The organism is Xenorhabdus khoisanae, assembly GCF_001037465.1.
Classification (GTDB): Bacteria; Pseudomonadota; Gammaproteobacteria; order Enterobacterales; family Enterobacteriaceae; genus Xenorhabdus; species Xenorhabdus khoisanae.
Map to the genome: position 1 here is coordinate 1 of NZ_LFCV01000058.1, position 41,556 is coordinate 41,556.

The window sequence follows — 41,556 nt, forward strand, 5'->3', positions numbered from 1 at the left end:
GTATTATCTTGCGTCGGCATACTTGTCTAAAACTAATACACAGGGTTATCCACAGGAATAGTGGATAACTCAGCAAACCCTATTGGGCATGGGAGGTTGCGGAGTTATCCTTGTTTATAAAATTCTCCAATAATGGAAAATTTTTATTCTATTTTAAAACTGAGTTGCACTATTTTTGAGCAAAAAATAGCGCAATCATTGTTGAAATAAGGCATTTTTTATATAGAGAAACTAAATTTAACCTCTCTCCAGACGAGGATTTTAACTAACGCAAAGTAAACAATTAGTTAACCAATGCATTAATGTTTATGTATTCACCTGCGTTATTATTATTAATTGATTCACCCAGATGAGGAATAACCCCCAACAAAGGTGCAGGTATCATACGTTCCAGCGTTTCCAAATACGCTGACTGGCGTTTACCCGCTGGTTCGATTTCATTAGCAACCCAACCTGCCAATTTCAGTCCTGAATGCTGAATTGCTTTTGCTGTCAATACTGCATGGTTGATACAGCCTAACTTGACACCCACAGTCAAAATTACGGGTAAATTCTCCTGAATCACCCAATCAGCAAAGGTCGTATTTTCCGATAATGGCGTATACCATCCCCCCGCCCCTTCAATTAAAACCCAGTCAGATTTTGCCGCCAATACTTCCAATCCCTTTGATAATATTGAAAAATAAATGGGTTGGTTTAATTCGGCGCTTACGATATGGGGCGATGTAGGCTCCACAAATACCAAAGGATTCACTTCCTGATAAGTTAATGGCACAACACTATTACGCTGTAAAGCCAAGGCATCACCATTACGTATCCCTTCAGTTGTTACTTCACTCCCCGATGCGACCGGTTTATAGCCTGCTGTTTGATATCCCTTTTTATTCGCCGCTTGCAGTAAAGCGCAACTAACCACTGTTTTACCTACTTCAGTATCAGTTCCGGTAAGAAAATATTTACTTGTCACAATGAATGACTCCAAAAGCAATTTGATAACTTAATGGGTAGTTACCATTATTCCGTGGATATGCCTCATCAAGAGCATTTAGGCGTTTTCTGGTCATTAATCCCTGCTGACGTCCATGATGAAGATGCGTTGCACCGATTCCTTTCAAAGAATTCAGTAAAGGCAGGAGCTGTGAATAATGCTGACGATATTGCCGTTGAATAACGTTATGTCGGTACGGTTGACATGCTTGTGTAATGGCTTTCAATGGCAAAAATTGATTAGTGTGCCGATAATCGTCTACCCGCTCCCACGCTGTTTCCAGTTCATGCAGCGAACCTTGTACGAGCGTGGAAAATACGATAAGTCCACCGGGACAGGTAACACGATAAAGCTCCTGCAAGGCACATGACAAATCATTGCACCACTGTACTGCCAGATTGCTGAAACAGATATCTACGCTGTTGCCGGCCAAGCCCAAGTGTTCAATATCCCCTTGCAGATAGTAATCAGCCACTTGCTGTTCCTGAGCATGGTTCAACATACCGGAAGCCAAATCCAACGCGATGACTTGTTTGCCTTGCTGTTTCCAACGGGCACTGAAAAAACCCGTTCCGCAACCCGCATCTAATACCCGCATACCGATATCTTCCGCCTGCGCCAGCGTCATCAGGTATTCACCCGTTTGCTGTTGCAGTTTAGCCACTGTGTCATACTTGGAAGCTGCACGCCCAAAAGCACCGGCAATGGCGTGCTTATTAACGGATTTAACAGCCAGATCCATACAATGCCTCTAGTAATACATCAATATCCTGTTGGGTATGACTTGCCGTCAGTGTAATACGCAGGCGGGCACTTTCCGGAGCAACAGTGGGAGGCAGTATCGCCGTAACCCACACATTTTTCTGTCTGAGCGAATGAGATAATTCGATACAGCGTTGGTTATCGCCTACAATTAGCGGCTGAATCGCTGTTTCTGAATCCATCAGAGCAAGAGGTAAGTGCCGGGCTTCATGGCGAAAGTATTGAATGTTGTTGTGCAACATTTGACGCAGTTCATCCCCGGCCCTGATTTGTTGTACCGTTTCAGAGAGAGCAACTGCCTGCGCCGGTGGCATTGAAGTACTGTAAATCAGGTGTCGAGCGTATTGGAGCAAGTACTCTGCGGTTTGCTCATCACACAAGATTGCCGCGCCGCTCAGTCCAAATGCTTTGCCAAAGGTGACGACCAGAATTTCCGGTTTGACATTTTTCGCCCAGCAACTGCCGCGTCCTTCCTCTCCCTGAATACCAATACCGTGGGCATCATCCACCATCAGCCAACTCTTTGCAGAACTTGCTTGCTGAACAATAGCCTCAAGCGGGGCGCAATCTCCATCCATGCTAAAAATGCCTTCCGTTACCACCAGCGTTTTACCTGTGCACTTTTTTTCCAGATGCTGTTTCAACGAATTCACATCATTATGTAAAAAACGTCGTAGCTGTGCGGGCGAGTGCATAGCCGCTTCCATCAAAGAGGCATGGCTGAGGCGATCAGCAATAATGCGATCATTTTTTTCCATCAAAGCCGTAATCACACCTTGGTTGGCGGCATAACCAGAAATAAACAGCAAGGCGCGAGAGTAGCCCAACCATTCGGCTAATTGCTGTTCTAATGTGTAATGCGCTGTTGTGTAACCCGTGACATGCCCCGAGCCTCCACTGCCCACACCATATTGCTCTGCGCCTTTCTGCCATGCAGCAATAATCTGAGGATGCCGGCTCAATCCAAGATAATCGTTACTGGAGAAATTAAGATATTGACCATCTGGGGTGGATAATAAGCGTCCATCAGAACCCAGATGGACTTGTCTGCCACGCCATAAAGAGGTAGCCCGGCGTTCGGCCAAACGTCGGGAGAGTGAATCTGACCAGTTCATCATATTGCCGCATTGTAGAATTGTTCGTTATCAGCACTATTAAAAATGGCTTCAGCCAAGTTTTGTTGCTGCTGATTGTCACCAAATGCCGTCTTTGTCTGTTGAGGGTTAATACCCAACCGGCGGAATAACTGGAGATCTTTATCTTCATCTGGATTTGGCGTGGTCAGCAATTTACAGCCGTAGAAAATGGAATTGGCCCCCGCCATAAAGCACATGGCCTGAGTTTGCTCGTTCATCTGTTCACGTCCTGCGGATAAACGGACATGCGATTTCGGCATCATAATTCTCGCTATGGCAATGGTACGGATAAAGTCAAAAGGATCGACATCTTCGTTGTTTTCCATTGGCGTGCCTTTCACTTTTACCAGCATATTGATAGGCACACTTTCCGGTGGCTTCGGTAAATTTGCCAGTTGTACCAATAATGCGGCCCGGTCACGTATCTGTTCGCCCAGACCTACAATACCGCCTGAGCAAACTTTAATGCCTGCATCCCGGACATTATCCAATGTATCCAGCCTGTCCTGATAACTGCGGGTCGTGATGATATTGCCGTAAAACTCTGGTGAGGTGTCTAAGTTATGGTTATAGTAATCCAGACCTGCCTCTGCCAAACGCTGTGCCTGAGAGTGATTCAGCATTCCCAAAGTCATGCAGGTTTCCATTCCCAATGCTTTGACTTCCTTAACCATTTTTTCCAGATACGGCATATCACGTTCATGCGGGTTCTTCCAGGCAGCCCCCATACAGAAGCGGGTGGAGCCAGCATTTTTAGCTTTATGCGCGGATTCAATGACTTTTTCCACTTCCATCAACCGCTCTTTTTCCAAACCCGTTTTATAGCGGGAACTTTGTGGACAGTATTTGCAATCTTCGGGACAAGCGCCGGTTTTTATTGACAGTAATGTACTGACTTGTACCTGTTGTGGATCAAAATGTTCGCGGTGTATTTGCTGTGCCTGAAATAACAACTCAAAAAAAGGTTTATCAAACAAATCCTGTGCCTGCTTGATAGTCCATTGTTGACGCTCGCTCACAATAACATCTCCAATATGAAAAAATATTGCCAGTTTAAATAACGCCGTTATCATGTCAACCAAAACTAACGACCACAGGTTTACAAGTAATTTGTTATGAATCCTTCAGATATTGAATTTGACCTGCGCCATATTTGGCATCCCTATACATCTATGACCCATCCACTTCCTACCTATCCTGTTGTATCTGCGACAGGTGTGGAACTGGTTTTATCAGATGGACGCAAGCTCATTGATGGTATGTCTTCATGGTGGGCAGCTATTCACGGCTATAATCATCCTGTACTCAATGAGGCCGCAAAATCGCAGATCGATAAGATGTCCCATGTTATGTTTGGCGGCATTACCCATCCTCCTGCGGTGGAACTGTGTAAACAATTAGTGGCGATGACGCCTGATTCTCTGGAATGTGTTTTTTTGGCTGATTCAGGCTCTGTTGCTGTCGAAGTTGCCCTAAAAATGGCCTTGCAATACTGGCAGGCCAAAGGGAAAAAACGCCAGCGCTTTTTGACACTGCGTCATGGTTATCATGGCGATACCTTTGGTGCTATGTCTGTCTGTGATCCCGATAATTCCATGCATAACCTATATAAAGGTTATCTGCCAAACCATCTATTCGCTGATGCGCCTCAATGCCAGTTCGGTGATAAATGGCAGCCAGAAGATATCGATTCTTTTAAACGATTATTGTTGCAATATCATGATGAAATCGCCGCCGTGGTTCTGGAGCCAATTGTTCAGGGGGCAGGTGGAATGCGGATTTATCATCCGGAATATCTGCGTCAAGTTCGCCAGCTCTGTGATGAATATCAGATCCTGCTGATTGCAGATGAGATAGCGACTGGATTTGGACGAACAGGTAAATTATTTGCCTGTGAACATGCACAGATCGAGCCGGATATTTTATGTTTAGGCAAGGCGTTGACGGGAGGATATATGACATTATCAGCAACACTGACAACTCGTCATGTCGCTGAAACTATTAGTCAAGGTGAAGCGGGTTGTTTTATGCATGGCCCAACTTTTATGGGGAATCCACTCGCATGTGCTGTCGCCAGTGCCAACCTCAAATTACTCTCCGATAGCCCGTGGCAACAACATATTCAGTCCATTGAAACTCAATTAAAAGCGGAATTAATTCCGTTAAGATCACATAGTGCAGTCGAAAATGTGCGGATATTGGGTGCTATCGGCGTTGTTGAAATGAAACTCCCTGTTGATGTGGCTTCACTACAACGCCATTTTGTTCAACATGGCGTATGGATCAGGCCATTTGGCCGGTTAATTTATTTAATGCCACCTTATATTATTCAGCCGGAACAACTGTCAAGGCTGACAAATGCGATCACCAATTCGGTGAGTTAAAGATAATAACCAATATTGGCTGTAACAGCAGTTTATTGAATAACGAAATATATACCCAATAGATTTTGAGTTGCATAACGGCGGTAGAAAACAAATCCTCGGGATCATAGAAAATTTATATGATTGTGGTGAGTGGATACCGCCCAATTGACCACATAGAAAACAATAATGTTTCGTAAACAAAAAATAATTGCGTTCTCTTAGAACACTAAAAAGTTATTAAGATAAACTTGGTTGATAACCATTAATAATGAGCCAATAAGTACTTTATATCACTTACCCAGGATTTTCATGATATATTCAAGGAAATAACTTTCTCCATGAAATTATTCTACATAATACTTACTTAAGAAACAAAAATATTTTAAAAGGAAAGAGGAATCAACCATGAATAAAGAAGAATTAGCTCTCCCCGACATGGAAGACATGCAAAAGGCATTTGAAGTATCTAAAAAAATATATAAAGATCAACAATCTCACTATGAAAGTGTTTCAAAAGAAAAACCTGAATTAGCACATCTATTTACTATGCACCCCAAAATGATTTCGCTATGTGGTTATGGCAATGGGCTGTCAGAATATATTAGTGGTTATTTTAATATTAATACATATCGACAGTGCGGAAATTATCCGTTTATTCAATTATCTTCTTTTGCTACAATCGGAAATGCTCCCAACTATGGACAAAGAGTAAATTTCAACGGGTATATTCAGGGTGGGTATGATATGCCTGAAGTTCATTTTGAAAATCTTTTCCTTGGTGGAGTCGTGCAAAACATTCAATCCATTATCAATGCCCCACTAAATTTTCAACTATTTATTAATCCAGAAAATGTTATTTTGCGCCTTTTTGAATGGAATATTTATTTAGGTGATTTAGTTACTATATATCAACATAACTTCCAAGCTCCTATGCCCATTGAATTTTCAGGCACGGGTTCTTTTACTTTTGCGTAATATCAATTAGCCGCGCCAAAACAGCGCGGCTCAGTAATCCCTTTGATAATTTAACTCGCCTTTCTGATAAAAAATAAAAGTACGTTACTACATCCTCTAAAAACACTCACTGACAAATATTAGTTACCAACTTCCGGTGCATTAGGCCACCTAAAAATAAATTTTCTGATATATTCAATCTAGAAATTACATTCATTGAAATAAAACAGGAGCATATTATGAATAATGAAAATTTAATTAATCCTTCTAACGAAGAAATGCAGGTTATATTTGAACAATCTAAAAATAGCTATGAGAAAGAAATTTCACATTATGAAGCTCTGGTGAAAGAAAAGCCTGAGTTAGCCCATCTGTTTGCAGAGAATCTTAAGGAAGAGTCTTTAACCTCTCCTGTACGATTACAAACAGAGTTTATTAGTGGGCTTTTTAATATTAATACCTACCATCAATATGGAAGTTATCCCTTTATCCAAGTATCATCTTATCCTGCTATAATTGGACAAGATCCTAATACAGGGAAAAGAACGAATTTTAATGGTTATATTTATGGTGGATATAATACGCCACTGATAAATTTTAATAATATTCATCTTGGTGGGGTTGTAAAAAACACTCAATCTATTGTAAATGTGCCACTCAACTTCCAACTTTATATTTATCCAAGAAATATTGCCCTGCGTCTACTTAGCGGAAATATCTATTTAGGCGATTTGTACTCTATGGCTCAGAATCATATATTGATCACATACCCTATTGTTTTATCAGGGGTTGGGACTTTTAACTTGATTTAAGTGAAAACTGTATTAATGCATCATCCTAGAATCAATCATCTATTTGATGAAAAATAGACTTTGATCTTCAGTTTTTAATTTTCAGCTCTTAATTTGTAGTACTGAGGCAAAGGAATATCTCCCCAGTCATACAGTTAATTGTGTGACTGGGGGAAATTAATCACAACTTACGTTCATAAATATTGCAATAAAAACTTGCCGCGCCCAAGATAGCGCGGCTCAGGTTTACAATGCTAATACCGTTACCCACATCGGGCCTTTGCCAACCGGATAACGCGCCAGTTGAGTGAGTTCTCCCGAATATTTGTCAATGCGTGATACTGAAATATGATCTGATTTTTGTCCTGATGCAATGAGGAAATTACCACTGTGATCAATGGCAAAACCACGCGGTTGGGTTTCTGTTGGGTAATGTCCGGCCAATGTCAGGTGATAACCCTCTTCTGATACAAGGAAATGGCTGATCAGGCTCTCTGAACGTTCACTGGTATAGAGATGGCGGCCATCCGGTGTAATGTGAATATCAGCCGACCAACGAACACTGGAAAAATCCGTTGGCAGTGAATCAACCGATTGCACAATGCGATATTTTTCCCATTTATGCAAAACATCAACGGTTGAATCCAACTCATTAATGCAATAAATCGCCTGTTTTTCAGGATGGAAAGCCATATGACGCGGGCCTGCGCCTGCTGCTGCGGTGATTTTATCAGCCCTGCTTTCTGTCAGGTAACCTTGCTTATCCAAATTGAAAACACGGATATGATCTTCTTTCAGGCATGGAACCAGTAGTTGGCGATTTTCCCGATCAATATTAGCAGAATGCGGCGCTTGCAAACCTTCTACAACTTGAATCGGAGCCTTGACGATACCGTTTTCATCAATCGGATGAACACTTAAGTTATTGAAACTGTAAGAAGCAGAAAATAAAAAACGCCCTGCTCTGTCGGTTGAGATATGCGTCGGGCTACCCGGCAATGGGGCAATCGCCTGCTGTTCAAGGCATCCATCTTCCCCGATGATATAAGTTACTATGCTGAATTGGGGGCGAATTCCCACATATAAGTGTTTGCCAACAGAATGAACCACCATCGGCTGTACTTCACCGGGTGCATTTACTGTCTGAAGAAGCGAAAGTTCTCCTGCTGTATTAAGCGACCATACGTGAATTTGCCGGCTATTCGGGCTGGCTGTATAAACCACCTGTTTCATTTTCTCTCCTTAATGCTTCATTACCATTTCATTGATCTGTAATGACTCTTGAAAACTTTTGTCTGTTAAACTGCTCACATAACAGTTCAACTATTTTTGGCTACTGTATAATATTTGCTTACACCATAGATAACTAAGAGGCTAACTCATGTCATATCGCGTTATCGCGCTGGATCTAGATGGAACATTGCTCGATCCACAAAAACGTATTCTGCCAGAATCACTGAGCGCCCTGAATGAAGCCCGACAATCTGGTATCAAGGTTTTAATTGTTACTGGTCGCCATCATGTCGCCATCCATCCTTTCTATCAAGCGCTACAACTCGATACTCCTGCAATTTGCTGTAATGGGGCTTATTCATATGACTACCCTGAAAAGAAAGTCTTAGCTTCGAATCCCCTTTCTGCTCAAGAAACCATTCAAGCTCTTTCTTATCTGCAAGGCACGGAAATTGAGCATTTGATGTATGTTGATGATGCCATTTTATATCAATTTCCCCATACTGTAGCCCGAACCCTTGCATGGTCAGACTCTTTGCCTGAACATCAACGTCCCAATCTCCAGCAAGCCAGTAGTTTTCAGGATGCAATTCAGAATGTTAATTTTATCTGGAAATTTGCCACTAACTCTTCAAATTTAGTGAAACTACGTGAGATCAGCGAACAAATTGCAGAAAACGTGGGCCTTGAGTGCGAGTGGTCATGGTTTGACCAAGTTGATATTGCCAAAAAAGGTAACAGTAAAGGAATGCGTTTACAGCAATGGGTGGAATCCCAAGGCATGAGTATGAAAGATGTGGTTGCTTTCGGTGATAATTATAATGATCTTAGTATGCTGGAAACTGCCGGACTTGGCGTTGCCATGGGGAATGGCGTTGATGCAGTCAAAGAGCGGGCAGATCTTGTCACACAGGATAATACCCAACCCGGCATCGCTGAAGTCATTCGGAAATATGTACTTTAATTGCCCTTAGCATCAATGGGAGCAATGAGAACAATGGGAGCGAACCAGCCATGAATTATTCCCGACTGCGCTCCCCGGATATTTTATAAGTGACGATTTAGCGAAACACTCTTTATCTGCGCATACAACCATTGCCCTGCGCGCAGGTTAAGCTCTTCCTGCGCCCAAGAGGTAATTCTCGCCCACAAGAAATGCTCACTCAACGCCAATTTGACATCAACCTGCCCGCCGTCTTCAAAAAACTCGATGACTTTTACCTGCAAGGTGTTACGAATGCTACTTACTTTTGGTGGTTCCAAAACTAAGGAAATATCTGACGCATCAATACGAATGTGTAAATCAGTTCCCGGAGCGGCATCAATTTGGGGTAGCCAAAGGACTTTATCAGCCGCTGCCACGGCAGTCATTTGATAACGCTGATGATGTTCCATCACAGACACTTTCAGTATGCTGCTCAGGCTCTCTTTTTGTAGCCACGGACGCAATGCACTACTTGACCAAACATCTGCTAATGTGCCCGTCGCCCTGACTTTTCCTTTATCCATGACAATCACGTTATCCGCCAAACGCAAAATTTCATCCAAACTATGGCTGACATAGAGGATCGGAATTCTGACATCTTCGGACAGTTTTTCGAGATAAGGTAATAATTCACGCTTACGTGGTAAATCCAGTGAAGCTAATGGTTCATCCATGAGCAAGATTTCAGGGGCAGTCAGCAATGCACGACCAATCGCTACCCGCTGTTTTTCTCCGCCAGATAATGTGGCAGGAAAACGTGACAGCAAGTGCTCAATGCCTAATAAGTCAATGATGCTGTCAAACTGTGGTTTCATTTCCGGTGCCATGCCATATTGTAAGTTGCCTTTCACCCGATAGTGAGGGAACAAACGTGCCTCCTGAAAAACATACCCAATCCGGCGCTTTTCTGCCGGCAGACAAATATTTTGCTCCGTATCCACTAAGGTACGACCATTTAAGACAATTCGGCCTTTTTGTGGTTGAGTCAATCCCGCAATGACATTAATCAATGAGGTTTTTCCCGCTCCCGAAAGACCAAATATGGCAGTGATGCTTTCAGTCGGCAAAGTGGTATCAACCTGCATGTGCAGTTCACCCAAACGCTGCTCAAAATCCAGTTCTAACATGCAGCCCCCAGACGTTTTCTACCCCAACGTGTCAACCACTCGGAAAGCATCAATGAAACCAGAGCCAATACAATAGCCACCACACATAAACGTGCTGCTGCTGTTTCAGCACCGGGCGTTTCTATCAATGTATACATGGCAAGAGGAATGGTTCGGGTTTCCCCCGGTATATTCGAAACAAAAGTGATGGTCGCACCAAATTCTCCCAACGAACGGGCAAATGCCAGCACCGCACCAACAATGATGCCCGGTAATGACAACGGCAAGGTAATGGTGAAAAAAACTTTAAGTGGACTCGCCCCCAATGTCCGAGCAGCTTGCTCCAGACGCCTGTCTATACTCTCCAGTGACAACCGAATAGCTCTGACCATCAGCGGAAAAGCCACCACAGCCGAAGCTAGTGCCGCTCCCGTCCAGTTAAATGCAAAACTGACGCCAAACCAATCATAAAGGAATTCACCAATCACTCCACGACGCCCCATGCTGATGAGCAGCACGTATCCCACCACCACTGGCGGTAATACCAGTGGCAGATGGATAATGCTGTCAAGCAGGGACTTACCAAAAAACTGACAACGAGCCAACATCCATGCCATAAAGATCCCGAATGGCAAACTGAATAACACGGCAATACCTGAGATTTTTAAGCTCAGTAAAATAGCCTGCCATTCATATTCACTTAACATCTCCAAAAGATCAGTTCCTACAGTGGACTAAAGCCATAACGTTTAAAAATTTCAGCGGCTTCAGGGGTTTTAAGGTAGTCATAAAAATCACGTACAGCTTGTTTTTCATGGCCTTTGATTATCACGATCGGGTATTCCACCGGTTTGTGACTTTCTGGTGGAAATACACCCACAACTTTCACTTTTTTGCTGGCAACTGCATCAGATCCGTAAACAATACCCAGTGGTGCTTCTGCCCGCTCCACCAGCGCCATACCACTGCGCACGTTGTTGGTACGAGCCATCAGTGGGTTCACCATATCCCATGCTTTCAAATATTGCAGTGATTCCTTGGCATATATACCGACAGGCACATGATCAGGATCACCGACCGCTAAGCGACCACCTGCCAGCAAGGATTTCCATTTTGTTTCCTTATTGATATCGATTTTTTCCAACTTACTCTCTTTAGGGGCAATCAAGACAAGCTGATTACCCAACAAAGTATGGCGGGTATCCTCAGCAATTAATTGTTTACCAGAGACGTAATTCATCCATTGTTGATCGGCAGAAATAAAGATATCGGCAGGTGCTCCCTGTTCTATCTGACGTGCCAATGTTGAAGATGAAGCGTAGGAAGCAACAATATCTCCTTGTTTTTCTTTCTTATATTGCGCAGCAATATCGTCAAGTGCGTTAGTCAATGAAGCGGCAGCAAAAACTGTCACTTTATCTGTTGCCCAAACGTTTCCAACCAGTGCAAAAGAAACTACGACACCAGTCAGCAGCTGATAAACTTTCTTTTTCATTTTATATTCACTCAGAGAATCAATATGGTGCGTTGTATATAACAAGATATAACGTCAAATGAAAATGCTATTCTGGTATTAATCGGCAAGTTGTGAGCCAGTTTTAGCTTTTGCATTAATTTAATGCAAAATATCATAATTGCTAACGTGTACCCGCAACAGGGTGCATTTACTGAAAAAGGCATAACTAAACAACGGTTACTGACAATTGCTGGCTTAGGCTGGAGTTTGATGCTCTGGATGTCGGTATCCCTGGATCGCTGATGGTAGGCTATCTGGTGGCTGTGGCGGTGGTGATTGGGTGGGGGAAAGAAACGCGTCAAATGGATCTTATGCCGTAATTAAAAAAACAAACCCTGTTATTTTAAACGGGGTTTGTCAGCGGCCTGAACCCAGAATATACAAATCTATGGGAAAAACCAGATAGTAGAAATACGGTAATTAACGCAAAATTACTGTTCAATACCTTTCTTTTCGCTTTTGGAAATGAGGTTAAACAATTCCCCCAGCCCATAGATCAATCCCATAATTACTACCGTCACAACAGGAATCATGACCAGTGCGAGTCCCATACTTTTAATCAATTCAAGCATACAAACCTCATATCATAAATGACCACTATCCAGTCATTCTAGACAATAAAAAAGTAACAGTAACCGACGAAACGTGCGATTCTTATCGTTATCCTATAAAAACTCTCAAATATTTGCCCGAAATGAATCACTATGCAAGCCGAAATATTGTTAACACTGAAATTGCAGCAACGCCTGTTTGCTGATCCACGACGAATCGAGCTGCTTAAACAGATTAAAATCACCGGTTCTATCAGTCAGGGCGCAAAGCAAGCGGGAATAAGTTATAAAAGTGCTTGGGATGCCATCAATGAAATGAATCAACTCGCAGATGAAGTATTGGTAGAACGTGCCACAGGCGGGAAAGGGGGGGGTGGAGCCATACTTACACACTATGGCGAACGTCTATTACAACTTTATGATCTGCTGGCAAAAATTCAACAAAAAGCATTTGATGTCCTTAAAGAGGATTCGCTGCCCTTAGATAGTCTGCTTGCCGCCATTTCTCGATTTTCATTACAAACCAGTGCCCGAAACCAATTTTTTGGCAAAATTCTTGAGCGCAACCATGAAAATATCCAACAACACGTCCGAGTCCTGCTGGAAGATGGAAAAACATCAATCTATGCTGCTTTAACGGAACAGAGCGCAAATCGATTAAATTTAGTGACAGGAAAAGAAGTTCTGGTGTTGATTAAAGCTCCGTGGATAACCTTAACTAAAGAGCCTCTCTCCTCCGTTTCATACGATAATGCCCTACCCAGCCAAATCAGCCACATTGAAACAGGAACAGAACACAGTGAAGTTATTCTGACGCTCAATGGCGGTGAATCTCTTTGTGTTACATTGCCTGATCAGGAAATGGAACGCCTGAAACTTCAACCAAATGATCTTGTCACCGCACTTTTCAATGCTGATAAAGTGATTATTGCAACTCTGTGCTGACTACTTGTTAATCCCTTATCTCCCCTGATAAACCGCCTGTCAGGGGAATTTCAATTCTTTTTCTCTTCAGCAAGACAATATTCAACAGAGCCTCACAATAGATTTCAAAAATCATTACCCCTTAACTATTAACAGACAACTACACATTGACATTGACCATCATTACGCTTATTTCTGATTATCCTTTAGTTGATGTTGCTTAAATAAGGAAGAAGAATGTCTGAATTGCAAATAACGCAAGGTAGTTTCCGTTTAAGTGACACCCGTACTCTGCGGCTACCGTCACTGAAAATTATTTCTGGGGAAAATTGGGCCTTTGTTGGCGCAAATGGCAGTGGAAAATCTTCATTGGCGCGCGCTCTGTCAGATGAATTAATTCAACTGGCAGGTGAACGTTATTGCTCATTTCATACACCAGTACGCCTCTCTTTCGAACAATTGCAAAAACTCATCGACGAAGAGTGGCAACGAAACAATACTGATTTACTCAGTGAAGGCGAGGAAGATACTGGGCGCACTGCCGCAGATATCATTCAGCTTTATCATAAAGACAATGAGTTATGCCTTGAATTGACCAAGTATTTCGGTATTAAAGATCTGCTCTCGCGACGTTTCAAATACCTCTCAACCGGGGAAGTCCGCAAAGTTTTGCTTTGTCAGGCATTGATGGCTGATCCTGATTTATTGATCCTTGATGAACCCTTTGACGGGTTGGATGCTTATGCACGAGGTCAACTTTCCCAATTATTGGAATCACTGGTAGCAAAAGGCATTACTTTAGTTTTGATCTTAACCCGATTCCATGAAATCCCTGATTTTGTCGAACAAATCGGTGTATTGGCAGACTGTCACCTGACTTTAGCCGGAGAAAAACAAAGTATTTTGGCAGAATCTCTTATAGCCCAGTTAGCACACAGTGAAGAGCTGAAAAATATTCATCTTCCCGAAACAGATGAATACCGTGCGGATGAGCAACTTCCAACCGATCAACCATTAGTTTCAATGCGTAATGTTATTGTCCAGTATAATGACAAACCCATTTTGCACGACCTGAACTGGCAAGTGAATCCTAATGAGCACTGGCAGGTCATTGGTGAAAATGGTGCCGGCAAATCGACCCTACTCAGTTTGATTACAGGTGATCACCCTCAAGGTTATAGTAATGAGTTAATATTATTTGGTCGGCAACGAGGAAGTGGTGAAACCATTTGGGACATTAAACGCCACATTGGTTATGTCAGTAACAGTATCCATTTAGAGTACCGCGTCAGCATCAGTGTCAGAAATGTCATCCTTTCTGGTTTTTTTGACTCGATAGGGCTATATCAGGCAGTTTCAGATCGGCAACAACAACTGGCTGATGAATGGCTGGATTTACTGGGATTATCTGGGGAAACAGCAACCAGCCCATTCCACAGCCTGTCATGGGGGCAACAGCGGCTCGTTTTAATTGCCCGCGCTTTAGTGAAACACCCTGCCTTACTGATTCTGGATGAGCCATTACAAGGGCTTGATCCCCTAAACCGTCAACTGGTTTTGCGCTTCATTGATATCATGATCGCCAATGGGGATACGCAGCTTTTGTTTGTTTCTCATCATCAGGAAGATGCGCCAGAATGCATTACTCATCGTCTTAGGTTTATTCCTGATGGTGATATTTACCGATATGAAACCGACAATATTTTCCAAGAAGCTCTGTAGTCCCTTTCTTTTCTTATACCGTGAGCCTTCTCTGTGAGAGAAGGCTCCGGTGTTATCCCGCCGACCAATGATTTTGTAAAATCAAATACTATTTTTTGATATTTTTATTATTATTTTTGAATTTTTTAACGATTGCTATAAAATCACCGCCTATTTTTAGACTATTGCATTGTTTTTTTCAAAGATAATAGGGAATTATATGGCTTGGGCATTACTTGCCGTTTCATTGGCGCTTTTGAATAGTCGCCAGAAAATTGCTTTTTTCATCGCGTTCTTGGCTATCATTGCTGGAATCAGCACTAACGTGATTACCTACCCCGCTATAATCACACTAACAGTGATTACCATCTTGGGTGTAGCACACATTTACTGCAAAAAACATTTTGTTCTTAGCACTGTTATAGAGATGGTATTAGTCATCTCTGGTATTTTGCTGTTTATACATTACCTTCCGGGTTTCCATAACCTCAAGTATCTGGACAAAGTACAGGCAGGCCCGCTAAGTGCACCTTTCTCGATGTACTTCAACTTTGACAAGGCACTGCTACCATTCATCCTATTATTCTGCTTGCCCACGTTGTTTACCCGGAAACCTGTGGTTAATGCGCCCTCACATGGATGGGCGTTATTAATTGCAGCTATTCCGGCATTATTGTGGCTTGCAACCGTGTTAGGTGGATTGTCCGTTGAACTCCATCTACCCAGCTGGTTTCCTGCTTTTGTTCTTGCTAACCTTTTCTTTGTTTCTCTTGCTGAAGAAGCACTGTTCCGTGGCTATATTCAACAAAAATTGAGCCAGTGGATGAGTCCTTATTTAGCGCTGATTATCACCTCCCTGCTTTTTGGTGCAGCTCACTTTGCGGGTGGCGGCTTGATGATGATTTTCGCGACATTGGCTGGATTAATTTATGGCGTAGCATGGATGTGGAGTGGTCGTTTATGGGTAGCTGTTGCTTTCCATTTTTCACTCAATCTGATGCATCTGTTGTTTTTCACCTATCCGATAAAAGCAGTGGTCATACACTAAGCTGAATTTTACTTGATCTGAATTGTCATCCCCATTACAGGGATGCAATTCTGATCAAAACAATTTTGCTCAAAGCAATTTTACTCAAAACAACTCAGATCAAACATTCTTTTCCTCTCCTAAACAAATAAGTCGCTGTCGTTACTATCACCAAATATGATTTAAAACAGGAGTTACGAGACTATTGTTTGCCGTTTTGGTCTTTCGCGCCATATAATGCCCGCAGCGATCATTTCAATTTCATTTCGTATTAAAAAGTACTGATAGGAGTTTAAGCTATGGCTGTAACTAAACTGGTTCTTGTAAGGCACGGAGAGAGCGAGTGGAACAAAGAGAACCGTTTTACTGGCTGGACTGACGTTGAATTGTCTGACAAAGGCCGCTCTGAAGCACAACAAGCAGGTCAATTGTTGAAACAAGAAGGTTTCGCTTTTGATTTTGCCTACACTTCTGTTTTAAAACGTGCCATTCACACTCTGTGGAATATTTTGGACCAAGTCGATCAGCAATGGCTGCCAGTTGAAAAAAGCTGGAAACTGAATGAACGTCACTATGGCGCATTGCAAGGTCTGGATAAAGCAGAAACGGCTGCTAAATATGGTGATGATCAAGTTAAATTGTGGCGTCGTGGTTTTGCTATCACTCCTCCTGATTTGACCAAAGATGACGAACGTTACCCTGGCCATGATCCTCGCTATGCAAATTTGAAACCAGAAGAACTCCCAGTTACAGAAAGCCTGGCAACCACCATTGAGCGTGTTGTTCCTTATTGGGAAGAAGTGATCAAACCTCGCGTAGAGAAAGGTGAAAAAGTCATCATTGCTGCTCACGGTAACTCTTTGCGTGCGCTGGTGAAATACTTGGATAATATGGGCGAAGAAGAAATTCTTGAGCTGAATATTCCAACTGCTGTGCCACTGGTTTATGAATTTGATGAAAACATGAAACCTATCAAGCACTATTATCTGGGCAATGCTGACGAAATCGCAGCAAAAGCTGCGGCTGTAGCAAACCAAGGTAAAGCGAAGTAATCTTCTAAGATTCAAGCAAAGACAGCACTAAGCAAATAATGTTGAAAAATAGTGTTAAAAAATTTAGTGGAAAGCCGGAATAATCTCCGGCTTTTTTATGATATTTTTTCGTGATGAATTAGCTTCTGCGGCTCTGAATAGCCTGAGATAGCTGGCGAAGTAACGTTTCCGTATCTTCCCAACCAATGCATGCATCTGTCACACTTTGACCATAAACCAAAGGCTCGCCGCTATCCAAATCTTGGTTCCCCTCGACCAGATGACTTTCAACCATCACGCCAATAATCGCATTTTCGCCATCTGCGATTTGACCACACACATCTGCTCCCACATCCATTTGTCTCTTGAATTGCTTGGCGCTATTTGCATGACTGAAATCAATCATCACACGAGGAGGCAGCCCTGCTTTCGCCAATCCTTCCTTAACAGCACTGACATGTTTGGCACTGTAATTCGGCTCTTTACCACCGCGGAGAATAATATGGCAATCGTGGTTACCTGTTGTATTGACAATCGCAGAGTGTCCCCATTTCGTGACAGATAAGAAACAATGCGATGAACCAGCGGAATTAATGGCATCAATAGCGACTTTAATTGTACCGTCCGTGCCATTTTTAAAACCAACCGGGCAAGAAAGCCCAGATGCTAACTCACGATGAACCTGAGATTCTGTTGTACGTGCACCTATCGCGCCCCAGCTCATGAGATCTGCCAAGTACTGAGGTGTAATCATATCAAGAAATTCACCCGCCGCTGGCAACCCCATATCATTAATACTGAGCAGCAGTTTACGGGCCATACGTAATCCATCATTAATATCAAAGCTACAATCCATGTTCGGATCATTAATCAATCCTTTCCAGCCGATGGTTGTACGAGGCTTTTCAAAGTAAACCCGCATAACGATTTCCAAATCAGCTTTAAGCTCTTCACGCAATTTATTCAAGCGATTTGCATATTCTAAAGCGGCTTGTGGATCATGAATTGAACATGGGCCAATCACTACCAATAGACGATCATCTTCACCAATTAAAATATTATGAATAGATTCACGTGCCTTACGAACAGTAACAGCACTATCTTCTGTCGCAGGAAATTTTTCGAGTAATGCAACTGGTGGTAGTAATTCCGTTATTTTTCTTATTCTTATATCGTCATTCTGGTAGTTCATTGTCCTTTCACCTAATGTGTTTACAGTTATCTGAAATAATTTTGTGATCTCAATCTAACTGTTAGGCGTGGTGCTGTAAATAATCTTTGTGAGTAAAAAGAGGATACTGTTTCTGTAGAAACAGTTATTTAATGTAAAAATAATGTTAACTCAGATAATTGAACTAATTAGAAGGGAATAATTTATGGTAAAAAACCAAATAACAGGCCATAAGCAGATTGATTACCTATGACCTGTTATTAGGGCTAATTTAAATTTTATTTAAGCAACTATCCGTCATGTTTAGCTGCCTTAATCCATAGATGTGCGCCATTCAATGCAATACCCGTCAAAATAATATATTGCAACGACATCGCCAAAACGCCTTGATGATAATAAATCACCACGCTGATGACATTGATAATTACCCATATCAGCCAGTTTTCCACATGCTTACGGGTCATCAGTATCATTGCCACTATCGATAATACTGTCATTACTGAATCCCAGAATGGGAAAGCATCAGGCTGCAAGTCAGGCATAATAATACTGAAACCTATGCCCTGTAAGGCAAGAACTACAATTTTTGCCATATAGCCAAAGATTTGATCGATATTGAACGTCATAATCAATATAGCCAGTATACAAGCTGTAGCAACCATGATCATCTGTTTGGGTTTAAGCCAACGAATTTTAAGCTCTACTTGTTTTTGATCATTAACCCGGCTCCAGGCATACCAGCCGTAGATATTAGCAGCGAAGAAAAAGATTTGTAGGATGAGGCTGGCGTAGAGTTGAATTTGGAAGAAGATTACAGCAAATAGTGAAACATTAATTAACCCAAATACATAATTGATGATTTTCTCCTGACTAGCGAGCCAGATACATAATAAGCCCGCTATCGTACCTATCGCTTCAATATATGAAAGGTTATAACCACCTGTTCCTAATGGGATGTGTACTAATATGTTATTAATGTTGAAAAAATCCATGCTTTCTTATCCTTACCATAAGTTATGTTTAGTATATCTATACAACAAACGTCAAATTACAAGATAAATTAGCTATTTTTCTTTTTGGTGTTTTGCATACTAAACAAGATAGCGGATTTATAAATAAGATTCAACAAACACTTAACCACCTTCCATGCAGTACGCTTTTAATACAAGTAATACCGCGTTACTACATATGGAAGGGTTTATAAACAGGCAACAAGAATCGGTAGCATTACGTAAGATCTCACCGAGTGGGATAATAGAAGCAGAGGATTATGAACGAAAAGAAGATGGGAGATATATTAAAATTAAGATAGTTAGCCGAGCTACTAATTGGTAGATAATAAAACTTTTTGGCTATAAGAAATTTATTTTAGACTATTATTCAGATGGTGGGTCGTGCAGGATTCGAACCTGCGACCAATTGATTAAAAGTCAACTGCTCTACCGACTGAGCTAACGACCCATCTAAGAAATGCTTGGTTTGAGGATTTAAATGGTGGGTCGTGCAGGATTCGAACCTGCGACCAATTGATTAAAAGTCAACTGCTCTACCGACTGAGCTAACGACCCATTTAAATCTGCTTGGCAGTTATCCCTGCCAACGGCGGCATATATTACTGATTTCTCAGCGCGGTGCAACGTTTATTTTAAAAAACTTATTTGAGTGCCTACTAATCAGACAATTATCCCCAAAAAGACCGATAAGTGACCTTTCGGGGATAATTATTACATCCCAGAAAGCTTTTTTTCAGCCATTTTAGCCGCATTAGTACCGGAATATTGCTTAACAACTTGCTGATAAACCGCTTTCGCTTTAGCCTTCTGCCCTTTTTCCTGCATAATTAAACCAACTTTATACAGGGAATCACTGCTTTTTTGTGACTTAGGATAATCTTTCACGACAGTAGCAAAATAATACGCCGCGTCGTCTTTCTTACCTTTGTTGTAATTCAACTGCCCTAACCAATAATTAGCATTCGACGAATATTTGGACTTAGGATAGGCTTTGACGAAATTTTGGAATGCAGCAATCGCCTTATCATACTCTTTAGTGTTAATCGCCAAAGAGGCAGCAGCATCATAATCCCCTTTCTCACTTCCCGTACTCGCTGGCGCAGCAGACTGTTTATTCTCGGTTTGTGTCGAAGAGGTGGCGTTATTACTTTCTGAATTTGAACCTTCCGTACCTGATGGATTAGTAATCTTATCCAACTGGAGATAAAGATCTTTCTGGCGTTCAATGACCTGATTTAACTGATATTGGTTTTCCTGAATCTGACCACGGAGTGTATCGATATCACGTTGAGAATCAGAAAGTTGCTGCTGGAGCTGAGTTAATAATTGACTGTGAGCGTCAGAAATACGCTCTAATTGGGAGAGGCGCTCATCGGTGGAGCCTGAGCCTACATTACTGATTGGCGCTCGGGCAGTAGCGGCCCAAGGAGCCGCTACGCCAACCAATAACGACAGACCCAACACATAACGTCTGAAGTTACTGTTCATGCATTACTCTTAGTATACGACTACAGCACGACGGTTTTTCGCGTATGCTGCTTCGTCATGGCCAAGTACAGCTGGTTTTTCTTTACCGTAAGAAACGATAGCGAGTTGATCAGCAGAAACGCCTTTGCCTTGCAGGTACATTTTCACTGCACTCGCACGACGCTCACCCAGAGCGATGTTGTACTCTGGAGTACCACGTTCGTCCGCATGACCTTCGATAGTGACTTTAACAGATGGGTTAGTGCGTAGGAATGCTGCATGTGCATCCAGCATCTGAGCAAATTCGCTGTTGATGTCGTACTTATCGAAACCGAAGTATACGATATTATTGTTTTGCAGCTCTTGCATCTGCTGACGTGCTAATTCTTCAGCAGACAGGCCTGTTGCTTTAGAAGAATTATCAACAGTGCCTACACCAGACTGATCATTATTGCCATTTTTGGTAGTATTACACGCTGCTACGGCCATGATTGGTAAAACTAACATCAGCCCTTTTAGCACTTTGTTCAGTTGCATCTCTTTGATCCTTTTATAGTTTGCCATACATATTATTATGCATCACAGATACGGCGACCAGGCAGGGAATTTGACCTGTCCATCGGTAGCCGGAAGACGCGCTTTGAAACGCCCATCAGTCGAAACTAGCTGCAATATAGTTCCCCACCCTTGAGTGGAGCTATAAATCACCATAGTGCCATTAGGTGCGATACTCGGCGTTTCATCCAGAAACGTATCTGTCAAAATTTGGACAGATCCCGTTGCCAGATCCTGTTTGGCGATATGCTGACTGCCACTTGCCGAGCTAACCATCACGATAAAACTACCGTCAGAGCTAACATCTGCATCTTGGTTCTGTGATCCTTCCCAAGTGAGGCGTTGTGGAGCACCGCCATTAATATCGATTTTGTACACTTGCGGACGCCCACCCTGATCAGAGGTATAGACCAGAGTCTGGCTATCCGGCATCCAGCTTGGCTCAGTATTATTACTGCGGCCATCAGTAACCTGACGGATTTGACCAGAAGCTAAATCCATCACATAAAGATTCAAACTGCCTGTTTTAGATAATGCAAAGGCAAGTTTAGTCCCATCCGGGGAAAATGCAGGCGCTCCGTTATGACGCGGGAACGAGGCTATCTGGCGTACAGCAGTTGTTGCCAGTGTTTGAATCACCAGTGCAGAACGACCACTTTCAAATGTCACATAAGCAAGTTTGGAAGCATCCGGTGACCATGCTGGTGACATCAAGGGTTCTGGTGAACGGTGTACCGTAAATTGATTATAACCATCATAATCAGAAACACGCAGCTCATACGGGTACTTGCCCGCCCCAGTATTTTTGACAACATAAGCTATACGGGTACGAAATGCACCTTTAATGCCTGTCAATTTTTCAAACACCTGGTCACTGACTGTGTGTGCTGCATAGCGCAGCCATTTTTGTTCAATTGGAAATTGTTCTTGTGCCAATACCGTTCCCGGTGCACCAGCGGTATCAACAAGCTGGTACGAAACAAGAAACTTGCCATCAGCACTTGGTTGAATGTGCCCAACAACTACTGAATCGATTCCCAACGCAGACCATGCCGCAGGCGTTACCTCTGATGCGGTTGTCGGTTGTTGCGGCATACGAGTAGGATCAATGGGATTAAATTTTCCACTGTTTCTCAGATCCGCAGCAATAATTGAACTAATCGCTTCCGGCGCTTCCCCTGCACCAGTCCATTTAAATGGGACAACCCCAATAGGACGGGCAGAATCAACACCCTGTGTAATTTCAATGCGAACTTCTGCATGAGCAGCTACTGCCCATACCATCAGAAAGCCCAATACGACTTTAAACATTTGTTTAAAAGTTTGCTTCATTATCTCTCCCTTATCGCGATCTTTTTATCTGCCCGCAATAATCGCCGGATTCTAACAAACGCCAACAAACAAAACTAGATACCTAAATAAAATCTAATAATTTTGTTTGTACATATAAATTATTCGAAGGTTCACCTAGTAAATAACGCTTTTATGCCAAATATTTACCTTACTTCGGCTTAAAGTCTAGTGTGAAACTCTTGAAATGCTCATAAATCTCTTTACTTGGTGGACGGGGCATTTTCGTCTGATGAGCAGCAGCAAGCGCCGCTCTGCACAGCGCGGGATCACCAGCCCCTGTTGTAATATCAATCAACAATCCATCTGATGCCAGCTTTATCTTTAATTCACAGGTACGACCGATATACAAGTCTGGATCGCGAAAATTACTCTGGATCGCAGCCTGAATCTGCCCTTTGTAATTATTGATATCCGCATCGGAAGGGCCGCTTTTCTTACCACCACTTTTTCCTGCGGCAGCCGCCCCACCCTGCTTAGGTGTGTTGGACGTCAACCCACCCAGCAAATCATCAACTGTTTGGGCCTGTTTTGCTTCTTCTGCTTTAGCCTTAGCTTTTGCCTTTGCTTCTGCTTTCGCTTTAGCCTCTGCTTCGGCCTTGGCTTTAGCTTCTGCCTCCGCTTTTGCTTTGGCTTCCGCCGCTGCCTTAGCCTTAGCTTCTGTTTCCGCTTTAGCTTTTGCCTCAGCAACCGCTTTACGTTTTGCGGCTTCTTCGGCTTCTTTCTTCGCCTGAGCTTCTGCTTTCTGTTGAGCTTCAGCTTGTTCTTTCAGAATCCTTTCTTTTTCTGCCTGTGCTTTTGCTGCTGCTTCTTCCGCCTGTTTTTGCTCTTCACGCGCTTTAGCAGCGGCAGCATCAGCCCGCTCCTGATCTTCACGCGCTTTTGTGGCAGCTTCATCAGCCTGTTTTTTCTGAGCTTCAGCCGCTTGTTGTGCTTTAATTCGCTCTTCTTCAGCCGATTTCAAGCGTTCCTGTTCCTCAGCTTGCTTCGCCCGCAATTCAGCAGCCTGTTGCTCCGCTTTTTTCTTCCGTTGCTGCTCAGCTAACTTTGCATTGGCCTGCTGCTGTTGCTGCTGGTTATATTGCTGGACAACCGCATTCGGATCGACCATAACCGCATCAATAACAGCACCATCCGCTCCACCGCCCCCCATTTCTGTTTTTTGCACCAAAGAACCCCAAATCAGAAACCCGATCAGGATAATGTGCAATATTACCGAAATAATAATGGCGCGATTCAGCTTATTGTTTTGTTCGCTTGTCTTTCCCACACTCGACATCCAGAAACTTTAAGTGATAGCGGCCATCAGGCCCCAATAGGTTGGGTCATTAAACCCACCGATTTTACACCTGCTTGACGAAGCATATTCAGTGCTTTGATGATTTCATCATAAGGAACATCCTTAGAACCGCCAATCAAGAAGACTGTTTTCGGATTGGCTTTCATCAAGGTTTGAGCTTCAGCAACAATTTGCTGCTCAGGTAACAATTCTAAACGCTCCTGGTTAACGACCATGTTGTACTGCCCTACCCCAGAAACTTCTACAATGACCGGTGGATTATCAGAGCTGGAAACTGTTTTTGAATCCACCGCTTCAGGTAAATCGACTTCTACGCTTTGCGTGATAATCGGCGCTGTTGCCATAAAGATCAGCAACAATACCAGCAACACGTCCAGCAAGGGGACGATATTGATCTCGGATTTTAGCTCACGTCTGCGACTACGAGTGCGCGCCATTCGCTGATTACCCCTTACTCTCTATTACGATTTGTTGGTATTGGAAGCAAAGGCCTGACGATGCAGAATGGCCAAAAATTCTTCCATAAAGTTATCGTAAGTTTGTTCTAGTTTGTTGACACGCTGGTTCAAACGGTTATAGGCCATCACCGCAGGAATTGCGGCAAACAAGCCGATAGCTGTTGCAATCAGAGCTTCTGCGATACCGGGGGCAACCATTTGCAATGTTGCCTGCTTTACTGCGCCTAACGCAATAAAGGCATGCATGATCCCCCAAACCGTACCAAACAAACCAATATAAGGGCTGATTGAACCCACGGTTCCCAGAAACGGAATGTGGTTTTCCAGTGTTTCCAATTCACGATTTAACGAGATACGCATGGCACGTGAAGCCCCTGTGATCACAGCTTCTGGTGCATGGTTATTTGCCTGATGCAAACGGGCAAACTCTTTAAAACCAGAATGGAAAATCTGTTCAGTACCACTTAACGAATCACGGCGTGACTGACTTTCTTTATAAAGACGAGATAATTCAATACCCGACCAAAATTTATCTTCAAATGCTTCCGCTTCACGGCTTGCAGCATTAAGAATCTTTGTTCGTTGGATAATGATTGCCCAAGAGGCGATAGAAAAGCCGATCAAAATCAACATGATCAACTGCACTAAAAAGCCTGCCTTAAGAAATAAATCAAGGATGTTCATGTCAGTCACTGCTTAAACTCCGCGACAATAGACTTTGGAAGCGCAATAGGCTTCATTTGAGATGAATTCACGCAGACAACTAAACATTCTGCGCTACTGACAACTACGTCATTGCAATCAATAATTCGTTGAATAAATGTCAGAGAAGCGCCACGAATATTTGTAATTTCGCTTTCAACAACCAACTGATCATCCAGTTTTGCTGTTTTCCGGTAGTCAATAGTCATGCGGCTGACAACAAAGCCAACTTGCTTATCTAACATATACTGTTGGTGAAAACCTTTTTCACGCAGCATTTCGGTACGGGCTCTTTCGTAAAAAGCCAAATAGCGAGCGTGATAAACCACACCACTAGCATCTGTGTCTTCGTAGTAAACACGGATCGGCCAACGGAATAACATATTACTCATATAATCCTAATTAGGCGAATTGACGCTGTCACTATACTCAAGACAGTAGCGCTTTGGAATGACCTGCTAATAAAAAAAATTTATAGGCCAACGACCTATAAAATTATAATTAGTTTACTTAAAGAAATGATATAAGCCAAAAAGAAGAATGAAAAATGCGGGTAATGGATGAAAAAACAGTCGCCAGATGATTCGGTTAGGGTGAAATCCGATACCAAACGTGACACCAGAACAGACAGCCCAAATCAATAAGATGCCTTGCCATATTTGCAATGAACTGGTATTGGCCGCAAAACGTGACGGGTCCCAGAACACACATGAGGCAAGAGTCAAAGCTATGATGAGGATAAGGGCCCTCAATAAGCCCTTATCCATAAGTTGGTAGCATTTATCAGCCAACATTATTTTTTGTCACTCTCAGTCGCTTTCTGTGATTCATTGTGCTCAAGAGCCAAGGCTGCAATAACAGCGAAACTACAAGCCAAGAGCGTTCCGAGAATCCAAGCAAAATACCACATGCCTATGCTCCTTAGTACAGTGAGTGTTTGTTGTTTTCAATGTAGTTCTTATCCAAACGCCCAAAAGTTTTGTAGTAACACCAAATGGTGTAAGACAACACAATAGGAACAAAGATAAGCGCAACAACGAACATAACTTGCAATGTCCACTGGCTGGATGTCGCATCCCACATAGTCAAGCTGACATTCGGGTCAAGACTTGATGGCATCACAAATGGGAACATCGCAATACCTGAAGTCAGAATAATGCAAGCGACCGTTAATGATGAGAACAGGAATGCCCAAGCACCTTTATCCAACCGGGTTGCCAACATAGTCAGCAGAGGAAGAAACACGCCCAACGCCGGTATTGCCCACAAAATCGGGTAGTTATTAAAGTTAGTCAGCCATGCACCTGCCTGCTGAACAACTTCTTTATGCAATGGGTTAGATGGCGCATTCACGTCCAGGCTACCCGTTATCGCATAGCCATCAATGCCATAAATCAGCCATACACCTGCCAGCAGGAAAGCAACTGCTGTTATCGCTGCACAAACATGAGTTGCAGTGCGGGAGCGCAGATGCAATTCACCCGTTGTGCGCATTTGCAGGTAAGTCGCACCTTGTGTCACGATCATCATCAGGCTGATCACACCAGCCAACAGACCATAAGGATTCAACAAACCAAAGAACGAACCCTCATAGGAAACACGCAAATAGGAATCCACAGCCAGAGGAACACCTTGCAACAAGTTACCAAATGCAACACCGATAACCAAAGCAGGCACGAAGCTACCAATAACCAGCCCCCAATCCCACATATTGCGCCATTTGCTACTTTCCAGTTTAGAGCGGTAGTCAAAACCGACCGGACGGAAAAACAGCGCGGCCAATACCAGAATCATTGCCACATAGAAACCAGAGAAAGCAGCGGCATATACCATTGGCCATGCAGCAAACAAAGCGCCACCAGCGGTAATTAGCCAAACTTGGTTACCATCCCAGTGTGGGGCAACTGAGTTAATCATGATGCGGCGTTCGGTATCATTTTTACCGATGATTTTCAACAGGATACCAACCCCCATATCGAAACCATCAGTCACTGTGAAACCGATCAGTAACACACCAATCAGCAGCCACCATATAAATCGTAATACATCATAATCAAGCATAAGTGGACTCCTGCTTACTCAATATTGTTCGCTGAAGAAACTGTTTTCTGTTCAAAGTGGTAACGCCCTGTTTTCAGGCTGCTTGGGCCGAGACGGGCAAATTTGAACATCAAGAACATTTCCGCGATCAAGAACAAGGTGTACAGACCACAAATCAGTACCATTGAGAAAATGAGATCGCCAACACTGCGTGTTGAAGCAGCAACAGCGGTTGGCAGAACTTCACCAATTGCCCAAGGCTGACGGCCATATTCTGCAACAAACCAGCCAGCCTCAACGGCAATCCACGGTAATGGAATACTGAACAGTGCAGCACGCAGCAACCATTTATACTGACCAATGCGGTTGCGGATAACACTCAGGAATGACAGACCGATAACCAGCAGCATGATAAAACCAGCAGCAACCATGATACGGAATGCAAAGTAGAGCGGTGCTACACGAGGAATAGAATCTTTTGCCGCAGCTTGAATCTGTTCTTCTGTCGCATCAGTTACGTTCTCGGTATAACGTTTCAAGAGCATGCCGTAACCAAGATCTTTCTTGCTTTCGTTGAATGCGCTACGAACACTTGGATCAATGTTGCCAGAACGCAACTCTTCCAGCAGTTCATAGGCCTTGATTCCGTTACGGATACGCTGTTCATGCTGACTCATCAAATCACGCAGACCAACAACGGGGGTATCTGTAGAACGGGTAGCAATCAATCCCAAGACATAAGGAATTTGGATGGAATATTTATTTTCCATTTTGTCTTGATCAGGAAGCCCAATCAACGTGAATGAAGCTGGAGGTGGCTGAGTTTCCCATTCTGCTTCAATCGCAGCCAACTTGGTTTTCTGCACGTCCCCCATTTCATATCCAGATTCATCACCCAGAACAATGACAGACAGTATTGCAGCCATACCAAAACTTGCGGCAATTGCAAAAGAGCGTTTAGCAAATGCAAAATCGCGCCCTTTCAGTAGATAATAAGAACTGATGCCCAATACAAAAACGGCACCTGTAACATAACCAGCAGCAACAGTATGAACGAATTTCACCTGAGCAACCGGGTTAAGTACCAGTTCACTGAAGCTCACCATTTCCATTCGCATGGTTTCGAAATTGAAATCAGATGCAATCGGGTTTTGCATCCAACCATTCGCAACCAAAATCCACAATGCAGAGAAGTTAGAGCCTAATGCAACCAGCCAAGTAACCGCCAAATGTTGTTTCTTACTCAGACGATCCCATCCGAAGAAAAACAGACCAACGAATGTGGATTCGAGGAAGAACGCCATCAGACCTTCGATGGCCAACGGCGCACCGAAAATATCACCAACATAGTGTGAGAAATATGACCAGTTAGTTCCGAACTGGAACTCCATGGTCAAGCCCGTTGCGACACCCAGAGCAAAGTTAATACCGAATAACTTGCCCCAGAATTTTGTCATATCTTTATAGATTTGTTTGCCAGAAAGGACATATACCGTTTCCATGATCGCAAGCAAAAACGCCATGCCCAGCGTTAATGGTACGAACAGAAAATGGTACATGGCAGTTAAGGCAAACTGTAATCGTGACAGTTCGACAATATCAAACATCTTGACTCCTTGCTCCTAGCAGGAAGGACACCGACTTGCGGCAACCCGACTTCGTAAAACGAAAGTCTCGTAACTACCAGCAATAAATGCCTCAAACACAATAATGAATTATTAACGAAATCAAAGATTCAGTATATACCACAATAATATTACGCCTATATTTACACACAATAAATAAATTTTACGTGATTCAGCTTAGAATTCTGAATATAGGTCAACAATGCCGTGTATTCCCGGCTTAATATCTGTATATCTTAGATCAATTTAATCAAGTTTAGCCAATACATTCCATAGTAATAACTTGATTTTAGTCAATTTTTTACTTGTTTTGTTAAGCTTTGCAGCTATTATTTCAATCTGGTTTACTAGGTGTTAATAAGTTGTTATTTGTAATGAGCTGTAATTTCTTTTTTGCTGTAAAAAACATTAGAAAATTAACTTTTCATTTTCATTCTTAAAAAAATATATTTTTTCGATATTTCGGGTTAATTTAAGCAAATAAATAAATAGGATCTTCTAAATCCAGTTAAATTAAATTGGAAAATAACTGACTTTATAAATTAACTAAGCTACTGTTAATATTGCAAATAAAAACAAAAGGCCACCCAAGGGTGGCCTTTTTCTATAAAAATGGCTTATTTTGAAACTAATTATGCCAGTAATGCTTTTACTGCTTCACCAATGTCAGCAAGGCTACGTACCGTTTTAACGCCTGCCGCTTCCAGTGCAGCAAATTTCTCATCTGCTGTACCCTTACCACCTGCGATAATCGCGCCTGCATGCCCCATGCGCTTACCTTTAGGCGCAGTTACACCCGCAATATAAGCAACGACAGGTTTAGTTACATGCTCTTTAATATAAGCAGCCGCTTCTTCTTCTGCTGTACCACCGATTTCACCAATCATAACAATGGCTTCTGTCTGTGGGTCTTCTTGGAACAGTTTCAGAATATCGATAAAGTTTGAGCCAGGGATTGGATCGCCGCCGATACCAACACAGGTAGACTGCCCTAACCCTGCGTCAGTAGTCTGCTTAACAGCTTCATAAGTCAACGTACCAGAACGGGATACAATACCCACTTTACCCGCTTTGTGAATATGACCAGGCATGATACCGATCTTACATTCGTCAGGTGTAATTACTCCCGGGCAGTTAGGCCCAATCATGCGAACACCGGCTTGATCCAGTTTCACCTTCACTGTCAACATATCGAGTGTTGGAATACCTTCTGTAATCGTGATGATCAGTTTAATACCTGCATCAATCGCTTCCAGGATGGAATCTTTACAGAAAGGAGCCGGAACATAGATAACGGAAGCAGTCGCACCAGTCGCTTCAACCGCTTCACGCACGGTATTGAACACAGGCAATCCCAAATGCTCAGTACCACCTTTACCCGGTGTTACACCGCCAACCATTTGAGTACCGTAAGCAATCGCCTGTTCGGAGTGGAATGTACCTTGGCTGCCAGTAAAACCCTGACAAATCACTTTGATGTTTTTATCGATTAAAATAGACATTATTTATTCCCCGCTGCTGCTACTGCCTGTTTAGCTGCGTCTGTCAAACTGGTAGCTGCAATGATGTTCAAACCACTGTCTGCCAGTTTTTTAGCGCCCAGTTCAGCATTGTTTCCTTCCAGACGAACGACAACCGGTACGTGAACTCCGACTTCTTCCACCGCACCAATAATGCCGTCAGCAATCAAGTCACAGCGGACGATACCACCAAAGATATTGACCAAAACAGCTTTAACATTTTCATCTGACAAGATGATTTTGAATGCTTCGGTAACACGCTCTTTTGTCGCGCCACCGCCCACATCAAGGAAGTTTGCTGGTGCACCGCCGTGCAGTTTGACAATGTCCATCGTTCCCATTGCCAGACCTGCACCATTCACCATACAACCAATGTTGCCATCCAGCGCAACATAGTTCAGTTCCCATTGAGCAGCCTGAGCTTCACGTGGATCTTCCTGTGAAGGATCGTGCATTTCACGCAATTCAGCCTGACGGAACATGGCGTTACCATCTGCACCCAGTTTCCCATCCAGACAGACAAGATCACCCTGAGTTGTGATAACCAGCGGGTTGATTTCAACCATAGCTAAATCACGCTCCAGGAACAGGTTTGCCAATCCCAAGAAAATCTTGGTGAATTGACCAACTTGTTTACCCGTTAAACCGAGTTTGAACGCCAATTCACGGCCTTGATACGGCATAGGGCCAGCCAGTGGGTCGATAATTGCTTTATGAATCAGCTCGGGCGTTTCTTCCGCCACTTTTTCTATTTCGACGCCACCTTCAGTAGAGGCCATGAACACTACACGACGCGTACCACGGTCAACAACAGCCCCAAGATACAGCTCTTTGGCAATATCGGTTGCTCCTTCTACCAAGATCTGATGAACAGGCTGTCCCTGTGCATCTGTCTGGTAAGTAACCAGTCGTTTACCCAGCCAATGTTCAGCAAAAGCGCGGATATCTTCCTTACTGTTGACGACTTTCACGCCACCAGCCTTACCGCGGCCACCTGCATGAACCTGACATTTAACGACCCAAGGGCCTGAACCAATCTTGGATGCTGCTTCTTCTGCTTCGCGCGGAGTGGTACAAGCATAGCCAGCAGGTGCTGGTAAACCATACCGTGCAAAAAGTTGTTTTGCCTGATACTCGTGTAAATTCATGATGTTCTATCCATAATTTGATCTAAGAAAGGTAATTTACCTTCTATGCCCTTCATCTTTCAAATTGCCTCTTTGTTGGCTGCGATGCAATTCGAAATCTATTGGGCATATATTCGTTGCTCTGGATATGACCAGCCCGAAGGCTGGCCTGCATATACATTTTTACATCAACATCGTACTACTTCAGACTTGGCGGAGTTCAACACTCTCGACCGACAGTGATTCCGCCGATAGTGATGCTATACATCCAGCAACAAACGTGTTGGATCTTCCAGCATTTCTTTGATGGTCACCAGGAAGCCCACTGACTCACGGCCGTCAATCAGACGGTGGTCATAGGACAGCGCCAGATACATCATTGGGAGGATCTCAACCTGACCATTTACTGCCATTGGGCGATCTTTGATGGCATGCATGCCAAGAATCGCACTTTGTGGTGGGTTAATGATCGGGGTGGACATCAGAGAGCCGAAAACGCCGCCATTAGTAATGGTGAAATTACCGCCAGTGAGTTCTTCAACGGTCAGTTTACCGTCGCGGCCTTTAATCGCCAACTCTTTGATACTTTTCTCAATTTCAGCCATGCTCAGTGCATCTGCATCACGCAATACTGGTGTAACCAGACCGCGTGGCGTAGATACTGCAATGCTGATATCAAAATAGTTGTGGTAAACCACGTCAGTACCATCGATGGAAGCGTTAACTTCTGGATAGCGTTTCAACGCTTCAACTACCGCTTTCACATAGAAAGACATGAAGCCCAAACGCATGCCATGACGTTTTTCAAACGCATCGCCATACTGCTTACGCAGTTCCTGAATTGGTTTCATGTTGACTTCATTGAAAGTCGTCAACATCGCTGTATTGTTTTTCGCTTCCAGCAGACGCTCTGCGACACGTTTGCGCAGACGAGTCATTGGTACGCGTTTTTCACTGCGATAGGCCAGTGAAGATTGTTGTGCAGCAGGTGCAGACGCGGCAGGCTTATCACTCTCTTTTTTATTCGCAGCAATATATTTTTCTACGTCTTCACGAACAATGCGTCCACCAACGCCACTACCTTTAATTGCAGCAGGATCTAAATCGTGTTCTGCAATCAGGCGGCGAACAGCCGGGCTCAGTGCATCATTGCTTTCTTCTTCCAAAGAAGCAGTCTGGCGCTGCGCTGGAGTTGCTTCTGTTTTTTCTTTTACTTCAGCAGGCATGCCAGTGCTGTCACCCAAACGGATGCGACCGAGCAGTTGTCTGGACAGTACAGTGGCTCCCTCTTCTTCCAAAATTGCTTCCAGAACACCAGCTTCACTTGCTGGTACTTCCAAAACAACTTTGTCAGTTTCAATTTCAACCAGTACTTCGTCACGCTCAATGGTGTCACCTGGTTTTTTATGCCATGTCGCAACAGTGGCATCTGCAACAGATTCAGGAAGGTCTGGAACCAGAATTTCTACGCTACTCATTTTCTATCCTTATTTATTCAACGTTCAGTGCGTCATCAACCAGTGCTTGCTGTTGCTTCTGGTGAACAGACGTATATCCCACAGCCGGGGAAGCAGATGCTGGACGACCTGCATAACGTAAAGATGCCCCAAATGGGATAGCTTCACGGAAATTATGTTGACTGCAATACCAAGCCCCTTGGTTCAGTGGCTCTTCCTGACACCAGACGAAGTCATGAACATGGGCGTACTGCTCAAGCTGAGCTTGCAAGTGCTGACGTGGGAATGGATACAGCTGTTCGATACGCACGATAGCGACATTGGTCTGTTCATTCTTACGACGCTGTTCCAACAAATCGTAATAAACTTTACCGGAACAAAGTACAACACGTTTAACACCTTTTGGATCTAAGGTATCAATTTCACCAATTACTGGCTCAAATTTACCGTTAGCCAGTTCATCCAGGTTAGATACAGCCAATGGATGACGCAGCAGCGATTTAGGTGACATAACGATGAGCGGACGGCGCATACCACGCAGAGCCTGACGGCGCAGCATGTGATAAACCTGAGCTGGAGTTGATGGTACGCAAACCTGCATGTTTTGTTCTGCACACAGTTGCAGGTAACGCTCCAAACGTGCCGATGAGTGCTCTGGCCCCTGCCCTTCATAACCATGTGGCAACAACATAACCAGACCACACATACGGCCCCATTTCTGTTCGCCGGAGCTGATGAACTGGTCAATCACAACCTGAGCAACGTTGGCAAAGTCACCAAACTGGGCTTCCCAAATCGTCAGAGCGCGAGGTTCTGTGGTTGCATAACCGTATTCAAATGCCAATACCGCTTCTTCTGAAAGTACAGAGTCCCATACTTTGAATACCCCTTGGCCATTGTGAACATTTGCCAAAGGTACGTACACAGAAGCATTGGTCTGATTATGAATAACAGCATGACGGTGGAAGAATGTACCACGACCGGCATCTTCACCAGAGAGACGCACTGGAACACCTTCATCAACCAGAGTTGCATATGCCAGTGTTTCCGCACCACCCCAGTCAAACAATTTATTGCCGTTAGCCATTTCTGCACGGTCGGTATAAATTTTTGAGACACGTGAATGCATTTCCACTTCAGTAGGGATCGTGCTGATGCGCTTACCGAGATCCTGCAAGCGTTTCATATCTACTTTATGCGGATATTCTTCATCCCATTCGTGATTCAGGTAAGGTTCCCACGTGAATGAATGCAGCCCCATTGGACGCCACTCATCAACAACACATTCACCATGATCCAGAGCATCACGATACAGGTTAACCATCTCAGTCACATCATTAGCAGCCAGCAAACCTTCTGCTATCAACTTATCTGCATAGATTTTACGTGCAGTTGGCTGTTTTTTGATCTTCTGGTACATCAGTGGCTGAGTTGCACTTGGCTCATCAGCTTCGTTATGACCGTGGCGGCGATAACAAACCAGATCAATCATCACGTCACGTTTGAAGGTATTGCGGAAGTCAAGCGCCAGACGAGTAACGAATGCAACGGCTTCCGGATCATCCGCGTTAACGTGGAAAATCGGTGCCTGAACCATTTTCACAATATCAGTACAGTATTGTGTTGAACGGGCGTCTTTCGGATTAGAAGTAGTGAAACCAATTTGGTTGTTAACCACGATACGGACAGTACCGCCAACTTCATAACCACGCGCCTGAGACATGTTCAGTGTTTCCTGAACAATCCCCTGCCCTATTACTGCGGCATCACCGTGGATGGTGACAGGCAGGACCATGTTACTACGACCTTCATCAAGACGATCACGGCGGGCACGTACTGAACCAATAACAACAGGGCTAACAATTTCAAGGTGAGATGGGTTAAAAGCGAGTGCCAGATGCACTAAACCACCTTCAGTTTCAAAATCAGAAGAGAAACCTTGATGGTATTTCACGTCACCTGTTCCAAGGTGTTCTTTGTGTTTACCCGCAAACTCGTCAAACAGATCAACCGGCTTTTTACCCAAGAGATTAACCAGAACGTTCAGACGACCACGGTGAGCCATCCCCAGCACAACTTCTCGGGTATCCTGTTTACCTGCATGGCGGATCAACTCTTTCAACATAAGAATAAGCGCATCACCACCTTCTAAGGAGAAACGTTTCGCCCCCGGGAACTTAGCACCTAAATAACGTTCCAAGCCTTCGGCTGACGTTAATTCTTTCAGGAAACGATGCTTTTCTTCTTCATTGAACTGTGAACCGACTGTGACAGACTCCAGACGTTGCTGAATCCAACGTTTTTCTTCTGTATTGGTGATATGCATGTATTCTGCACCGATTGAACCGCAATAAATACGCTTCAATGAATCATACAGATCAGCCAGTTTCATTGTTTCTTTGCCAATGGCAAAAGAGCCTACATTAAACGTTTCTTCAAAATCCGCTTTCGTTAAATTATGGAAAGCAGGATCGAGATCAGGTACAGGTTCCTGTTTCCATAATCCCAATGGATCAAGGCTTGCATGTTGGTGTCCGCGGAAGCGGAATGCATTGATGAGCTGCAAAACTTTAACTTGTTTTGCATCCATTGCTGGATCGCTGACTGAAGTGTGGTAACGCGTGGCATCCTTTGCCAGACGACGGAAGTAGTCACGTGTCTGTGAGTGAAGTTGTTCCCCGCTAAGTCCTGTATCCGGTAATTGTTGGAAAATTTCTCTCCAACTCGCATCAACAGAATTAGGATCGGTTATATAGTCTTCATAGATTTGCTCTATGTAAGACTGGTTTGCACCAGCCAGAAAGCTTGAGTCCAGCCAGTCCTTCATTGCGCCGTTCTGCATTGTGATCCCTTAAGCTTTAAAAGCTTTAGTTTTCGCCGTGGTTAACAAATTCCGCTTAATTAGCGGTGCTGATAAAAGGTTCATTTGGACGTGCTTAATGCATGTTCTCTATTTGGGTTTTCCCACCCTTCAAGGAACCTTTAAAAACTGAATATCAGTTTTTAAAGGTTCCTTTATTTAGGAATATGCAACGTCTTGAGCAGTAGGCAATTTATCATTTTTCATTCTTTATGCCCCCCACCGATTTGATATTTATTTCAAAATTGTGGAGGGCAACATTATATGCACTATTTACACGCAAATTATGTGTTATTTATGCACGAAATTCCATTTATGCGCTGTGTTTCAGCAGCATAGATTTAATATGACCAATCGCTTTTGTCGGATTAAGCCCTTTAGGGCATACACTGACACAATTCATGATCCCGTGGCAGCGGAAAACACTAAAGGCGTCATTTAGATTATTCAGTCGTGAAGTCGTTTCAGTATCACGGCTGTCAATCAGAAAACGGTACGCAGCCAAAAGACCTGCTGGGCCAATAAATTTATCTGGATTCCACCAGAACGACGGACAAGACGTCGAACAGCAGGCACACAGAATACATTCATACAGGCCATCCAATTTTTCACGTTGTTCTGGTGATTGCAGGTGTTCACGCGCAGGCGGGTTTTTGCCGTCATTAATCAAATAAGGACGAATTTTTTCATATTGCGCGTAGAATTGCCCCATATCAACAACCAGATCACGAACCACAGGCAAACCTGGCAATGGACGAATCACAATTTTCTTATTGCCACGACGCAGTGCTGAAACTGGCGTAACACAAGCCAAACCGTTTTTGCCGTTCATATTCACGCCGTCAGAACCGCAAACCCCCTCACGGCAAGAACGACGAAATGATAAGGTTGGGTCTTGTTCTTTTAGCTGGATAAGTGCATCCAGCAACATCATGTCACGCCCTTCCTGTGCTTCCAGCGTGTAGTCCTGCATATGAGGCGCATCGTCTACATCTGGATTGTAACGATAAATCGAGAATTCAAGTTTCATAATCTATTTCTCCGCAACCGGAACATCAGCAACGCAAATTAGTAAGAACGCACTTTCGGCGGGAAAGCTTCACGCAGCGTCGGCTGCATATTCACTTCACGACGAGTCATGCTCTCAGTTTGCGGTAAATACAGGCTATGACACAGCCAGTTAGCGTCGTCACGTTCTGGATAGTCAAAACGGCTGTGAGCGCCGCGGCTTTCTGTACGGAAATTCGCAGCAACCGCTGTTGAATAAGCAGTTTCCATCAGGTTATCCAATTCCAGACATTCGATGCGCTGCGTATTGAATTCTGATGAAGTATCATCCAGACGGGCATTTTTCAAACGTTCACGAATAACTTTCAGCTCATCCAAGCCTCTCGCCATTGCATCGCCTTCACGGAATACCGAGAAATTGTGTTGCATGCATGCTTGCAGTGCTTTGCGGATATCTACCGGATCTTCACCGGAACGGGTATTGTTCCAACGATTCAGACGTTGCAGTGCTGCATCGACGTCAGATTCGCTGGCATCACGGCTGGTTCCTTGCTCCATCAGGCACTCTTTCAGATGCAGACCCGCGGAACGACCAAATACCACCAAATCAAGCAGTGAGTTACCACCAAGACGGTTAGCCCCGTGAACAGACACGCAAGCAATCTCACCTACGGCAAACAGACCTGGAATCACCACATCTTCGCCTTTTTCGTTTACTGTCAGCGCCTGACCTGTGATCTTGGTTGGAATACCGCCCATCATATAGTGGCAGGTTGGGATAACTGGAATAGGTTCTTTAACCGGGTCTACGTGGGCAAAAGTACGGGATAATTCAAGGATGCCCGGCAAACGAGACTCCAGAACTTCCTTGCCAAGATGATCCAGTTTCAATTTCACATGAGGACCCCATGGGCCTTCACAGCCACGGCCTTCGCGGATTTCGATCATCATGGAACGTGCAACCACATCACGGCCAGCAAGGTCTTTGGCATTTGGTGCATAACGCTCCATGAAGCGCTCACCATCTTTATTCAGCAGATAACCACCTTCACCACGGCAGCCTTCTGTGACCAAAACACCTGCGCCGGCAATGCCTGTTGGGTGGAATTGCCACATTTCCATATCTTGTACAGGAACGCCAGCACGCAGGGCCATACCAACACCATCGCCTGTATTGATGTGTGCATTCGTTGTGGATTGGAAGATACGACCAGCACCACCGGTTGCCAGAATGGTTGCTTTGGCTTTGAAATAAACCACTTCACCAGTTTCAATACAGATAGCAGTACAACCAACAATTGCGCCATCCTGATTTTTAACCAAATCCAGTGAATACCACTCAGAGAAAATAGTTGTGTGATTCTTCAGATTCTGTTGATACAGAGTATGCAATAGAGCATGACCAGTACGGTCAGCGGCAGCGGCAGTGCGGGCAGCCTGTTCGCCACCAAAATTTCTGGATTGTCCGCCAAATGGACGCTGATAAATACTGCCATCATCCAGACGGGAGAATGGTAAGCCCATATGTTCCAGTTCCAGAATTGCTTCCGGGCCGGTCTTACACATATATTCGATGGCATCTTGGTCACCGATATAATCGGAACCTTTTACCGTATCATACATGTGCCATTCCCAGTTATCATCATGGGTATTACCCAGAGCGACGGTAATTCCGCCCTGTGCTGAAACAGTATGGGAACGGGTTGGAAACACCTTGGAAATCAAGGCGCAGGATAAACCCATTTGTGAAATTTGCAGTGCAGCACGCATACCTGCGCCACCAGCACCAATAACAACAGCGTCAAACTCTCTTACCGGCAGTTTCATTTATGCACCCCACACAACAATTGTTCCGTAAATCAAATAAGACAACAGCGCCACAATAATCACCAGTTGCAGCACCAGACGCAGTGCGAGTGGCTTGACATAATCTGTCAGCACCTGCCACATGCCAATCCATGCATGAACCAGAATGGAAAGCAGTGTCAACACGGTGAACACTTTAGTGAGAGATGAAGAAAAGAAACCACGCCAGACTTCATAAGTAATATCCGACGTTGTTGCAACGAAACCAACAAGATAGAGAACGTATAAAACAATAATAATTGCAGATGCACGTAGCAGCAGCCAATCCTGAATACCCGTACGACCCAATGCGGATGCGTTGCTTACCATAATAATACCCCAGCCAGAATAGACAGAATAACCGCGATCGCTATTGACACTTTGGCAGACGCACTACCGATAGCGAGGTTTTCTTCCAGGAAACCAAAATCCATCAATACATGGCGGATGCCCCCACAAATGTGGTAAGCCAGCGCCGTCAATATCCCCCACAGGATAAATTTGGCGAAGAAGCCAGTCATGATTTCAGATGCTTGTAGGAAGCCCTCCTGCGAAGACAGTGACATACCCAACAACCACAGCAGAATACCAACTGCGATAAAGGTGATGACGCCTGAGATACGGTGCAAGATCGATGCTATCGCGGAGACGGGTTGGTTAATCGTCCGCAGATCAAGGTTGACAGGTCTTTGTTTTTTCACAATTTTGCCCACAAAGCTTTTTTTTATTTTCCATCCTCCGGTCCTGGGCAGAAATCAAACAGCGCTAAGGGGATACAAAGACACAACATAATTAAATTAACAATCCTTACATGTTCATCAAAAGTTGTGATTTGGTTACGCTGGGTGCTCCTACATCAGGGTAATCCGGAGACCTCGGAGAAGTATAAGTACTTCACATTGTTATTACAATTCCCACACAATATGATTGTTAACATTTAGCGTGAACAGTGAGAAAGATCACGCTTCAAACATTTATCATAAAAACCATTATCTTGTTTGACAAAGATTAAACATTTACCTTACATCTATGTCGTTATATATTATTTATCGTCGTTTTCCGATGAAAAAACATACTCATCGCAAAACAGAGGTTATGTAAAAGTATTGTATAAGCACAAAATGATAACATTTGATGTTAATAATGCTTTAAACATAATTCCCGGAAACTTTTTAACAACCTGAAAACCATTGTCATCCGTAATGAGATTTCAGCGTTATAAATGTGATACCAGCCTGATTTTAAATTCTCTCCGGTAGCACAATGCCTTCGGCACAGTATAAATTGCGCCTATCTGGTTGTTAGGGGTTATAAAAATAAGCGCTAAGGAGATGTAAATGGCTGATAAAAAGGCTACGTTGAACATAAATGGTTCAGCTGCTATCGAACTAGACGTACTAACGCCGACCCTAGGTTCTGAAGTGATTGACGTTCGTACCCTCGGCTCAAAGGGCTTCTATACCTACGATCCAGGCTTTACTTCCACTGCCTCCTGTGAGTCGAAAATCACCTATATTGATGGCAATGAAGGCATTTTGCTGCACCGTGGTTTTCCTATCGATCAGCTCGCAACGGAATCAACCTATCTGGAAGTCTGTTATATTCTGCTGTACAGTGAACCGCCAACACCCGAAGAATACGAAAAATTCAAAACTACGGTAACTCGCCATACAATGATCCACGAACAGATTACCCGTCTGTTCCATGGTTTCCGTCGTGATTCCCATCCAATGGCTGTACTTTGTGGTGTTACTGGCGCATTAGCTGCCTTCTATCATGATGCATTAGATGTCCATAACCCTCGTCACCGTGAAATCACCGCTTACCGCCTGTTGTCCAAAATGCCGACTGTCGCGGCGATGTGTTACAAATATTCCCTTGGGCAGCCTTTTGTTTACCCACGTAACGATCTTTCTTATGCGGCCAACTTCCTGCACATGATGTTCTCAACGCCTTGTGAAGAATATAAGGTTAACCCAGTACTGGAACGCGCAATGGATCGCATTTTCATTCTGCATGCAGATCATGAACAAAATGCGTCGACTTCAACAGTACGCACCGCAGGTTCTTCTGGTGCTAACCCATTTGCTTGTATTGCCGCAGGTATTGCATCTTTGTGGGGACCGGCACATGGCGGCGCAAACGAAGCCTGCTTACGTATGCTGGAAGAGATCCAAACAGTCGAGCACATTCCTGAATTTATTGCTCGCGCCAAAGACAAGAATGACTCTTTCCGCCTGATGGGCTTTGGACACCGTGTTTACAAAAACTACGATCCCCGCGCGACAGTCATGCGTGAAACTTGCCATGAGGTATTGAATGAACTGGGTCTTAATGATAGCCTGCTGGAAGTCGCGATGGAGCTGGAACGTATTGCTCTGAACGACCCATACTTCATTGAGAAAAAACTGTATCCGAATGTTGATTTTTACTCTGGCATCATTCTGAAAGCCATGGGTATTCCATCAACCATGTTCACTGTGATTTTCGCTATCGCCCGTACTATTGGCTGGATTGCACACTGGAACGAAATGCACGATGAAGGTTTGAGGATTGCTCGCCCACGTCAGCTTTATACTGGTCATGACAAACGTGATTTCAAGAGCCAGTTGAAAAAGTGATTTAGTCAATCCAATAGCATTATTCACATTCTGAATAGTGTATTTCTGCACCTCTCATGTCAGTTTTTATTTTGATATTAGGGGTGTGGTTTTTATGATTAAGATATAAAGCCATTATGATTCCTCCACAGATTCCTCCTCAAAAACTTTCTATCGGTGAAACTATTGGATTTTCTTCTTCAACTCCCACCACAGCTTTTACTCCCACTCGTTTTACAAAAAGTATTAATTATCTAAAAGTGTTAAGTATCTAAAAGTGTTAATTATCTATAAAGTAAGTTTTAAAACAAAAACAGAAATACTGACAGCGAAAAGTGTTTTCTATCGTTCAGAGAGCATTATGCAAAGAATGGCAGGATTTAATTC

The 41,556-nt window shown here is 43.6% G+C and carries 41 protein-coding genes and 2 tRNA genes; 11 read left to right on the forward strand and 32 right to left on the reverse strand.

Features of this window, described 5'->3' with window-relative positions:
• Window positions 1-283: 283 nt before the first annotated feature.
• The 4 genes from bioD to bioB are packed head-to-tail and all read right to left on the reverse strand — an operon-like array spanning window position 284 to window position 3,905.
• On the reverse strand, window positions 284-967 hold the full coding sequence (gene bioD, locus AB204_RS09655) for a dethiobiotin synthase (RefSeq protein WP_047963173.1): 684 nt from the start codon (window positions 965-967) through the stop codon (window positions 284-286).
• Window positions 957-1,730, reverse strand: a complete 774-nt coding sequence (bioC, locus tag AB204_RS09660) for a malonyl-ACP O-methyltransferase BioC (RefSeq protein ID WP_047963174.1) — start codon at window positions 1,728-1,730, stop codon at window positions 957-959. Before bioC ends, bioD begins: the two co-directional genes overlap by 11 nt.
• A complete protein-coding gene (gene bioF, locus AB204_RS09665; protein ID WP_047963208.1) occupies window positions 1,714-2,865 on the reverse strand; it encodes an 8-amino-7-oxononanoate synthase in 1,152 nt (383 codons plus the stop codon). The genes bioC and bioF overlap by 17 nt, the downstream gene beginning before the upstream one ends.
• Window positions 2,865-3,905, reverse strand: coding sequence for a biotin synthase BioB (gene bioB / locus AB204_RS09670; RefSeq protein ID WP_047963209.1), 1,041 nt, complete (start codon window positions 3,903-3,905; stop codon window positions 2,865-2,867). The genes bioF and bioB overlap by 1 nt, the downstream gene beginning before the upstream one ends.
• A 96-nt stretch (window positions 3,906-4,001) precedes the next feature.
• Here bioB and bioA point away from each other — a divergent pair, with 96 nt between their 5' ends.
• From bioA to AB204_RS09685, 3 genes are all read left to right on the forward strand, one after another.
• Window positions 4,002-5,270, forward strand: coding sequence for an adenosylmethionine--8-amino-7-oxononanoate transaminase (gene bioA, locus AB204_RS09675; protein ID WP_047963175.1), 1,269 nt, complete (start codon window positions 4,002-4,004; stop codon window positions 5,268-5,270).
• Window positions 5,271-5,657: 387 nt separating this feature from the next.
• Entirely contained in the window at window positions 5,658-6,227 is a 570-nt protein-coding gene (locus tag AB204_RS09680) for a hypothetical protein (protein ID WP_047963176.1), read from the forward strand.
• Between the two features lie 218 nt (window positions 6,228-6,445).
• Window positions 6,446-7,018 carry a hypothetical protein gene (locus tag AB204_RS09685; RefSeq protein WP_047963177.1) on the forward strand — a complete coding sequence of 191 codons (573 nt, stop codon included), beginning with the start codon at window positions 6,446-6,448 and terminating at the stop codon, window positions 7,016-7,018.
• A 225-nt stretch (window positions 7,019-7,243) separates the two neighbouring features.
• Here AB204_RS09685 and pgl read toward each other — a convergent pair whose 3' ends face one another.
• Entirely contained in the window at window positions 7,244-8,230 is a 987-nt protein-coding gene (pgl, locus tag AB204_RS09690) for a 6-phosphogluconolactonase (protein WP_047963178.1), read from the reverse strand.
• Window positions 8,231-8,378: 148 nt separating this feature from the next.
• Here pgl and AB204_RS09695 point away from each other — a divergent pair, with 148 nt between their 5' ends.
• Entirely contained in the window at window positions 8,379-9,194 is an 816-nt protein-coding gene (locus AB204_RS09695) for a pyridoxal phosphatase (RefSeq protein ID WP_047963179.1), read from the forward strand.
• A gap of 83 nt (window positions 9,195-9,277) precedes the next feature.
• On the opposite strand, the gene modC is transcribed toward AB204_RS09695, so the two are convergent.
• From modC to modA, 3 genes are read right to left on the reverse strand one after another with little or no spacing between them, the layout of a single operon-like run.
• Window positions 9,278-10,342, reverse strand: coding sequence for a molybdenum ABC transporter ATP-binding protein ModC (modC, locus tag AB204_RS09700; RefSeq protein ID WP_047963180.1), 1,065 nt, complete (start codon window positions 10,340-10,342; stop codon window positions 9,278-9,280).
• Entirely contained in the window at window positions 10,336-11,028 is a 693-nt protein-coding gene (gene modB / locus AB204_RS09705; RefSeq protein ID WP_047963181.1) for a molybdate ABC transporter permease subunit, read from the reverse strand. Before modB ends, modC begins: the two co-directional genes overlap by 7 nt.
• Window positions 11,029-11,045: 17 nt before the next feature.
• The gene (gene modA, locus AB204_RS09710) at window positions 11,046-11,816 is read right to left on the reverse strand and encodes a molybdate ABC transporter substrate-binding protein (protein WP_047963182.1); all 771 of its coding nucleotides are present in this window, start codon (window positions 11,814-11,816) and stop codon (window positions 11,046-11,048) included.
• A gap of 123 nt (window positions 11,817-11,939) precedes the next feature.
• On the opposite strand from modA, the gene AB204_RS22740 reads away from it, so the two are divergent.
• Entirely contained in the window at window positions 11,940-12,080 is a 141-nt protein-coding gene (locus AB204_RS22740) for a hypothetical protein (RefSeq protein WP_161796554.1), read from the forward strand.
• 188 nt (window positions 12,081-12,268) lie between these two features.
• On the opposite strand, the gene AB204_RS21370 is transcribed toward AB204_RS22740, so the two are convergent.
• Entirely contained in the window at window positions 12,269-12,409 is a 141-nt protein-coding gene (locus AB204_RS21370) for an AcrZ family multidrug efflux pump-associated protein (protein ID WP_072061422.1), read from the reverse strand.
• A gap of 132 nt (window positions 12,410-12,541) precedes the next feature.
• Between AB204_RS21370 and modE the strand changes: the two genes are divergently transcribed.
• The 4 genes from modE to gpmA all read left to right on the forward strand — a co-directional run bounded on the left by modE (window position 12,542) and on the right by gpmA (window position 17,092).
• On the forward strand, window positions 12,542-13,333 hold the full coding sequence (gene modE, locus AB204_RS09715) for a molybdenum-dependent transcriptional regulator (protein WP_047963183.1): 792 nt from the start codon (window positions 12,542-12,544) through the stop codon (window positions 13,331-13,333).
• 216 nt (window positions 13,334-13,549) lie between these two features.
• Window positions 13,550-15,034 (forward strand): molybdate ABC transporter ATP-binding protein ModF, encoded by a 1,485-nt coding sequence (modF, locus tag AB204_RS09720; RefSeq protein WP_047963184.1) that lies wholly within the window; start codon window positions 13,550-13,552, stop codon window positions 15,032-15,034.
• 199 nt (window positions 15,035-15,233) lie between these two features.
• A complete protein-coding gene (locus AB204_RS09725) occupies window positions 15,234-16,061 on the forward strand; it encodes a CPBP family intramembrane glutamic endopeptidase (protein ID WP_047963185.1) in 828 nt (275 codons plus the stop codon).
• 278 nt (window positions 16,062-16,339) lie between these two features.
• Window positions 16,340-17,092: a 2,3-diphosphoglycerate-dependent phosphoglycerate mutase gene (gene gpmA / locus AB204_RS09730; protein WP_047963186.1), complete on the forward strand. Its 753-nt coding sequence runs from the start codon at window positions 16,340-16,342 to the stop codon at window positions 17,090-17,092.
• A 118-nt stretch (window positions 17,093-17,210) separates the two neighbouring features.
• Here gpmA and aroG read toward each other — a convergent pair whose 3' ends face one another.
• From aroG to sucC, 17 genes are all read right to left on the reverse strand, one after another.
• Window positions 17,211-18,263, reverse strand: a complete 1,053-nt coding sequence (aroG, locus tag AB204_RS09735) for a 3-deoxy-7-phosphoheptulonate synthase AroG (RefSeq protein ID WP_047963187.1) — start codon at window positions 18,261-18,263, stop codon at window positions 17,211-17,213.
• 269 nt (window positions 18,264-18,532) lie between these two features.
• Window positions 18,533-19,234 carry a nicotinamide riboside transporter PnuC gene (gene pnuC, locus AB204_RS09740; protein ID WP_047963188.1) on the reverse strand — a complete coding sequence of 234 codons (702 nt, stop codon included), beginning with the start codon at window positions 19,232-19,234 and terminating at the stop codon, window positions 18,533-18,535.
• A 393-nt stretch (window positions 19,235-19,627) separates the two neighbouring features.
• Window positions 19,628-19,703, reverse strand: a tRNA-Lys gene (locus tag AB204_RS09745).
• A gap of 31 nt (window positions 19,704-19,734) precedes the next feature.
• Window positions 19,735-19,810: transfer RNA gene (locus AB204_RS09750), tRNA-Lys, on the reverse strand.
• A 156-nt stretch (window positions 19,811-19,966) separates the two neighbouring features.
• Window positions 19,967-20,743, reverse strand: coding sequence for a cell division protein CpoB (gene cpoB, locus AB204_RS09755; protein WP_047963189.1), 777 nt, complete (start codon window positions 20,741-20,743; stop codon window positions 19,967-19,969).
• A 9-nt stretch (window positions 20,744-20,752) separates the two neighbouring features.
• Window positions 20,753-21,259, reverse strand: a complete 507-nt coding sequence (gene pal / locus AB204_RS09760) for a peptidoglycan-associated lipoprotein Pal (RefSeq protein ID WP_047963190.1) — start codon at window positions 21,257-21,259, stop codon at window positions 20,753-20,755.
• 42 nt (window positions 21,260-21,301) lie between these two features.
• Window positions 21,302-22,588, reverse strand: coding sequence for a Tol-Pal system beta propeller repeat protein TolB (gene tolB, locus AB204_RS09765; protein WP_411354712.1), 1,287 nt, complete (start codon window positions 22,586-22,588; stop codon window positions 21,302-21,304).
• Between the two features lie 190 nt (window positions 22,589-22,778).
• A complete protein-coding gene (tolA, locus tag AB204_RS09770) occupies window positions 22,779-23,897 on the reverse strand; it encodes a cell envelope integrity protein TolA (RefSeq protein WP_047963192.1) in 1,119 nt (372 codons plus the stop codon).
• 35 nt (window positions 23,898-23,932) lie between these two features.
• Complete coding sequence (gene tolR / locus AB204_RS09775) at window positions 23,933-24,364, reverse strand: colicin uptake protein TolR (protein ID WP_047963193.1); 432 nt, start codon at window positions 24,362-24,364, stop codon at window positions 23,933-23,935.
• A 24-nt stretch (window positions 24,365-24,388) separates the two neighbouring features.
• Window positions 24,389-25,078 (reverse strand): Tol-Pal system protein TolQ, encoded by a 690-nt coding sequence (gene tolQ / locus AB204_RS09780; RefSeq protein ID WP_047963194.1) that lies wholly within the window; start codon window positions 25,076-25,078, stop codon window positions 24,389-24,391.
• Window positions 25,075-25,479 (reverse strand): tol-pal system-associated acyl-CoA thioesterase, encoded by a 405-nt coding sequence (ybgC, locus tag AB204_RS09785; RefSeq protein ID WP_047963195.1) that lies wholly within the window; start codon window positions 25,477-25,479, stop codon window positions 25,075-25,077. The genes tolQ and ybgC overlap by 4 nt, the downstream gene beginning before the upstream one ends.
• A gap of 114 nt (window positions 25,480-25,593) precedes the next feature.
• The gene (gene ybgE, locus AB204_RS09790) at window positions 25,594-25,881 is read right to left on the reverse strand and encodes a cyd operon protein YbgE (protein ID WP_047963196.1); all 288 of its coding nucleotides are present in this window, start codon (window positions 25,879-25,881) and stop codon (window positions 25,594-25,596) included.
• Window positions 25,881-25,997 carry a cytochrome bd-I oxidase subunit CydX gene (gene cydX / locus AB204_RS21375; RefSeq protein ID WP_072061423.1) on the reverse strand — a complete coding sequence of 39 codons (117 nt, stop codon included), beginning with the start codon at window positions 25,995-25,997 and terminating at the stop codon, window positions 25,881-25,883. Before cydX ends, ybgE begins: the two co-directional genes overlap by 1 nt.
• Window positions 25,998-26,008: 11 nt before the next feature.
• Window positions 26,009-27,148: a cytochrome d ubiquinol oxidase subunit II gene (gene cydB / locus AB204_RS09795; RefSeq protein ID WP_047963197.1), complete on the reverse strand. Its 1,140-nt coding sequence runs from the start codon at window positions 27,146-27,148 to the stop codon at window positions 26,009-26,011.
• Between the two features lie 14 nt (window positions 27,149-27,162).
• On the reverse strand, window positions 27,163-28,734 hold the full coding sequence (cydA, locus tag AB204_RS09800; protein WP_047963198.1) for a cytochrome ubiquinol oxidase subunit I: 1,572 nt from the start codon (window positions 28,732-28,734) through the stop codon (window positions 27,163-27,165).
• 650 nt (window positions 28,735-29,384) lie between these two features.
• The gene (sucD, locus tag AB204_RS09805) at window positions 29,385-30,254 is read right to left on the reverse strand and encodes a succinate--CoA ligase subunit alpha (RefSeq protein ID WP_047963199.1); all 870 of its coding nucleotides are present in this window, start codon (window positions 30,252-30,254) and stop codon (window positions 29,385-29,387) included.
• On the reverse strand, window positions 30,254-31,420 hold the full coding sequence (gene sucC, locus AB204_RS09810; RefSeq protein WP_047963200.1) for an ADP-forming succinate--CoA ligase subunit beta: 1,167 nt from the start codon (window positions 31,418-31,420) through the stop codon (window positions 30,254-30,256). The genes sucD and sucC overlap by 1 nt, the downstream gene beginning before the upstream one ends.
• 45 nt (window positions 31,421-31,465) lie before the next feature.
• On the opposite strand from sucC, the gene AB204_RS22745 reads away from it, so the two are divergent.
• The gene (locus AB204_RS22745; RefSeq protein WP_161796555.1) at window positions 31,466-31,642 is read left to right on the forward strand and encodes a hypothetical protein; all 177 of its coding nucleotides are present in this window, start codon (window positions 31,466-31,468) and stop codon (window positions 31,640-31,642) included.
• Between the two features lie 17 nt (window positions 31,643-31,659).
• Here the strand turns inward: AB204_RS22745 and odhB are convergent, their stop codons facing one another.
• From odhB to sdhC, 6 genes are all read right to left on the reverse strand, one after another.
• A complete protein-coding gene (gene odhB / locus AB204_RS09815; protein WP_047963201.1) occupies window positions 31,660-32,877 on the reverse strand; it encodes a 2-oxoglutarate dehydrogenase complex dihydrolipoyllysine-residue succinyltransferase in 1,218 nt (405 codons plus the stop codon).
• Between the two features lie 13 nt (window positions 32,878-32,890).
• On the reverse strand, window positions 32,891-35,698 hold the full coding sequence (gene sucA, locus AB204_RS09820; RefSeq protein WP_047963202.1) for a 2-oxoglutarate dehydrogenase E1 component: 2,808 nt from the start codon (window positions 35,696-35,698) through the stop codon (window positions 32,891-32,893).
• A gap of 331 nt (window positions 35,699-36,029) precedes the next feature.
• Entirely contained in the window at window positions 36,030-36,746 is a 717-nt protein-coding gene (locus AB204_RS09825; RefSeq protein ID WP_047963203.1) for a succinate dehydrogenase iron-sulfur subunit, read from the reverse strand.
• Window positions 36,747-36,784: 38 nt separating this feature from the next.
• Window positions 36,785-38,551, reverse strand: a complete 1,767-nt coding sequence (sdhA, locus tag AB204_RS09830; RefSeq protein WP_047963204.1) for a succinate dehydrogenase flavoprotein subunit — start codon at window positions 38,549-38,551, stop codon at window positions 36,785-36,787.
• Window positions 38,552-38,899: a succinate dehydrogenase membrane anchor subunit gene (sdhD, locus tag AB204_RS09835; RefSeq protein ID WP_047963205.1), complete on the reverse strand. Its 348-nt coding sequence runs from the start codon at window positions 38,897-38,899 to the stop codon at window positions 38,552-38,554. It abuts the gene before it with no gap.
• Window positions 38,893-39,282, reverse strand: coding sequence for a succinate dehydrogenase cytochrome b556 subunit (gene sdhC / locus AB204_RS09840; protein ID WP_047963206.1), 390 nt, complete (start codon window positions 39,280-39,282; stop codon window positions 38,893-38,895). Before sdhC ends, sdhD begins: the two co-directional genes overlap by 7 nt.
• Before the next feature lie 624 nt (window positions 39,283-39,906).
• On the opposite strand from sdhC, the gene AB204_RS09845 reads away from it, so the two are divergent.
• Window positions 39,907-41,190 carry a citrate synthase gene (locus AB204_RS09845; RefSeq protein ID WP_047963207.1) on the forward strand — a complete coding sequence of 428 codons (1,284 nt, stop codon included), beginning with the start codon at window positions 39,907-39,909 and terminating at the stop codon, window positions 41,188-41,190.
• Window positions 41,191-41,556: the final 366 nt, after the last annotated feature.

Bases quoted from the DNA above. Each gene is read 5' to 3' on its own strand.
- pnuC (WP_047963188.1), bottom strand. From the start codon at position 19,234: ATGGATTTTTTCAACATTAATAACATATTAGTACACATCCCATTAGGA.
- AB204_RS09845 (WP_047963207.1), top strand. From the start codon at position 39,907: ATGGCTGATAAAAAGGCTACGTTGAACATAAATGGTTCAGCTGCTATC.
- bioC (WP_047963174.1), bottom strand. From the start codon at position 1,730: ATGGATCTGGCTGTTAAATCCGTTAATAAGCACGCCATTGCCGGTGCT.
- modC (WP_047963180.1), bottom strand. From the start codon at position 10,342: ATGTTAGAACTGGATTTTGAGCAGCGTTTGGGTGAACTGCACATGCAG.
- sdhA (WP_047963204.1), bottom strand. From the start codon at position 38,551: ATGAAACTGCCGGTAAGAGAGTTTGACGCTGTTGTTATTGGTGCTGGT.
- AB204_RS09725 (WP_047963185.1), top strand. From the start codon at position 15,234: ATGGCTTGGGCATTACTTGCCGTTTCATTGGCGCTTTTGAATAGTCGC.
- modF (WP_047963184.1), top strand. From the start codon at position 13,550: ATGTCTGAATTGCAAATAACGCAAGGTAGTTTCCGTTTAAGTGACACC.
- modB (WP_047963181.1), bottom strand. From the start codon at position 11,028: ATGTTAAGTGAATATGAATGGCAGGCTATTTTACTGAGCTTAAAAATC.
- sucA (WP_047963202.1), bottom strand. From the start codon at position 35,698: ATGCAGAACGGCGCAATGAAGGACTGGCTGGACTCAAGCTTTCTGGCT.
- sdhD (WP_047963205.1), bottom strand. From the start codon at position 38,899: ATGGTAAGCAACGCATCCGCATTGGGTCGTACGGGTATTCAGGATTGG.
- AB204_RS21370 (WP_072061422.1), bottom strand. From the start codon at position 12,409: ATGCTTGAATTGATTAAAAGTATGGGACTCGCACTGGTCATGATTCCT.
- AB204_RS09685 (WP_047963177.1), top strand. From the start codon at position 6,446: ATGAATAATGAAAATTTAATTAATCCTTCTAACGAAGAAATGCAGGTT.
- AB204_RS22740 (WP_161796554.1), top strand. From the start codon at position 11,940: ATGCAAAATATCATAATTGCTAACGTGTACCCGCAACAGGGTGCATTT.
- modA (WP_047963182.1), bottom strand. From the start codon at position 11,816: ATGAAAAAGAAAGTTTATCAGCTGCTGACTGGTGTCGTAGTTTCTTTT.
- bioF (WP_047963208.1), bottom strand. From the start codon at position 2,865: ATGAACTGGTCAGATTCACTCTCCCGACGTTTGGCCGAACGCCGGGCT.
- sucD (WP_047963199.1), bottom strand. From the start codon at position 30,254: ATGTCTATTTTAATCGATAAAAACATCAAAGTGATTTGTCAGGGTTTT.
- cydA (WP_047963198.1), bottom strand. From the start codon at position 28,734: ATGTTTGATATTGTCGAACTGTCACGATTACAGTTTGCCTTAACTGCC.
- cydB (WP_047963197.1), bottom strand. From the start codon at position 27,148: ATGCTTGATTATGATGTATTACGATTTATATGGTGGCTGCTGATTGGT.
- pal (WP_047963190.1), bottom strand. From the start codon at position 21,259: ATGCAACTGAACAAAGTGCTAAAAGGGCTGATGTTAGTTTTACCAATC.
- bioA (WP_047963175.1), top strand. From the start codon at position 4,002: ATGAATCCTTCAGATATTGAATTTGACCTGCGCCATATTTGGCATCCC.
- cydX (WP_072061423.1), bottom strand. From the start codon at position 25,997: ATGTGGTATTTTGCTTGGATTCTCGGAACGCTCTTGGCTTGTAGTTTC.
- pgl (WP_047963178.1), bottom strand. From the start codon at position 8,230: ATGAAACAGGTGGTTTATACAGCCAGCCCGAATAGCCGGCAAATTCAC.
- ybgC (WP_047963195.1), bottom strand. From the start codon at position 25,479: ATGAGTAATATGTTATTCCGTTGGCCGATCCGTGTTTACTACGAAGAC.
- modE (WP_047963183.1), top strand. From the start codon at position 12,542: ATGCAAGCCGAAATATTGTTAACACTGAAATTGCAGCAACGCCTGTTT.
- AB204_RS09680 (WP_047963176.1), top strand. From the start codon at position 5,658: ATGAATAAAGAAGAATTAGCTCTCCCCGACATGGAAGACATGCAAAAG.
- cpoB (WP_047963189.1), bottom strand. From the start codon at position 20,743: ATGAACAGTAACTTCAGACGTTATGTGTTGGGTCTGTCGTTATTGGTT.
- ybgE (WP_047963196.1), bottom strand. From the start codon at position 25,881: ATGTTGGCTGATAAATGCTACCAACTTATGGATAAGGGCTTATTGAGG.
- odhB (WP_047963201.1), bottom strand. From the start codon at position 32,877: ATGAGTAGCGTAGAAATTCTGGTTCCAGACCTTCCTGAATCTGTTGCA.
- AB204_RS22745 (WP_161796555.1), top strand. From the start codon at position 31,466: ATGCCCTTCATCTTTCAAATTGCCTCTTTGTTGGCTGCGATGCAATTC.
- AB204_RS09825 (WP_047963203.1), bottom strand. From the start codon at position 36,746: ATGAAACTTGAATTCTCGATTTATCGTTACAATCCAGATGTAGACGAT.
- gpmA (WP_047963186.1), top strand. From the start codon at position 16,340: ATGGCTGTAACTAAACTGGTTCTTGTAAGGCACGGAGAGAGCGAGTGG.
- AB204_RS09695 (WP_047963179.1), top strand. From the start codon at position 8,379: ATGTCATATCGCGTTATCGCGCTGGATCTAGATGGAACATTGCTCGAT.
- aroG (WP_047963187.1), bottom strand. From the start codon at position 18,263: ATGAACTACCAGAATGACGATATAAGAATAAGAAAAATAACGGAATTA.
- tolR (WP_047963193.1), bottom strand. From the start codon at position 24,364: ATGGCGCGCACTCGTAGTCGCAGACGTGAGCTAAAATCCGAGATCAAT.
- tolB (WP_411354712.1), bottom strand. From the start codon at position 22,588: ATGTTTAAAGTCGTATTGGGCTTTCTGATGGTATGGGCAGTAGCTGCT.
- sucC (WP_047963200.1), bottom strand. From the start codon at position 31,420: ATGAATTTACACGAGTATCAGGCAAAACAACTTTTTGCACGGTATGGT.